Annotated in this window: 41 protein-coding genes, 1 tRNA gene and 1 pseudogene (2 of these 43 cut by a window edge); 12 read left to right on the forward strand and 31 right to left on the reverse strand. The window is 71.2% G+C overall.

All coding sequences use genetic code 11. From position 1 onward, the window contains the following. The 3 genes in view from ABNF97_RS23890 to ABNF97_RS23900 are tightly spaced (at most 33 nt apart) and all read right to left on the reverse strand, a layout consistent with a single transcriptional unit that may run on beyond the window. Positions 1-201: the 5' end (the start) of a DegT/DnrJ/EryC1/StrS family aminotransferase gene (locus tag ABNF97_RS23890; RefSeq protein WP_349339862.1), read on the reverse strand. The gene continues 1,122 nt to the left of window position 1, outside the view; only the first 201 of its 1,323 coding nucleotides appear in the window; its start codon is at positions 199-201; its stop codon lies beyond the left edge, outside the window. Positions 202-234: 33 nt separating this feature from the next. Beyond that, positions 235-1,101, reverse strand: a complete 867-nt coding sequence (gene lysX / locus ABNF97_RS23895; RefSeq protein WP_349339863.1) for a lysine biosynthesis protein LysX — start codon at positions 1,099-1,101, stop codon at positions 235-237. After that, entirely contained in the window at positions 1,095-2,162 is a 1,068-nt protein-coding gene (locus ABNF97_RS23900; RefSeq protein WP_349339864.1) for a M20/M25/M40 family metallo-hydrolase, read from the reverse strand. The genes lysX and ABNF97_RS23900 overlap by 7 nt, the downstream gene beginning before the upstream one ends. Before the next feature lie 132 nt (positions 2,163-2,294). Here ABNF97_RS23900 and ABNF97_RS23905 point away from each other — a divergent pair, with 132 nt between their 5' ends. Continuing rightward, positions 2,295-4,202: a B12-binding domain-containing radical SAM protein gene (locus tag ABNF97_RS23905; protein ID WP_349339865.1), complete on the forward strand. Its 1,908-nt coding sequence runs from the start codon at positions 2,295-2,297 to the stop codon at positions 4,200-4,202. Here the strand turns inward: ABNF97_RS23905 and fabG (ABNF97_RS23910) are convergent. Genes fabG (ABNF97_RS23910) through ABNF97_RS23930 form a run of 5 tightly spaced genes read right to left on the reverse strand, consistent with a single transcriptional unit; the run spans position 4,180 to position 8,494 of the window. Continuing rightward, a complete protein-coding gene (fabG, locus tag ABNF97_RS23910; protein ID WP_349339866.1) occupies positions 4,180-4,953 on the reverse strand; it encodes a 3-oxoacyl-ACP reductase FabG in 774 nt (257 codons plus the stop codon). The two genes, ABNF97_RS23905 and fabG (ABNF97_RS23910), sit on opposite strands and share 23 nt — an antisense overlap. After that, positions 4,940-5,683 carry a glucose 1-dehydrogenase gene (locus ABNF97_RS23915; RefSeq protein ID WP_349339867.1) on the reverse strand — a complete coding sequence of 248 codons (744 nt, stop codon included), beginning with the start codon at positions 5,681-5,683 and terminating at the stop codon, positions 4,940-4,942. Before ABNF97_RS23915 ends, fabG (ABNF97_RS23910) begins: the two co-directional genes overlap by 14 nt. Positions 5,684-5,710: 27 nt before the next feature. After that, positions 5,711-6,466 carry a 3-oxoacyl-ACP reductase FabG gene (gene fabG, locus ABNF97_RS23920; RefSeq protein ID WP_349339868.1) on the reverse strand — a complete coding sequence of 252 codons (756 nt, stop codon included), beginning with the start codon at positions 6,464-6,466 and terminating at the stop codon, positions 5,711-5,713. After that, positions 6,463-7,392: an acyl-CoA dehydrogenase family protein gene (locus ABNF97_RS23925; protein ID WP_349339869.1), complete on the reverse strand. Its 930-nt coding sequence runs from the start codon at positions 7,390-7,392 to the stop codon at positions 6,463-6,465. Before ABNF97_RS23925 ends, fabG (ABNF97_RS23920) begins: the two co-directional genes overlap by 4 nt. Next, positions 7,370-8,494, reverse strand: coding sequence for an acyl-CoA dehydrogenase family protein (locus ABNF97_RS23930; RefSeq protein WP_349339870.1), 1,125 nt, complete (start codon positions 8,492-8,494; stop codon positions 7,370-7,372). The genes ABNF97_RS23925 and ABNF97_RS23930 overlap by 23 nt, the downstream gene beginning before the upstream one ends. A gap of 135 nt (positions 8,495-8,629) precedes the next feature. On the opposite strand from ABNF97_RS23930, the gene ABNF97_RS23935 reads away from it, so the two are divergent. The 4 genes from ABNF97_RS23935 to ABNF97_RS23945 all read left to right on the forward strand — a co-directional run bounded on the left by ABNF97_RS23935 (position 8,630) and on the right by ABNF97_RS23945 (position 16,603). After that, positions 8,630-15,478 carry a non-ribosomal peptide synthetase gene (locus ABNF97_RS23935; protein WP_349339871.1) on the forward strand — a complete coding sequence of 2,283 codons (6,849 nt, stop codon included), beginning with the start codon at positions 8,630-8,632 and terminating at the stop codon, positions 15,476-15,478. Continuing rightward, positions 15,475-15,738 (forward strand): phosphopantetheine-binding protein, encoded by a 264-nt coding sequence (locus ABNF97_RS23940; RefSeq protein WP_349339872.1) that lies wholly within the window; start codon positions 15,475-15,477, stop codon positions 15,736-15,738. The genes ABNF97_RS23935 and ABNF97_RS23940 overlap by 4 nt, the downstream gene beginning before the upstream one ends. 81 nt (positions 15,739-15,819) lie before the next feature. Next, entirely contained in the window at positions 15,820-16,293 is a 474-nt protein-coding gene (locus ABNF97_RS34285; RefSeq protein WP_502930543.1) for an aminotransferase class III-fold pyridoxal phosphate-dependent enzyme, read from the forward strand. Next, positions 16,256-16,603, forward strand: coding sequence for a hypothetical protein (locus ABNF97_RS23945; protein WP_349339873.1), 348 nt, complete (start codon positions 16,256-16,258; stop codon positions 16,601-16,603). The genes ABNF97_RS34285 and ABNF97_RS23945 overlap by 38 nt, the downstream gene beginning before the upstream one ends. Here ABNF97_RS23945 and ABNF97_RS23950 read toward each other — a convergent pair. The 7 genes from ABNF97_RS23950 to ABNF97_RS23980 form a co-directional block, all read right to left on the reverse strand. Then, complete coding sequence (locus ABNF97_RS23950; RefSeq protein WP_349339874.1) at positions 16,578-18,530, reverse strand: RiPP maturation radical SAM C-methyltransferase; 1,953 nt, start codon at positions 18,528-18,530, stop codon at positions 16,578-16,580. The genes ABNF97_RS23945 and ABNF97_RS23950 overlap by 26 nt on opposite strands. Before the next feature lie 695 nt (positions 18,531-19,225). Next, positions 19,226-20,911, reverse strand: a complete 1,686-nt coding sequence (locus ABNF97_RS23955) for a GH39 family glycosyl hydrolase (protein WP_349339875.1) — start codon at positions 20,909-20,911, stop codon at positions 19,226-19,228. Then, a complete protein-coding gene (locus ABNF97_RS23960) occupies positions 20,904-22,592 on the reverse strand; it encodes a glycoside hydrolase family 43 protein (RefSeq protein WP_349339876.1) in 1,689 nt (562 codons plus the stop codon). Before ABNF97_RS23960 ends, ABNF97_RS23955 begins: the two co-directional genes overlap by 8 nt. Further along, the gene (locus ABNF97_RS23965) at positions 22,592-24,118 is read right to left on the reverse strand and encodes an alpha-N-arabinofuranosidase (protein WP_349339877.1); all 1,527 of its coding nucleotides are present in this window, start codon (positions 24,116-24,118) and stop codon (positions 22,592-22,594) included. Before ABNF97_RS23965 ends, ABNF97_RS23960 begins: the two co-directional genes overlap by 1 nt. Before the next feature lie 38 nt (positions 24,119-24,156). After that, complete coding sequence (locus ABNF97_RS23970; RefSeq protein ID WP_349339878.1) at positions 24,157-25,452, reverse strand: glycoside hydrolase family 127 protein; 1,296 nt, start codon at positions 25,450-25,452, stop codon at positions 24,157-24,159. 156 nt (positions 25,453-25,608) lie between these two features. After that, positions 25,609-26,604, reverse strand: coding sequence for a LacI family DNA-binding transcriptional regulator (locus ABNF97_RS23975; protein ID WP_349339879.1), 996 nt, complete (start codon positions 26,602-26,604; stop codon positions 25,609-25,611). 188 nt (positions 26,605-26,792) lie between these two features. Continuing rightward, a complete protein-coding gene (locus ABNF97_RS23980; RefSeq protein ID WP_349339880.1) occupies positions 26,793-29,075 on the reverse strand; it encodes a glycosyl hydrolase family 95 catalytic domain-containing protein in 2,283 nt (760 codons plus the stop codon). Between the two features lie 202 nt (positions 29,076-29,277). On the opposite strand from ABNF97_RS23980, the gene ABNF97_RS23985 reads away from it, so the two are divergent. The 6 genes from ABNF97_RS23985 to ABNF97_RS24010 all read left to right on the forward strand — a co-directional run bounded on the left by ABNF97_RS23985 (position 29,278) and on the right by ABNF97_RS24010 (position 38,401). After that, the gene (locus ABNF97_RS23985; protein WP_349339881.1) at positions 29,278-30,969 is read left to right on the forward strand and encodes an extracellular solute-binding protein; all 1,692 of its coding nucleotides are present in this window, start codon (positions 29,278-29,280) and stop codon (positions 30,967-30,969) included. Between the two features lie 93 nt (positions 30,970-31,062). After that, positions 31,063-32,133 carry an ABC transporter permease gene (locus ABNF97_RS23990; RefSeq protein ID WP_349339882.1) on the forward strand — a complete coding sequence of 357 codons (1,071 nt, stop codon included), beginning with the start codon at positions 31,063-31,065 and terminating at the stop codon, positions 32,131-32,133. Between the two features lie 9 nt (positions 32,134-32,142). Beyond that, positions 32,143-33,102, forward strand: coding sequence for a carbohydrate ABC transporter permease (locus tag ABNF97_RS23995; RefSeq protein ID WP_349339883.1), 960 nt, complete (start codon positions 32,143-32,145; stop codon positions 33,100-33,102). Positions 33,103-33,242: 140 nt separating this feature from the next. After that, a complete protein-coding gene (locus tag ABNF97_RS24000; RefSeq protein WP_349339884.1) occupies positions 33,243-33,797 on the forward strand; it encodes a DUF624 domain-containing protein in 555 nt (184 codons plus the stop codon). 235 nt (positions 33,798-34,032) lie between these two features. Then, entirely contained in the window at positions 34,033-36,123 is a 2,091-nt protein-coding gene (locus tag ABNF97_RS24005; protein ID WP_349339885.1) for a glycoside hydrolase family 36 protein, read from the forward strand. A 307-nt stretch (positions 36,124-36,430) separates the two neighbouring features. Further along, positions 36,431-38,401, forward strand: coding sequence for a right-handed parallel beta-helix repeat-containing protein (locus tag ABNF97_RS24010; protein ID WP_349339886.1), 1,971 nt, complete (start codon positions 36,431-36,433; stop codon positions 38,399-38,401). 18 nt (positions 38,402-38,419) lie between these two features. Here the strand turns inward: ABNF97_RS24010 and ABNF97_RS24015 are convergent, their stop codons facing one another. Next, positions 38,420-38,587 carry a hypothetical protein gene (locus ABNF97_RS24015; protein WP_349339887.1) on the reverse strand — a complete coding sequence of 56 codons (168 nt, stop codon included), beginning with the start codon at positions 38,585-38,587 and terminating at the stop codon, positions 38,420-38,422. A 302-nt stretch (positions 38,588-38,889) separates the two neighbouring features. On the opposite strand from ABNF97_RS24015, the gene ABNF97_RS24020 reads away from it, so the two are divergent. Next, complete coding sequence (locus ABNF97_RS24020) at positions 38,890-39,234, forward strand: tyrosine-type recombinase/integrase (protein ID WP_502930544.1); 345 nt, start codon at positions 38,890-38,892, stop codon at positions 39,232-39,234. 155 nt (positions 39,235-39,389) lie between these two features. Here ABNF97_RS24020 and ABNF97_RS24025 read toward each other — a convergent pair. The 15 genes and pseudogenes from ABNF97_RS24025 to ABNF97_RS24095 form a co-directional block, all read right to left on the reverse strand. Further along, positions 39,390-39,463: transfer RNA gene (locus ABNF97_RS24025), tRNA-Pro, on the reverse strand. Between the two features lie 227 nt (positions 39,464-39,690). Further along, positions 39,691-41,097 carry a ribosome biogenesis GTPase Der gene (der, locus tag ABNF97_RS24030; RefSeq protein ID WP_502930545.1) on the reverse strand — a complete coding sequence of 469 codons (1,407 nt, stop codon included), beginning with the start codon at positions 41,095-41,097 and terminating at the stop codon, positions 39,691-39,693. Positions 41,098-41,200: 103 nt separating this feature from the next. Beyond that, positions 41,201-41,884 carry a (d)CMP kinase gene (cmk, locus tag ABNF97_RS24035; protein WP_130462468.1) on the reverse strand — a complete coding sequence of 228 codons (684 nt, stop codon included), beginning with the start codon at positions 41,882-41,884 and terminating at the stop codon, positions 41,201-41,203. Between the two features lie 269 nt (positions 41,885-42,153). Further along, positions 42,154-42,903 (reverse strand): pseudouridine synthase, encoded by a 750-nt coding sequence (locus ABNF97_RS24040; RefSeq protein WP_349339888.1) that lies wholly within the window; start codon positions 42,901-42,903, stop codon positions 42,154-42,156. After that, complete coding sequence (gene scpB, locus ABNF97_RS24045) at positions 42,890-43,912, reverse strand: SMC-Scp complex subunit ScpB (protein ID WP_349339889.1); 1,023 nt, start codon at positions 43,910-43,912, stop codon at positions 42,890-42,892. The genes ABNF97_RS24040 and scpB overlap by 14 nt, the downstream gene beginning before the upstream one ends. Further along, the gene (locus tag ABNF97_RS24050) at positions 43,909-45,060 is read right to left on the reverse strand and encodes a segregation and condensation protein A (protein ID WP_502930546.1); all 1,152 of its coding nucleotides are present in this window, start codon (positions 45,058-45,060) and stop codon (positions 43,909-43,911) included. The genes scpB and ABNF97_RS24050 overlap by 4 nt, the downstream gene beginning before the upstream one ends. Before the next feature lie 119 nt (positions 45,061-45,179). Further along, on the reverse strand, positions 45,180-46,109 hold the full coding sequence (locus ABNF97_RS24055) for an AAA family ATPase (protein ID WP_130462466.1): 930 nt from the start codon (positions 46,107-46,109) through the stop codon (positions 45,180-45,182). Positions 46,110-46,355: 246 nt separating this feature from the next. Next, a complete protein-coding gene (locus ABNF97_RS24060) occupies positions 46,356-47,342 on the reverse strand; it encodes a site-specific tyrosine recombinase XerD (RefSeq protein WP_349339899.1) in 987 nt (328 codons plus the stop codon). A gap of 139 nt (positions 47,343-47,481) precedes the next feature. After that, complete coding sequence (gene ald / locus ABNF97_RS24065) at positions 47,482-48,597, reverse strand: alanine dehydrogenase (protein WP_130462465.1); 1,116 nt, start codon at positions 48,595-48,597, stop codon at positions 47,482-47,484. A 220-nt stretch (positions 48,598-48,817) separates the two neighbouring features. Beyond that, positions 48,818-49,426, reverse strand: coding sequence for an NUDIX domain-containing protein (locus ABNF97_RS24070; protein WP_349339891.1), 609 nt, complete (start codon positions 49,424-49,426; stop codon positions 48,818-48,820). Positions 49,427-49,477: 51 nt separating this feature from the next. Next, entirely contained in the window at positions 49,478-51,280 is a 1,803-nt protein-coding gene (pyrG, locus tag ABNF97_RS24075) for a CTP synthase (protein ID WP_130462464.1), read from the reverse strand. 146 nt (positions 51,281-51,426) lie between these two features. Next, positions 51,427-53,754: a hypothetical protein gene (locus ABNF97_RS24080; RefSeq protein WP_349339892.1), complete on the reverse strand. Its 2,328-nt coding sequence runs from the start codon at positions 53,752-53,754 to the stop codon at positions 51,427-51,429. A gap of 137 nt (positions 53,755-53,891) precedes the next feature. Further along, a pseudogene (locus ABNF97_RS24085) lies at positions 53,892-55,037 on the reverse strand (glycosyltransferase family 4 protein); the annotation flags it as partial. 131 nt (positions 55,038-55,168) lie between these two features. Further along, complete coding sequence (murJ, locus tag ABNF97_RS24090) at positions 55,169-56,908, reverse strand: murein biosynthesis integral membrane protein MurJ (RefSeq protein ID WP_349339893.1); 1,740 nt, start codon at positions 56,906-56,908, stop codon at positions 55,169-55,171. A gap of 1 nt (position 56,909) precedes the next feature. Beyond that, positions 56,910-57,671 carry the 3' portion of a hypothetical protein gene (locus ABNF97_RS24095; protein ID WP_349339894.1) on the reverse strand. It continues 114 nt past the right edge of the window, so 762 of the gene's 876 nt are visible here — the last part of the coding sequence; its start codon lies off the right edge, out of view — the gene reads right to left on this strand; its stop codon occupies positions 56,910-56,912.

The raw sequence follows: 57,671 nt of genomic DNA on the forward strand, positions 1-57,671 counted from the left end.
CCCGGTGAACTCCGCCCACTCCCGTTCCAGGCTCTCCACCTCGGCCGCGCCACGGCCGACGCTCGTGAAGCCACCGCTGTCCAGCACGCGGCCGACCGCATCGCGCTCGGCGTCAGTCACGATCGGCCAGGCGAGCCGGTCCCGATCGGCGTCGTCCAGCACGACCGTCCGGGTCCCACCGAACATCGCCAGCTGGTCCATCACACACCCCCCGTCGCGTTTGCCGGATCGGACTCAGTCCGGTGGCAGCAGGCTCGTCACGTAGTCGACGTAGCGGGCGGCCACGTTGGTGCCCAGGACCTCGGCCGCGCCGCGGAACTCAGGCGTGTGGTTGATCTCGTTGACGTAGCGGCGGCCGTCCCGGTCCTCCATCACGTCGATGCCGTAGAACCCCGGCCCGATCGCCGCGGCCGCGGCCCGCAGCAGGCGGTCGAGATCGCCGTCGACCGGGCACGGACGGGTCCTGGCCGAGCCGGCGGTGTTGGTACGCCAGTCGGCGGCCACCCGGTACACCGCGCCGATCACCTCGTCGCCGGCGACCAGGCCCCGGATGTCGCGGCCCGGCTTGTCCACGTACTCCTGAACGTAGGTGATGGCGTGCTGGGGGTTTGGCAGTGCGGCGCGGTGCTCCAGCACGCCTCGGGCCGCCTCCGGGCCGTCCAGCCGGGCGACCAGCCGCCCCCAGGAGCCGATCAGCGGCTTCACCACGCACGGGTAGCCGAATTCGTCGAGCGCGGCCAGCGCCGCCTCGGTGGTGAGCGCAACCATGCCGCGCGGCGTCGGTACGCCGGCGGCGCGCAGGGCGAGCGTCGTCTGCACCTTGTCGCCGCAGACCGCCACCGCCTGGGCCGGGTTGACCACCGGCACACCGGCGTGCTCGAGCAGACGGGCGGCGTAGAGCGCGCGGTGGTGGGAGATCTCTCGAAGGAACGCGATCCGGTAGGGCGGACGGTCGGCCGGCCCAGTGGTCTCGTGACGGAACGTCAGCCGCCGGGGATCGAGCGAATCGAACGCGACCCCACGCTGGTCGAGCGCGGCCATGAGCCACTTCTCCTCGGCCCGGATCCGCGACGCCAGCAGGGCCAGCGCCGGCGTCACCACGGCCCGTCCGCCCGGTCGCGGGCCACCGCGCGGGCGATTCGGCCCGCCGCGTCTGCCAGCACCCCGATCGACGCGGTGAACTCGGCCAGGTCGATGCGCTCCTCCTCGGTGTGGTCAAGTCTCGCGTCACCCGGGCCGTACGCCGCGATCGGCACCGACCAGGCCGGGGCGACCACATTCATGTCGCAGGTGCCGAGCTTCAGCTTGGTCGCCGGTGGACGGACCCGGTCCCGGATCGCGCCGGCCAGCGCCGACGCCACCGGGTCGGCCCGGGAGGACCGGACCGCCGGCATCCGCTCGACCACGGTGAGCCGGTCGCCGCCGGCCCGCTCATGCAGCCAACCGAGGGCCGCCTCGACGTCGAAGCCGGGCGGCGTGCGGCAGGACAGGCGCAGGGTCGCGCGCCTCGCGTCGCCGTGCAGCGCGACCAGGGTCGGGATGGCCCGGTGGAACGCACTGCCGGTCGGATGCCGGGCGACCAGCCAGGCCCGCGCGTCCTGCCAGAAGTCGGCCGCGACCTCGACCGCCTTGGCGTCCGGGCGGCTGCTGTGCACGGGGGGACGCGTCACGTCCAGCCGCAGCCGCAGGATTCCCTTGTAGCCAACCACGACCGTGTCGTATCCGCTCGGTTCGCCCACGATCACCGCGTCCGGGCGCGGACCGGTCAGCAGGTGCCGGGCACCAGGTGAGTCGCCCTCCTCGCCTACCGCGCCGACCACGGCGACCCGGTGGGTGCCGGCGCGTGCCGACCCGGCCGCCGCCCAGAGCATGGCGGCCAGCGCGCCCTTCGCGTCGACCGCGCCCCGGCCGTACAGCACGCCGTCGCGCTCGCACACGGGCAGCCGGCCGGGCACGGTGTCCAGGTGGCCGAGCATCATCACGGTCGGTCCGGCGTCGCCCGCGACCGCCACCGCGTTGCCCGCGTCGTCGCGGTGCGCCGCCAGGCCCAGGTGTCGGGCCACCCGCACGACGTAGTCGGCCAACTCGTCCTCGGCACCGGTCGGAGAGTAGATCTCCACCATGCGGCGAAGCACCGTCGCCGGTGTGATCTGTACTGTCACGACCTCCCCCATCGCCTGCACGAGTCGCGGTGATCTCCGATCGTACAGCGGCGTTCGCCAATGGACTCTCTCATCGACGCCCGCTAACGTAAGGGCTTCGGAGACCGGCCGACGGGGGCGGGAGAACAGGCGATGAAGACGGTCACGCTGGTCGAGCTGACGGCGTTCGAGAAGATCGTTCCCTTGGCCTCTGGCTACCTGTGCGGCTACGCCCGGCTCGATGCCCAGGTCGACGCGGGCTACGAGTTCCGGATCTACGACGGTCCGGTGACCCTCGACAGGGACGCGGTGCTCGCCGATCTCGTCGCCCAGGACAGCGACGTCTACGGCTTCAGCTGCTACGTATGGAACATGGGCCTGGTCCGCTGGCTGCTCGCCGAGTTGCTCGCGCGCCGGCCGGACGCCCGGTGCATCCTGGGCGGCCCACAGGTGATGAGCCACGCCCACGAGTACGCGCCCGATCGGCTGCCCAACGTGGTCGTCTGCAACGGCGAGGGCGAGAAGACGTTCCAGCGTTACCTGCGGGAGCTGCTGAACGACGAGCCGGACCTGTCCGCGGTACCGGGAATCAGCTTCTGGCGTGACGACGAGCTGGTCACCACCGAACGGCCCGAGCGCATCAAGGACCTCACCGAGATCCCGTCGCCGTACACCAGCGGGATCTACGAGCCGGGAAAGTACACGTTCGCGATCCTGGAGACCAACCGCGGCTGCCCGTACAACTGCGGGTTCTGTTTCTGGGGCGCGGCCACCAACGCGAAGGTCAATCGGTTCGAGACCGAGCGGGTGCTGGACGACATCACGTGGATGAGCGAGACCGGCTGCGTGACGATCTTCCTCGCCGACGCCAACTGGGGCATGGCCCCGCGCGACGTCGAGTTCACCCGGCACATGCTCGCGTGCCGCGAGCGCACCGGGTTCCCGATGGTGATCTCGATGAACGCGGCCAAGAACAAGCCCGACCGGGTTGCCGAGATCACCAAGCTGCTGGTCCAGGGCGGCATGCTGACCAGCCAGCCGATCTCGCTGCAGACGATGGACTCCGGCGTGCTGAAGCTCATCGACCGCAGCAACATCCGCGCCGAGACCTACACCGCCCTGCAACGCACGCTGCGCGAGCAGAACATCAGCTCGTACATCGAGATGATCTGGCCGCTGCCCGGCGAGACCGTTGCGTCGTTCCGCGAGGGCATCACCGCGCTCGCCCGTGCCCGGGCCGACACCATTCTGGTGTATCCGCAGATGCTGCTGCACAACACCCCGATATACGAGAACCGGGAGCGCTACGGGATCAGGCTGCGCCGGGTGGACGACGTCGTGGCCGAGGCGGACATCGTGGTCGGGACCAGGTGGGTCACCGAGGACGACTACCACGAGGGATCCGCCCTCTACTATGCGGTCCACGCGCTGTACAGCCTCCGCGGCCTCTACTACTTGGCCAATCACCTGGACCGCAGCGGCCGGATCAGCTTTGGAGACCTCTACGCCGAGGCTGCCCGGTACTTCGCCGGGCGGGTGGCGGACTCGCCGATCTGCCGCTTCATCGACGAGTCGGTGCACGGGCTGGGCAACTACTACCTGCTCAACGGCGGTCGGCTGGCGCACATGACGCTGCACGCGGAACGCGACCACTTCACCCGGCTGCTGACCGACTTCGTACGCACGCAGCCGTTCTGGGCCGACCCCGACGCTCGCGCCATGTTCGAGCTGGACCTCCTGGCCCGCCCGTACATCTACCGGGAAACGCCGGCCATGCCCGACTACCCGTTCACCGAGCTGGACGTGCGTCCCCGCGACGACGGGTTCGAGGTCAGCGCGCCGGAGCTGGTCGGCAGCCTGCTCAGCGAGCTCGACATGGGCGGCCGGACCGTCGACGGGCCGCTGCTGCTGCGCCACCCTGTCCGCCACAAGCTGCCCTACCTGCGGCACCGCACGCTCGACGACAACATCTCCTACTGCCAGGGCATGACGCTGCACCTGCGGGAAATGCTGCCGGAGTGGACGCTGGCCGCGACGCTCAGCGAAACACTCCGCCGTTGACGTGCAGCACCTCGCCGGTGATGTAGCCGGCGTCCGGGCTCACCAGGAACGCGACGGCGTGCGCAACGTCCTCCGGCCGGCCCACGCGGCGGACGGGCGTCTGCGCCGCGACCATCCGTTGCAGCTCCGCGAAGTCGACGCCGAGCCGGCCGGCGGTCGCCCGCGTCATCTCGGTCGCGATGTAGCCCGGACCGACCGCGTTCACGGTCACCCCGAACGGCCCGAGCTCCTGGGCGAGCCCGCGCACCAGCCCCAGCACGCCGGCCTTCGCTGCCGCGTAGTTCGCCTGGTCGCGGTTGCCCAGGACGGCGGCCACGCTGGACAGGGCGACGATCCGGCCGCCCGTACCGGCCACCAGGTAGGGACGGACCTCCCGACACATCAGGTACGCCGCGCGCAGGTTGACCGCGTGGACGACGTCCCAGTCGCCGTCGGTCATCTCGGCCAGCGGGCCGTCCCGGATCACTCCGGCGTTGTTGACCACGACGGTGGGTGGCCCGAGCCGCTCGGCGACGGCAGCGACGACGGCGCGCACCTGGACCGGGTCCGTCACGTCGGCCGGCGCCGGCAGCGCCCGGCCACCGCGCGCCGTGATGTCGGCGACGACGTGGGCGCATCCGGCCGCGTCGAGGTCGAGGACCGCCACCGCGAGGCCGTCGGCCGCCAGCCGCGCGGCGGTCGCGGCGCCGATTCCCCGGGCCGCGCCGGTGACGATCGCGACCCGCTGCGGGCCGGCGTCAGGCCAGGCCACCGGCGGCTCGCAGGTTCTGCCCGGTCAGCCAGCGGGCGTCCGGCCCGACCAGGAACGCGACCACATCGGCCACGTCGGCCGGTTGACCCAGCCGGCGTAGCGGCGTCATCGCGGCGGCCATGTCCAGCGCCTCCACCGGCTGCGAGGCGCGCAGCATGTCGGTGTCCACCGGGCCCGGCGAGACCGTGTTGACGGTAATCCTCCGCAACGACAGCTCCCGCGCGGCGACCAGGGTGAACTGCTCGAGGGCCGCCTTGCTCGCCGCGTAGAGGGCGATGCCGGGCGCGTGGAGCACGGTGTTGGTCGAGGAAATGTTCACGATGCGGCCGCCCCGGCGCATCCGACGGGCCGCCTCCTGGATCAGAAAGAACGCCGCCTTGACGTTCACCGCCATCAGACGGTCGAAATCCTCCTCGGTGCTGTCGGTGATGCTCGCGACCAGCGTTTCCCCCGCGTTGTTGACCAGCACGTCCAGGCCGCCCAGGCGCTCCTCTGCCGCGGCGAACAGGCCACGGACAGCGGCCGGGTCGGCCAGATCGACGCGGATCGCGCAGGCCCAGGCGCCCGCCTCGGTGAGTTCGGCGACGAGCTGGTCGGCCAGATGCTCACGGGTGCGGTAGCTGAAGGCAACCGCGGCGCCGTCCCGGGCCAGCCGTCGCACGACGGCTCGCCCGATGCCCCGTGAGCCGCCCGTGATCAGCGCCGTCTGTCCGCTGAGGACCCCATTCATCCGCTCCACCACTCCCGCTTCGGCTGCTCAGCCCGGCATCAGGCCGCCGGAGACCGCGATCACCTGCCCGGTGATGAAGCCCGCCCCCTCACTGACCAGGAACGCGACGGTGCAGGCGATGTCCTCGGGCTGGCCGACCCGGCGCAGCGGCGTCTGCGCGGCCACCACGCGTTGCAGTTTGTCGATGCTGACCCCGAGGTTGGCCGCGTTCGTCGCGGTCAGCTCCGTCGCGATGTACCCGGGAGCCACCGCGTTGACCGTGATGCCCTCGGGGCCGAGTTCCAGGGCCAGCGCCTTGGTCAGGCCCTGGATGCCGGCCTTGGCCGCGCAGTAGTTCGCCTGGTTGCGGGTGCCAAGCGCGGCCATGCTGGAGATGTTGACGATCCGGCCCCACCGGTCGAGGTGCGGGCGGACCTCGCGGGTGACGAGAAAGGCGCTGCGCAGGTTGGTCGCCATCACCTGGTCCCAGTCGTCCTCGGTCAACTCTTCGATCGGCGCGTCCCGGGTCAGGCCCGCGTTGTTGACCAGGATGACCGGCGGGCCGAGTTCGTCCGCTATCCGGGCGACCGCGGCCGTGACGTCCCCGTGATCGCTGACGTCGGCGGCGATCCCGAGTGCCCGCCCACCGGCTGCGGCGATCCGCGCCGCGACATCCGCGCACGCCTCGGCGTCGCGGTCCACGACGGCCACCGTGTGTCCGTCCTCGGCCAGCCGGACCGCGGTCGCGGCACCGATGCCGCGCCCACCACCGGTCACCACCGCGATCCTCGCTGCTGTGCTCATGCCGTCTCCTCTGCCGACCGCTCCCACCGGCCGGCGGCACGCCACAGCTCGGCCGGCCGACCGAACCGCAGCGCTTCCACGGCCGCCGCCCGGTAGTACCGGTGGACCGGCGCCGATCCGGTCAGGCCGAACGCGCCGTGCACGTGCACCGCTGCGGCCGTGATCTCGAGGGCCAGCTCACTCGCGTAGGCCAGCGCGCGGGTGGTGGCCAGCGCGGCCGGTGCCCCGGTGTCGGCTCGCCAGGCCGCCTCGTGCACCAGCAACCGCGCGGCTCTCAGGTGCGCGAGCTGCCGGGCCAGCGGGAAGGCGATCGCCTGGTGGCTCAGCAGGGCCTGCCCGAACTGGTGGCGCTCGGCCGCCCGCTCGACCGCCAGCCGATGCGCCCGGGCCGCCAACCCGCACAGGTAGGCGGCCTGTCGCACCCGGGCCCGGTGCAGCGGGCGGGTCGGCGGGCCGGCCGGGCCGGTGCCGGCGACCTCGGCCCAGAGGGAGCCCGATCGCCGGTGCACCGCCCGCAACCTGCCCGCGCCGTCCACCGCCACCATCACGTCGGCGTCGTCGGCGCCGCCCGACAGCGTCACCCGCACCGTGCCGGCGGCGACCTCCGCGCACCGGTCCCCGGTGGGCGCCGCGTCGTCGGCGCCGAGTAGGTCGACGAGGAGCGCGGCGGCGCGGTACCCGTCCGGCGCGGCCCGGCGGCCCAGCTCGTCGCAGACCACGACGGCGTACCCCAGCCCCAGCTCCAGGCCGCCGGCTGCGGCCGGGGCCTCCAGCGCGTACACCTGGAGGCCGGTCAGGCAATTGTGGACCGGGCCCGGGTGCGCGGCATCGCCGCACCGATCCAGTTCCCCGCCCACCGCCCGGCCGAGGGCCAGCTGATCCGCGTCGAGTTCGAGGTCCATGTCAGCCTTCCGCTGCCACGGCATCGGTCAACTGCTCGGCCAACGTGCGCAGCATCATCTCGGAGGTGCCGCCGGCCAGCGTCAGGCCCGGCGCCTCCCGGTAGGCCCGGTCGACGTCGGCCGGAAGCCGTCCGTCGTCGTCGAGGCCGTGCCGCGACAGCGCCCACCTCGCCACCGTGGCGGCGAGTTCGCTGCCGTACCACTTGGCGACCGGAGCCCGCGTCGGGTCGGCGTCGCCGCCCGCTGCGGCCAGCGAGGCCTGCCAGGCCAGTAGCCGGGCGGCGGCCACCCTGGCGCCGTAGCGTCCGGTCCGCTCCAGTTCGTCGGGATCGTCGGGGGTGGCCCTACCGGCCAGGTCGAACCAGCGGGCGGCGCGCAGCGCGAAGTCGAAGCCGGTGCGCTCGAAGGCGAGCGCGCGGGTCAGCAGGGCGAACCCGTCGTCGAGTTCGCCGATCAGGGCAGCCCGGCCGACCGCGACACCGTCGAGGTGGACGAGGGTGAACTGCTCGTCGGGCAGGCTCGGCATCCGTTCGATCCGGACGCCCGGCGCGCGGAGGTCGACCAGGAAGAGGCTGAGACCGCCGTACCGCGTCGAGGCGGGCGAGGTGCGGACCGCGCACAGCCCGACGTCGCAGCGTTCACTCAGGTTGAACGCCTTGCTGCCGGTGATGCGGAATCCGTCGGACACTGGCTCGGCGGCCGTGGTCAGGGCGCCGAGGTCGGAGCCGGCCCCGGGCTCGGTGTAGAGGACGCTGGCGAAGATCTCACCGCGCGCGAGCCGCGGCAGCAGGTCGTCGCGCTGGTCGTCGCGGCCGCATGACAGGATCAACTGCCCCACCGTCAAGATGCTGTTGACCAGCAGGGTGTCCGGGACGCCGGCCCGCACCAGCTCCTCGACGGCGATGGCGCCGCACCGCGCGTCGCCACCACCGCCGCCGTAGCGTCGGGGCCAGTGCGGGGCTAGCAGGCCCGCCGCGCCAAGGAACCGATAGAGCGGCCGCTCGTCGCGCTCACCGGGCTCGGCATGGGCGAAACCGGCGAGAAGCTCGATCGCCTCCGGCGCTGCGAGGACGGCGCGGACTCGGTCGCGGAACTCCACGTCCGAGGCCGTGGGGCCGAAATCCATTGCGCCACCGCCTGTTCCCCGTCGACGTCGCCTGCGGAGTATAGCAATAATGCAAATATTTGCGGGGGTAGATGGTGGCCGGAGCGGCGGGCTAGACTCCACGCGTTGTCTTCCGCGGGGAGGAGACCGGGCGGGATGTCTCGCGTCATCGAGCGGGCGGCGTCACCTGCGCGCGACTCGCTGGCGACCAGGCGCGATGCGTTCCTCCGCCGGATCCACGCCATCGCCGCGCCGTCGGCGCCCGGCCACACCGGCGCGGCCACGACGGCAGAGCAACCCACCCGCTTTCCCGAGGCGACCGCGACCGGCCCCGCGCCGCCACCGCGCCGGGTGCGCTGCGTGACGGTGGTTCCCGCCGACACCGATCCCGGTCCGCTGCTGGCGGCGGTGGTCTCCACGCTGGGCCGGTACACCGGGTGGCCGCGAGTCGCGATCGGGCTGATCCGCCGCACCGGCGGCCGCGCCCTGCGCGGCGCGCTGGACGTGACGATCGAGCGGGGCGACACACTGGCCACGATCGCCGCCCGGCTGACCCACGTGCCCCCGGCACTCGATGCGGCCCCCCGGCCGGTGACCGTGCGGCTGCGGACGCCCGGCGACCTGCTCGACGACGGGATCGTCGACGGCCTGGTCATCGAGGCGCTCCCGGCCGCCGGCCGGCTGACCGCCGAGTTCGAATCTGACCGGCACGACCACGACACCGTCGCCCGGTTTTTACGCCACTGCGCCCGCACCCTCGATCAACCGCCCGACACCCCGGTTTTCGAGGTGCCACTGCCCGGGCCGAGCGAGGTGCCGCCGTGGACCGGTGCCACGCAGCCGCCCGACGGGGTCACGCTGGTGGACCTGTTCGAGGCGACCGCCGCCCGCCACCCCGACCGCCCGGCCGTCGGCCCGCTCAGCTACGCCCGGCTGGCCACCGAGGCCCGCCGGCTGGGTCAGCACCTGCGCGCCACGGTCGCGGCCGGCCCCGAGGACCGGATCGGCGTACTGATCAGCCGTGGCGACCCCCGCTGGGTGATCGCCTGCCTCGGCGTGCTCTACGCCGGCGCGGCCTGGGTCCCACTCGACCCGGACACTCCGCCCGCCCGGGTCTCGGCGCTGCTCGACCGGGCCACTGTGAAGACCACCATCACCGACGGCCGGCTGGCCGCGCACCTGGCCGGCCGGCCGGTGGTCGACCTCGACACCGAGGCGGGGCCGATCGCCGCCGCCGCCGACGCCCGACCGGCCGGGCCGGTCTACGCGGGCAACGCGGCCTACGTCATCCACACCTCCGGCAGCACCGGTACGCCCAAGGGCGTGATTGTGCCCCACGCCCCAGTCGTCAACTTCGTGCGGGCGATGGCCCGGCTCTTCGCCCTGACGCCGGCGGACCGCATCCTGCAGTACGCCTCCCCCGGCTTCGACGTGTGGGTGCAGGAGGTGTTCACCGCGCTGCTCACCGGCGCCTCGGTCTGGCCGGTCGGCGATGCGCAGCGGCTCTCCCTCGAGGAGTTGTCGCGTGCGCTCGAACGCGACCGGATCACCGTGGCCGAGTTGCCACCGGCCCTGATGGAGTCGATGGATGCCGACCGCTTCCCGGATCTGCGCATCGCCTCGGTGGGCGGTGAGGCGTTCCCGGCGTCGCTGGTAGCCCGCTGGCGGACCCCGCGGCGGCGGGTCGTCAACGGGTACGGACCGACCGAGGCGACCATCGGCGTCATCTACCACGACTGTCCCGCCGAGCTGCGGTCCGCGCCGCCGATCGGCCGGCCCGTCGACCAGCACCGGGCCCACGTACTCGACAGCCGGTTACGGCCGGTGCCGCTAGGCGCGATCGGCGAACTCTATCTGGGCGGTGCCGGACTGGCCCGCGGATACCTGGGCGATCCGGCCGCGACCGCGGCGGCGTTCGTCGCCGACCCGTTCGGGCCGCCCGGCGTCCGGCTCTACCGCACCGGCGACCTGGTCCGCCAGGACGGGGCCGGCGAGTTGATCTTCGTGGGCCGCCGCGACCGCCAGGCCAAGGTGCACGGCCAGCGGGTCGAGCTGGGCGAGATCGAGGCCGCGCTGGCTGCGCACCCGGGCGTCCGCCGGGCCGTGGCCGACCTCGCCGACGAACGGCTCTCCGCCTACCTGGTGGCCGACCGACCGCTGGACCCGGCCGCGCTGCGCCGCCACCTCGGCGAGCGCCTGCCCGGCTACATGGTGCCGGGCCGGCTCGTCCAGGTCGCCGCGATCCCGGTCAACGCCAACGGGAAGATCGACCGGACTGCGCTGGCGTCGGCCTTCCCCGCGCCGGCCGCCGCGCCGTCGACGGCCGAGCCGGCCCACGGCATCGCCGCCATCGTCCTACGGTTGTTCGAGGAGTGCCTGCGACAGCCGCTGCCGGAGCCGGCCGAAACCGCCAACTTCTTCGCCGCCGGCGGTACAAGCCTGCAGGTCATCCGCCTGCTGAATCGCGTACGCCAGGAGCTCGGGGTCGATGTGCCTGTCCTACGGTTCCTGCGCGATCCGACACCGGCGACGTTGTCCACGCTGGTCGGCGCGGGTGCGGACACCAGCCGTCTGGTCCGGGCCCCGGACGGGGCCGAGGTGCCGCTGTCGGCCGGGCAGCGCGGCCTCTGGTTCCTCGACCGGCTCGGCGCCGACCCGGCGGCCTTCCACGTGCTGGAGGCCCACCTCCTGCTCGGGCCACTCGACCCGCGGGCGCTGCGGCGGGCGGGCGAGTCGCTGGTCCGCCGGCACGAGATGCTGCGCACGCGGATCACCGTCCAGGACGGGATCCCCTCGCTGCGGTTGGATCCCGCCGGCTCGTTGGACTGGGAGCAGGTCGAGCTGGCCGACGTCGACCGGCTGCCGGAGGTGCTGCGCGAGCTGTGGTCCCGGCCGTTCGACCTGGGCGCCGGGCGGCTGATGCGGGTCACCCTGATCCGGCTCGGCGCCCACGAGCACGTGCTCTGCCTGGTGGCCCACCACCTGGCCTCGGACGCCCGGTCGACCGAGGTGCTCTTCGAGGAGCTCAGCCACGAATACCCGGCGGCCGACGCGGCCCTCCCGGCGCCGGACGCGCGGTACGCCGACTTCGCCTGGTGGGAACGGGAACGGCTGGCCAGCGGCGCGCTGGACGACCAGCTGGCCTACTGGCGCGAACGACTCGCCGGCCTCCCGCCCACCATCGAGCTGCCGCTGGACCGTCCCCGGCCGACGGTTCCATGCCACGGCGGCGACACCGTGCGCTTCGAGGTGGCGGCGGAGGTGACCGAGCGGGCCCGGGCGATCAGCCGCGAGGCGGGCACCACGCTGTTCGTCACGCTGCTCACCGGATTCGTGGCGTTGCTCGCCCGATACTCGCGTACCGGCGACGTGGTCATCGGCACGCCGGTCGCCAACCGCACCCGTCCGGAACTCGACCGGACCGTCGGGTTCGTCGCGAACATGGTGGTGCTGCGCCAGGACTGCACGGCCGACCCCACATTCCGCAACCTGCTCGACGCGGTCAAGGACACCACGCTGTCGGCGTTCGCGCACCAGGAGCTTCCGTTCGAGCGGCTGGTGGAGCACCTCGAACCGGCGCGCGACCTGGGCCGCAACCCGCTCTTCCAGGTCACCTTCCAGAGCTATGAGGAGCCGGGCGCCCGCCTGCGGCTGACCGGCCTGCGCACCCGAGGGGTACCGGTCGCCGCCCCGGCCAGCCAGTTCGACCTGTCCCTGGTGGTCCAGGAGGGCGTCGACGGCCGACTCACCGGCAGCCTCGTCTACCGGACCGCCCTGTTCGACCGGTCGACCGCAGCCCGGGTGGCCGGGCACTACCGCACGCTGCTGGCCGACGGGCTGGCCCGGCCGGACCAGCGGATCTCCCGGCTCGATCTGCTCTCCGCCGCCGAGCGCGACGAGCTGCTCGTCGCCGGTAGCGGTCCCGGAGATGTCGCCGCGCCGACGGTGGACGTGCTGGTCGCGGCGCACGCCGCGGCCCGACCGGACGCCGTCGCCGTGGTGGACGCAGGGTGCACGCTGACCTACGGCGAACTCGACGCCGCGGCGAACCGGCTGGCCCACCGGCTGCACCGGGACGGGGCCGGCCCGGGCTGCCGGGTCGGTGTCTTCCTGGACCGGGGCGCGGACCTGGTCGTCACGCTGCTGGCCGTCCTGAAGTCGGGCGCCGCCTACGTGCCGATCGAGCCGACCTACCCGCCGGCCCGGGTCGGATTCATGCTGACCGACAGCGGCGCGGCGGTGGTGGTCACGGAGCGGTCACTGGCCGGCACGCTGCCCGACGGGACGCCCCAGATCCTGCTCGACGAGCCGCCCCCGGAGGAGCCAGGCCTCCTCCCGGACGCTCCACCGGTCCGGCCCGACCCGGATGACCTCGCCTACCTGATGTACACCTCCGGCTCCACCGGCCGGCCCAAGGGCGTGGCGGTGCCGCACCGCGCGGTGACCCGGCTGGTGCGCGGTCTGGACCGGCTACGGGTCGGCGCCGAGGACACGTTCCTGATGCTCGCGCCGGTGGCGTTCGACGCGTCCACACTGGAGGTTTGGGCGCCGCTCAGCCTTGGCGGCCGACTGGTGGTCCACCCGCCCGGCGCGGTCGACCCGAAAGGGCTGGGCGAGCTGCTGCGCCGCGAGGCGGTGAGCGTGCTGTGGCTCACCGCGGCGCTCACCAACCTCGTCGTCGACACCGTCCCGGCCGCTCTGGCTCCACTGCGGCTGCTGATCACCGGCGGTGAGGCGTTGTCCGCCCCACACATCCGACGGCTCGCGGCCGCGCATCCGCACATGCTCATCGTCAACGGGTACGGCCCGACCGAGACCACGACGTTCGCCACCATCCACCCGGTGGCCGCCACCACCGACGCGACCTCGATACCGATCGGACGGCCGATCGGTGGCACCCGCGTCCACGTGTTGGACGGGCGGCTGCGGCACGTGCCGGCCGGCATCGCCGGTGAGCTGTACATCGGAGGCGCCGGCCTGGCGCGCGGCTACCATGGGCAGCCGGGCCGGACGGCCGAACGTTTCGTCGCGGATCCGTTCGGTGCGCCCGGCACGCGGCTCTACCGGACCGGCGACCTCGTCCGGTGGACCACGGATGGCGTGCTGGAGTTCCTCGGCCGGGTCGACGACCAGCTCAAGATGCGCGGATTCCGGATCGAGCCGGGCGAGATCGTGGCCGAGCTGAACCGGCATCCGGCCGTGCACGACTCCTTCGTCCTTCCCCGTGGCGGCGGGATCACGACCGAGCTTGTCGCGCACGTGGTGACGACCGAGGAGCCGGCGGTGCTGGCTGCCCACCTGCGGGAACGGCTGCCGTCCTTCATGGTGCCGACCGCCTGGGTCCGCACCGACGCGCTGCCGCTGACGGCCAGCGGCAAGGTGGACCGCGAGGCGCTGCGCCGCCGCGGGCAGGACGTCGACCGGGCGGCAGAACACCTGCCGCCGCGCACCGGGGCCGAGATCCGCGTGGCCGAGGTGTGGTCGCGGGTCCTCGGCTGCGGGCGGGTGGGTGCCCTCGACGACTTCTTCGCCCTCGGCGGCAACTCGCTGCTGGCGACACGGATGGCCGCCCTGGTCGGCAAGTTGTTCGGAGTGGAGCTGCCGCTGATCACGGTGTTCCGGCATCCGACCGTGGCCGAACTCGCGGCCGAACTCGACCGGCGGCACACCGACTCGGCCCCGGCCGGGCCCGCGGTGGCACGTGCCCCCGACGGCCGCCCGGCGCCGCTGACGCCCGGCCAGCGCGCGCTGTGGTTCCTAGACCAGTTACGGCCCGGTGTGCCCGCCTACAACGTGCCACTGGTCGTCCGTCTGACCGGCGAACTCGATGTCGAGGCACTCCGCGCCGCGGTGACCCGGACGGTCACGCGGCACGAGGTGCTGCGCTCGGCCTTCGTCCTGGACGACGAGCACGGGCCGGTCCAGCGGGTCCGCGAGCCGGAGTGCGTCGCGCCGGTCCTCGACGACGCGTCGGACCGGCCGCTCGCCGAGGCCCGCCGGGTCGCCGAGAAGGCGGCCGCCTCGGACGCGGCCGAGCCGATCCCGCTCGCGACCGGGCCGCTGATCCGGGTGCGTCTGGTCCGCGTCGCGCCCCGTGAGCATCTGCTGGCGCTGACCGTGCACCACGCGGCGTTCGACGGCTGGTCGGTCGGCGTGCTGTGGGACGAGTTGCGCGCCGGTTACCTCGGCCGGCCGCTGCCGCCGCTGCCGGCCCAGGCCCGTGACATCGTCCCCGCCACCCGCCCATCCGACCTGGCCTACTGGCGCCGGCAGTTGGCCGGGGTCCCGCTGGTGACACTGCCGCCCGACCGGTCACGGCCCCGTCGCCTGTCCGGCCATGGTGACCGGCTGTGTTTCCCGGTGCTGCCCGCGGCCGGGGCGACCCGGCTCGCCGAGTTCGCCCGGCAGCAGCGGGTCACCGAGTTCATGGTGCTGGCCACCGTGCTGTTCACCGTGCTCGCTGCGGCAAGCGGGGCGAGCGACCTGGCGATCGGGACGCCGGTGTCCGGGCGTCGGCGCCCGGAGGCCGACCCGCTCATCGGATTCTTCGCCAACACCGTGGTGCTGCGGGTCGACCTGAGCGGTGACCCGGCGTTCGCCGCCGTGCTGCGCCGGGTTCGGGAGGTCACGCTCGCCGCCTTCGCCCATCAGGACGTGCCCTTCGAGGCCGTGGTGGAGGACCTCAACCCGACTCGCGGGCCGGGTCATTCCCCGCTGTTTCAGGTAATTTTCTCGGTGCGTGACGACCGCGGGCGCGGGCTCGACCTGCCGGGCATCGAGGCCGAGACCGTTGAGGTCCAGAACGGAACAGCCAAGTTCGATATCGATGTCACGATCGTGCGCGGCGACGACCGGGTCGACGGCACCGTCGAGTTCAGCACCGACCTGTACGACGCGACCACGGTCGCGGCGTTCGCCGAGAACTACCGGGCGCTCCTGGACACCGTCCTGGCGAGCCCGGAGACACCAACCCATGTCAACAATGCCGCAGGAGGACAATCATGACCGCCGAACCGACCGCCGGCCCCGGTGCCGGTACGGAGCAGATCGTGCTGCGTATCTGGTCCGGCGTCCTCAAGAGGGACAGCACCGACGGCGACGAAGACTTCTTCGCCATCGGCGGCAACTCGATGACGGCCACGCTGGCCATCTACAAGCTGCGCGAGGAGTTCGGGGTCGAACTGCCGCTCATGCTGATCTTCGAGAACCCGACCGCGGTCGAACTGGCCAAGGCGATTGACGAACTGGTCGCGCAGAAGGGCTGAGTCGGCGATCGATGCGGGGGACTATCCGTTGTGGAACAGTCCGGCGATGAACGGTACCGGAAGACCCTGTCCCCGTCGGTCATGCTGGCCGATGGCTGCGACGTTCGGATACGCGACAGTGGCGGGCGGTGGTTCCTGGACGCCCGGTCCGGGCTGTGGAACGTCACCCTCGGTTACGACCACCCAGCCGTCCCCGAAGCGATCAAGCGCCAGGTCGACGCGCTCCCGTACGCCACTCTGATCGGCTACGGGCGGCCGGCAGCGATCGCGGTGACGGCCGCCAACGCCCTTCTCCCGCACCTTCCGCGGCACCTGAACAAGGTTCGATACTGCAGCAACGGCTCCCAGGCGAATGAGACGCGGTGTTGCTGTCCCGGCTCCTGCACCGGGCGGCCGGCCAGCCGGACCGGACGGCGGTGCTCGGCATGTGGCGCGGCTTCCTCGGACTCGGCGCCGCCGGCGGCGCGCTCACCGGCCTGCCCTACGTCCACCGGCAGGCCGGCCACTGCTGCCGGACGTGCGCCACGCGCCCGGCCCGTTCGAGCCGATGGGTGACGGATCGCGCAGCGACCTGGAGCGCACCATCGAAGACTACGGGCCCGAGCGGGTCGCCGCGGTGGTGGTGGAGCCGATCGTCGGCGAGGGCGGCCACGTCCTCGGCGCAGACTATCCTCCTGCTCGGCAAGGGCCTGACCTCCGGGTACGCGCCGCTCGCCGCGGTGGTGCTGTCCGACGAGAAATTCGCGTATACGGCGGCCTGACCATCGCCCTGCTGCACGCGAACCGCCCCGGTCTGCGTGGGATGGCCGAGCAGCTCGCGGTGGCCGCCAGGAGTACGGTCAGGTCCGCGCTACCGGCGGACTGACCAGCAGCGGCAACGAACGGATTCGGCTCGCCTGGGCCGTCGTCTCCTCGTCCTCGACGCCCGGCTGGTCGCCGCCGCCGTCGTGCGCTCCGAGTACGAGGCTGAGCATCCGATCGTTCTCGACGAAGATCATCCCGTGGTCGCGAAGCCAGGCCAGCCGTACGTCGAGGTCAGCAGGGTCGTCCGGCCACTGCGCGGCGAGTTGGTCCGGCCGGGTCGGCGACGACAGCCGGCGCAGGAGCCACACGGTGGCGTCGTCGACCCGGTGGGTGTGCGTGGTACCCGACCGGGAGTCGTGGATCAGCCAGCCGTCCGAGCCGACGAGCCGCAGATCGCGCGGCGCCGGGCCCGCCGTCGACCCGGACCAGGCACCGCGCCACCGCGCAACGAGATCCCGTAGCACACCGTGGTGTTTCGCCGACTCGACCTGGTACGGCGCGATGCTGTGATCGGCGAAGAAGTAGGCGAGACTGGCGAGATCATCGACGTCGAAGGGGTAGGTGAGTCCGTAGTAGTCCATCGGATGCAGGTCGAGTCCGTATTCGTGCCGGCGGTTGAAGTACGGACTGAAGCGGTCGAAGCGCACCAAATAGACGCCGTGCGGCGGCGAGAGATGCGTGAGGAGCGGCAGGTCGACGCGGTATTTCTCGTACACCGACTCCGGCTCGCCGGGGAACCCGATGAGCAGGTTCCAGTCCGGCTCGATGCCGAACTCGCGGCAGTTCTTGAGGAACTGCAGGTTCTGGAAGACGGTGGTGCCCTTGCCCATCAGCCTCAGCGTGGAGGTCGCCAGCGCCTCGATGCCCGGCTGGACGGTGGTGACACCGGCCTTGGCCATCGTCGCCATGTCCTGGCGGCTGAGCGGCAGCTTCACCTCGTAGTAGATGTACGCACCCGGCGGCGGGGTCAGGTGCGGGAACACATCGCGGGTGTAGTTCCGGGGCATGACGTTGTCGGTGCAGTGGAAGGCCGCGCAGGTGGGGGCGAAGGTGAAGAGCCAGTTGAACTGTTCCAGGGCGGTCGGGGCCGCCATCGAGCGGTAGTTCATGCTCTGGCCGTTGAGGCCGCAGAACGTACAGTGCGAACGCTGCCCCCACCAACAGCCCCGGGAGGTCTCGAAGAACAGCGTCGGTTCGGCCGCGCTGGTGGCCTCCAGGGTGGGGTGGTCGGCCAGCGCCGTCAGGAACGCGCTGTAGTCGGGTGGGAAGAAGTCGTCGATATCGTGGCCGGTGCCGATCGCGTCCCGGTATCTGGGGTCCGTGCAGTTCCGCCGGGACAGGATGCCCCTTACGGAGTCGACCTCGGACAGGCTGGAATCGATCCGGTACCTCAGGAACGTCGCGAACGTGTCGAGCGCTGGACCGGAGAAGACGTAGTCGAGCGACGGCACTCGGGCGGCGAGAACGCCGCCCATCGGTGCCTCGCAGTTCGCGCCTCCCATGATGGTGACGACGCCCGGATTCCGCTGCTTGATCATCGTCGCCAGCGCGATGCTCGGCCCGTTCTGAGCGAACATCGAGGTGAATCCCACGATGTCGGCCTCGTCGAGGCGGTGCTTGGTGATGAGGTCGGCGCAGACGTCGGGAAGGCTGGTGCGACACTCCAGGATGAGGTTGCGGAACTCCGCCCACCGATCCCCCCGATAGAAACGGCGGAAGTACTCCTCCGTGTTGTCCGGGGCGTCCGGAAAAGCGAGATCGCGGAAGAGCCAGTCCCCCACCCCGGTGTGCAGATGATCGAGAAGCTCCGAGATGGACTCGTAGGTCGCAGCGCCGAGGTATTCGGCGAAGTCGACGTTCAGGTAGTGGACGTCGACCGAGACCTCGTCCCGGAAGTCGCGTTGAATGAGAGCCGAGAGTTGACTGAGCGCGAATGATGGTCGGTTCCATGCGGCGAACGGCATGTTCACCAGGGCTACCCGCAACACACGAACTCCTTGTCTGACCGAGTCCTCGTCGGTCGGATCTGCTGGGGTTCTGGTCGGGGCGGGCACGCCGCATCTTCGCCACGATGTCGCCAAGCTCCCCGTAGGTGGAGTTGCCGAACACAGCGCGAAACGGCAGCGCCACGCCGCTGAGGTCGCGGATGGACGCGACCAGTCGTACCGCCGTGAGGGAGGTCACCACCGGCGAAAAAGGAGTCCTCCTCCGGCTCGTTGGGTGCGGCCCCGAGCAACTCGGCCCACGCCCGTCCCACCACGTCTATCGCTGTCCCGATCTCCTCTGTCGCGACGGATCCGGACCCACCACTGTCCGACGCGGAGTCAGCGGGGATATCGGCCGACGACATCGTCATACTTCCGGATCTTACTCACGGCGAGCGGGATCAGAAGCCTGTGCCGGTGCGGCCGCCGTTGGCAACCGGCCGTTTCGCTGGGCCGCGTACGCGAGCACCTGGCGCCGAACCTGGAAATCTCCGATCAGGTCCTCGCCCCTGCGGACTTCGGTGGTCATGGTGTTCCGATTGACCTATCCGGTCACGATCCGCATGTTCGACGCCCTGCTACGCGCGGCCCGAACGGCGCCTTCCAAAGGTTCGTGACGTCCTCCGGGACGTCCGGGAACTGCGCGTACCCCTCGATGAGGTGCCGGCGCGCTTCGAGCTCGGGCACGAGCAGTCTGATCATGGCCTCATCCTGCCTGGCTCGTCGACCCCCCGATCCGGGCGCTGGCCGCCGGGGAGCGTCGGCGCGACCGAGGCGACCGCCCAGGCGGGCAGCGTGAGGTCGATGTCGAGGACGCCGTCGTCGCCGACGGTCAGCGTGCTGCGGTGGAGGCCGTCGGCGACGTGGCGCAGCTCGGCGGTCTGTTCCCGCGTGATGTTGAGCGGGGCGCCCATCTGGTACCAGGCCTCGGCGACGTTCCCGTGCTCCCAGTCGAGGATCTCCACGGTGAGCTCGGTGCCCGGGCGCAGCCCTTCGACCCGGTGCCGGACGCGGCGCTCGGGGCCCATCTCGGCGAGGGCTCGCGTCTCGGCGTAGCCGTTGCGGGACGCGAGCCCCGTCGTGCCCATCTCGGCGGGGTAGTTGTAGAAGATGGCCGACACGTCACCTGTCGCGGACGAGCGGGTGATGGCGCCGTCGGGCAGCTCGGCCAGGAGGCGGTCACCGAGGCGGTGGAGCATGACCATCGCGTGGAACGTCGGCTTGTGCAGGCCGTTCTCGTTGACGAACCCGAAGCCTCCGTGGAAGGGGCCGATGCCGCCGCCGCCCTCCTCGAACACGTCGGTGAAGGTCCAGTAGGAGATCGAGTCGGCCAGCGGCGCGCCCTTGAGGAACGCCCGGACGATGTACGCGGCGGCGAAGAGCGTGTCGTGGATCGCGTCGCGACTCGACGGCGAGGTCGACCACTCGGTGATGTGCAACTCGGCGTCCGGGTACGGGCTGTTCTCGATGATATTGCGCAGGACCTGCAGGTCGACGTACGTGGCGTCCTTCTGGCGCGTGATCGCGCTGACGTTGCCCAGGGAGTCCGCCGCGTAGTCGGTCGGGTACAGGTGGGTGGAGAGGAAGTCGATCGGCAGCCCGCGCTGCGCGCAGTACTCGATCAGCTCGTGGATCCACACCGGCTGCCAGTCGAGCGCGTCGGGGTCGGTGGCCACCGCGGTCTCGACCTCGAGCGACGGGTCGTGGGTCTCTCCGGAGTAGCGGGCGTCGGGGACGAACACGCTCGTCGACGGGCCGCCGACCCGCAGCCGGGGGTCGATGGCTTTGATCGCGCGCGCCGTGGCCTCGTACAGCTCGAAGTACTCGGTGCGCGTCCCGGTCCAGAAGTTCGGCACGAGGTTCGGCTCGTTCCACACCTCGAACGGCCACTGCCGCACCTCGTCGATGCCGTACCGCTCGATCCAGTGCCGCACAGTGGCGTCGACCAGCGCGACCCAGCGGCCCATCTCCTTCGGCGGGCTGCAGTGTGCCTTCCACCAGAACAGCGTCTCGGTCTGGGTGGCGAGCTGGCGCGGCATGAACCCGAGCTCCACGAACGGGCGGGCGCCCGCGTCGAGGATCGCGTCGAACACCTTGTCGACATACGCGAACGTGTAGACCGGCTCGGGCAGCGGCTGGTTCGGGCCGAAGCCGCCGCCGTTGTCCGTCCGGTAGACGAACATGTCGTCGTGGAACAGGCCGTGGAAGCGCACGTGCCGGGCGCCCAGCACCTGGACGGCTTCGCGGAAGTGCGCCTGCCAGTCCGCCCGCAACGCCTCGTTCGCGCGGCCAGCACCGACGCACTCGTTCCACACGTGATGCAGCGGCACCTCGGCGGGTGCCTGTCCGTCGATCAGCAGGGCTGACGTCGCCTGCTCAGTCATGGAGAGTTCCTTCGCTCCGTCGGTGAGTAGGGTTTGCGAGCCCGGTGGTGTCGCTGACACGGAACCAGTCCACGTCGACGTATCCCCCGGGCTCGGCAGTGGCGTAGTTGAAGAGGGCGAACCGGTACCCGGTGAAGTGCGTGAGGTCGTACTGCATCTGCACGGTGTCGCCCAGCCACGTCCAGTTGCTGCCGTCGTACGAGTACGCGAACGACGCCGTATCGACGGCGTCCCGGAAGTCGACGTCCGCGCGCAGGTAGACGACGTCCGCCCGCAGCGGCACCGGTGCGCTGGTGAAGGCGATGACGCCGTCGCCGCCTGCCCGGCGCATCACCAGGCTCTTGGTCCCGCTCTCCATCGTCACGGCGATGTATCCGTACTTGCGCTGGTAGGCGGAGATGCCTGCGACGTCCCCGTCCTTCATGTGCGAGACGTCCAGCGAGATGGCGCCGGAGCTCGTGGGTCCGAGCGTGCGTTGGGTGAGCGTGTTGCGCGCATCGAGGATGCTCGACGCGACGCTGCCCGTGGTCAACCGAAGGTGTCCGGGCCGCTCGGTGAGCGACCAGAACCGGTTGTCCGGGTTGTGGTTCCACTGCCACTGAAGCCCCAGGTTCGACCCGTTCCATGCGTTCTCGGCGGACTCTGCCAGGAGGTCCGCGTTGGCCATGTTCCAGTGGCCCGCACGCTCAAGGAGGTTGTCGAAGTCGTCCGAGGCGACGACGGCGGCCCCGGCACCGGCCGTCCGTGCGGCCGCCGCGGGCGCTTGCGGATCGAGAGCGAACACCGGCCACCCGTCGTCGTCCCAGGTCACGCCAACGAGCTGAGGCGAACGACCCAGCGGGCCCTCGTCCTGGAACAGCATGGCGTACCACTGCCCATCGGACGTCTGGACGACTCCGCCCTGGGCCACGCCGGTTCCGGGTCGGCCCCCGACCGTCACGCCCTGGCTGAGCACGACTCGGCCCTCCCACACGCCGCCCGCCGACTGCGGCGTTAGTGACGTCGACCGCCACAGCACCTCCTGGCGGATGCCACCCGACGGCCACTCGATCATGAAGACGTAGTAGTAGCCCCCGATTTTGTACGCGTGAGCGCCCTCGGCGTTCAGACCGCTGGTCTGGTCGACGTTGGCGTCCTCGACGAGCCGCGTCGCCGGGCCGTCCCACGCAAGGGTCCCGTCGTCGTGCCGCCGCAGCCTGCGCAGGTCGATCGACCCGCCACCGTAGACAAGCCAGACGTCGTCGCCGTCGAACAGCAGCGACTGATCGTGGGCGTACCCGTCGAGCACCGACCTGCTCCACGGCCCGCGTTCGATGTTGGGAGTCGAGTAGACGTACGTCTGCTGCGTGGTGAGGCTGCCGACCGACACGTAGTAGGTCCCGTCATGGAACCTGATGCTCGCTGCCCAGCTGCCCTGGCCGTACGCGTCCTGGCCGTTGCGCAGCGCCAGCGCGTCCGCGTCGTCGAGGATCGCCGCAGTATACCCGACGATGGACCAGTGCACCAGGTCGCTCGAGCGCATGATCGGCACGCTCGGTGCGAAGTACATCGTCGTGCTGACCATGTAGAAGTACCGGCCGTCGAAGACGACGTCCGGGTCGGGCACGTCCGCGAAGATGACAGGGTTGGTGAAGTTTGCCCCCGCCCCGCCGTCGCGGATGTTCAGGTTCGGTCGGTCCATCAGCGCAGCTCGAGCGCCACGGTGACGTAGGAGTGGGCGGGCAGGTCGACCTCGAGCCCTCGGGGGTGGGGGCGCACGCCCGCATGGTCGCTGGGGGCGACGGCGTCGAGCTGCTCGGGGGTGTTGTGCGCGTCGAGCGCGGTGGCGGTCAGCACCCGCGCGGTGTGCCCGACGACATCGCGGCCGCGCAGGTCCAGGACGAGGGTGCGGTCCGTCTCGGCGTCGAGGTTGGACAGCGAGACCAGGGCGGTGTCGCCCTTGACCGACGCGGACGCCGAGACCAGCGGCAGCTCGGTCGCGTCAACGGCACGAGTCTCGACGTTGCGCAGGTGCACCGCGAGGGCGGCGGCGTCGTGGTGGCCGGTGTTCATGGCGAAGACGTGGTACGTCGGGGTGAGCACGAGCGCCCCGGTGTCGGGGTCGGTGAGGATCATGGCCTGCAGCACGTTGACGGTCTGGGCGATGTTCGCCATGACCACGCGCTCGGCGTGACGGTGGAACGCGTCGAGGTGCACGGAGGCGACCAGGGCGTCGCGCAGCGTGTTCTGCTGGTACAGGAACCCGGGGTTGGTGCCCTTCTCCACGTTCCACCACGTGCCCCACTCGTCCACGACCAGGCCGACCTTGCGGTGCGGGTCGTAGCGGTCCATGACCGTGGAGTGCCGGGTGAGCAGCTCCTCCATGCGCCGGGCGCGGGCCATGGTCACGTACCACTGGTCGGTGCTGAACCCGGTGGCGTCGCCCTTGTCCGACCACGACCCGGCCATCGTGTAGTAGTGCAGCGACACAGCCTGGAACGGGCCTGCCGACCCGGCCGGGTCCGCCGCCAGGTCGTCGAACGAGCGCAGGAGCGTCTCGGTCCAGTGCAGGTCGGCCTCGTTCGCGCCCGCCGCGATCCGGTACAGCAGGTTGCCGCCGTGGTTGCGGGTGTAGGTCGCGTACTGCCGGGCCAGCGAGGCGAACTGCTCGGCGCGCAGGTTGCCGCCGCAGCCCCACGCCTCGTTGCCCAGGCCCCAGAACGGCACCCGCCACGGCTGCTCGCGCCCGTTCGCCCGCCGCAGCGCCGCCATCGGTGAGTCGTCCGCCCGGGTCAGGTACTCCACCCAGTCCGACATCTCCGCCACCGACCCGGACCCCACGTTCCCCGACACGTACGGGTCCGCACCGAGCAGCTCGCACAGGTCCATGAACTCGTGCGTGCCGAACGCGTTGTTTTCCACCACGTCGCCCCAGTGCGAGTTGACCATTCGCGGGCGGCTCTCGCGCGGGCCGATGCCGTCACGCCAGTGGTAGTCGTCGGCGAAGCAGCCGCCCGGCCAGCGCAGGTTCGGGATCGAGATCGCCCGCAACGCCTCGACCACGTCCGAGCGGATACCCCGCACGTTCGCGACCGGCGAGTCCTCACCCACCCAGAACCCGCCGTAGATGCAGCGCCCCAGGTGCTCGGCGAAGTGTCCGTACACGTGCCGGCTAATCGTGGCGCCGGGCAGGTCGAGGTCGATCACTGCGGTCGTGGTCGTCGTCATTGTCTTCCCATCAGTTGCGTGTTCCGTCATTGCAGGCCTCAGCGAGGAGCTCGCGGAAGCCAGACCCGCATCGGGCCGGGGGCGCGGTTGCCCCAGGTCGAGAACGGGATCGCTGTCACCGTGTGCTCGTCGCCGAGCTCGGTGGCGGCGTCGGGGCCGTAGAGGCCGTCCGCGGCGTTGATCACGCGGCACCTCAGGACGAGCGTGTCGCGCTCGCCGACGGTGATCGGCACGGGCAGGACCGCGAGGTCGTCGACGTCGAACGGTGCATCCAGGTCCGCCTGCTCGACGCAGTAGACAACTGGTCCCCGTTCGACGGCCACCGCTCCGCGCAGCGCGTCGACGCGGTGATGGGCGGTGGTCAGCCGCGGCGTCAGGTTGAGGTCGAGCACGTAGCGGGCGCCCGGCTCCAGCAGCACCCGGGCGTACCCGTCGCCGTCGCGCTCGCGAGCGCCGTCGGGGCCCACCACGGTGGAGCGCGGCGACCATCCGGGGATGCGCACGGACAGCTCGGCGCCGGGGACGACGTCGCCCTCGACGCGGATCTCGACCCGCCCGTCGGCGGGGTAGCCCGTGACCATCCGGACCGTGCCCGTCCCGAGCTCGGCGGGCAGGTCGATCTCCGCATCCGCGAGCTGGTGGAGCCAGAGCGCGCCATCGGTGACGGTGGCGACGTAGGCGCTCAGCTGAGCGACGGTGCGGGCGATGTTCGGTGGGCAGCAGGCGCACACGTACCAGGGCGCCCGCTCGCGGGGCGCGTTCTCCTCCGAGTGGTGGTCGCGCCGCTGCTGCAGCGGGGTGGCGTAGAAGAACCGGGTGCCGGTCGCGTCCACGGCGGCCGCGAGCGCGTTGTGAACTTCTCGCTCGATGGTCTCCGCGTACCGGGCGGTGCCGGCGCCGCCGTCGGCCAGGAGCATCCGCCAGGTCCACAGCAGGTCGGCGACGGTGGCGCACGTCTCGGCGTAGGCGCGCTCGGACGGCAGCTCGTAGTCGTCGCCGAACGCCTCGTCGCGATGGCGGGACCCGAACGCGTTCCACGTGTCCACGTACCCGGAGGGCTCTTGCACGCGCGCCACCAGGGCGATGACGTCGTCGAGCCATGAGTCGAACGCGCGCGTGCGGGTGCGGGCGATCTCCCACGCGACGGCCTCGATCACCTTGTAGAGGTCGGAGTCGGCGAACACGAGGCCGCGGAACTCCGCGTCCGACTCCCCGAGGAGCCGGCGGAAGTTGTCGAGGACACCGGAGACCTCCAGCTGCTCGATGCAGCGCGGGATGGTGGCCTCGCCGTTGCGCTGCTGCCAGGCTGCCAGCGGACCACCGACAAGACGCACGGACGGGATCGGCAGCGGCCGGTGCCGCGTCCCGGCGATCGGGGATGCGGGGACGGCGCGCAAGGCGGAAGTGCGCGCAGGGGTGCTCACAGCATGGTCTCCTTCGACCGATTCGGGCTAGAGCGGCGCGCGGCGTTCCGCGCGCGAGCGCAGGCCCTACGCGCCACTGCGGGTGGAGCCACGCACCACGAGACGGACGGGCGCGACGACGTGCTCGGCCGGGCCGGTCCAGCCCGCCATCTGCCGGAGCAGCAGACCCACCGCCGTCTCGGCGACACCTTCATGGTTCGCGTCGACGGAGGTGAGGCCGGGCGGGACGAAGCTCGCCATGTCGAGGTTGTCGAACCCGGCGAGCTGGACATCGACGGGCACACGAAGCCCGCTCTCTGCCAGGGCCGCGACGGCGCCGAGCGCGATGACGTCGGTGACGGCGAAGACGCCGTCGAAGGGCAGACCGGACGCGATGACGTCGAGCACGGCATCGCGTGCGGCCGCCGGCGTGTAGGCGGAGATGGGCACCACATAGCGTGCGTCGACGTCGAGGCCGGCATCGCGAAGTGCGCGCTCCCAGCCAATGCGGCGGTCCGACGTCATCATGTGCGCGGTGTCGAACGTGCAGCCCAGCGCAAGGATGCGCCGCGAGCCGTGCTCGATCATGTGCGCCGTCGCGAGGCGGGCGCCCTCTTCGTTCGCCAGCCGCACGTGGTTGAAGCGGTCGGGCACGTCACGCTCGCCGAGCAGCACGATGGGCTTGGACGTGCGCACGCGGTCCAGCTGGTCGCGGTCGAGGCCGGCGACGGACAGCAGGACGCCGTCGTAGAGCTGGAGTCGCGCGACGCTCAGCGCCGCCATCTCATGCTCCGGGCTGCCACTCGTCCGCTCAAGGACGAGGTGCCGCCCCTCGGCCTCGATCAGCGGCGCGATCTTGTCGGCGACCTCGCCGAAGTAGTCGTGGAAGCTGGGTACGATGAAGGCGACGGTGTCGGTCCGTCCCGCGCGCAGGTGTCGCGCGGTCAGGTTGACCTCGTACCCCAGAGCCTCGACGGCGGCCATGACACGGGCACGCGTCGGCTCGCCGACCGGGAGGCGCTCGTTGAGGACGTTCGACACGGTCATGACCGACACGCCCGCCTCACGGGCGACGTCCGCCATCCTCACCATGCATCCTCCTTTTCACGACGTTCTGCCAGCTCAGCAACCCCTGACGAGACGCTCGCCGCCTGGCCACACTGCGGGAGCGCCGTCATATTATCGATAAAACGTTTCATGGCAAGTACGTCCACCGAGCTGATGGGGCAAACTTCTGGTGACCCAGTGACGGGTCCGGCACCATCGAACGCCTACGGCGCCACCACGGTCACCGTCTCGCCGGCCCGCAGCGACATTCTGCGTCTGATGCGCACCTGTCCGTCTCCGGGCACGTCGATGGTCACCTCACGCGTCGCCGAGGCGTGGAGCACAACGCTCGACAGCACCCCGTCCCGCCACTCGAGATCGACGACGTCACCGCCCCGGACGCGCAGTCCGCGTGCGTGCCCCGATGGCCATCCGGCGGGCAATGCCGGCAGGATCGTGACGACCTCGTGGTGCGACTGCACCAGGAGCTCGGCGATGCCGGCGACCGCACCGAGGTTCCCGTCGATCTGGAAGACCGCTCCGCCGGGCCATCCCTCGAGCGGGTGCAGGTCGAGCAGCGAGCGGGACGACAGCGGGCCGAGGAGCGTCTCGATCGCGCGCTCGGCGAGCACCCCGTCACGCAGCCGCGCGGCGAGACACAACACCCACGCCTGGCTCCACCCGGTGTAGCCTGAGCCTTCGGCAAGGCGAAGCGAGAGCGCGGCGCGTGACGCCTCGATGTCCTCGTCTGGCTCGCCGGCGGCCCACCGACTGCCAGGAAAGACTCCGTAGAGGTGAGACAGGTGCCGGTGCCCGGGCTCCTGCGGCTCGAGGTCGTCCGCCCACTCTCCCCGGACGCCGCCGAACGTCGCGGGCGCACGCAGCCTTCCCAGCGCGGCGCGCGCCTCGCACACGAGGTCGGCGTCTTCAGCATCCCGGCCGTGGCCTCCGACAAGCTCCACGGTGCGGGTCAGGACGTCATGGACGAGCTCCTGGTCGATCGCGCTGCCCCAGGTCACGGCGTAGGGCTCGCCCTCGGCGAGGAACGCATGCTCCGGGGAGGACGACGGGCTGACCACGAGCGCGCGGTCGGCGTGCGGGACGAGCATGTCGAGCGCGAACGCGGCGCACGCCCGCAGGGCGGGAAGCACACGGTCTTCCAGGACCGACTCGGCCTCGGGCCCGGGCGGGAGGTAGGCGTGGTGCTGGACCGCGTGGTCCGTCAGCCACCACAGGGCCGACGCCCAGTTCACCCACTGCGGCAAACCCGGCACAGGATCGGTGAACCGCCACAGGTCGGTGTTGTGGTGCACGCACGCCCCGCGGGCGCCGTACGTCTCGTGCGCCGTTCGCCGTCCCGCATCGAGCAGGTCCGCGACGAGGTCAAGCAGCGGCTCGTGCAGCTCACCCAGCCCTGTCGCCTCCGCGCCCCAGTAGTTCATCGGGGTGTTGATGTTGGTGGTGAGGTTGCTGCTCCAGGCCGGGCGGACGTCGGCGTTCCAGATGCCCTGGAGCGTGAGCGGCTGGGTCCCGCGGCGCGAACCGGCCACGAGCAGGTAGCGGCCGAGGTCAAAGTAGAGCTCCGCCTTCTTCGCGTGCGGGTTGCTCGCAGCAGAGGCTGACAGGTCGAGCTCGCAGCGCTCCCACAGGGCCCGGTGGGCACGCACGTGGCGCGCTCGCAGCTCGTGGACGCCGAGGCCGAGGGCCGCCTCGACGCGCGCACGGGCTACCTGCGCGAGCGCGACGACATCGGCGCTTGGCCTGGCCCGCCACCCGCGAAACCCGCTCTCGGCGGCGGCGACGAGGCGCCCGCCCCGCTCGTCCGGAACCCACGCTACGACGAGGGCGAACCCCATGCCGGCGTCGACGAGTCCGTCCTCGTCGGAAGCGTCGTCGGCGTAGACGACTGGCAGGTCGTCCGGCACGTAGTGCGGCAGGACGTTCGCGGGCGCCCGTCCCGACATGGTCACCCACGTGACCCCGGACCGTGTGGACGACGTCGTGCGCACGGGGTGCGGGCTGCACAGAAGCGGCGCGGCGGTCGGCGCGCCGTCGGCGCGGGCGACGAGCACGTCGTCGAAAGCGGACACGAAGGTCTCGAGCCGGACACCGGTGCCGGCGTCGGTGACCGCGACCGCGGCGGACAGGTCGAGGCTGCGCCGGTACGCCGCCGAGGTCTTGCCGCTCTGGGCCCGATCATGCTCCCACTCGATCCATCCGAGGGGCTGGAACGCCTGCACCCAGCGGTCCGACTGCAGCGCCCGGGCGAGTTCGTCGGCTAGCCGATGATCGCCCGCGGCCACGGCCGCACGCAACGGCGCCACGTCTCCCGGGTCGCCCCAAACCGCGGGGGCGGCGGGCCCCCCGGACCAGAGCGTGTCGAGGTTGAGGTCGAGACGCTCGGTGCCCGGGCGGCCGTGAACGGCGGCGCCCAGGGCACCGTTACCGAGCAGGTAGCAGTCGGCGAACCCGTCGGCGGGGGCGTCGTTCTGGAGGGTGTGGCGCATGCGGCTCCTTGCGGGTGGACCGAGACGTCACGGTGTCGTCTCGGTGCGTGCGCGAGGGCTTGACGGCACGCGATCCCATCTCTACTTTATCGCTAAAATCGCGACGGAATCGCGACGGGATGAGGACGCGAGGCCCCCTCTCACGTCCGCAGCGCACAGCTTCCGGCCAGCATCGCCCGGACAGTTTCCTCAAAGGAGAGACATGAAGCATCATTTCAAACTCGGCGTCCCGCGCCGGGCCGGGCGGCGGCTCACCGTGGCCGCCGCGGCCACAGCACTCATCGCCCTGGCTGCCTGCACGCCGGACAGCGCGGACAAGGACGATTCGGGAGTGCTGACCCCCAGCGACCCGACGACGCTCTCGGTCTGGATCACGTCGGCCGAGCAGGCCCCGGCACCCGACAACAAGATCACCAAGCTGCTCAAGGAGAAGCTCGGTGTCACCCTGAAGTACGAGATCGTCACGCCGGACAACGTGGACCAGAAGATCGGTGTCATGCTCGCGGGCGGTGAGTACCCCGACCTCGTCGGCACCACCGACCTGAAGCTGCGCCTCCTGGAGGGCGGGGCTCTCCTGCGCCTGGACGACATGCTGGCCACCGGGGACTACCCCAACCTCGCCGAGCACGTCAAGGGCTACAAGAAGATGAGCTACTCGGGCGACGAGGTGGACAAGGGCCTGTACATCTTCCCGAACTACAACCGCTTCTACGGCGGCGTCACGGGCGGCACCTACTACGGTCCCGCGTTCTGGATCCAGAAGCGTGTGCTCGCGGACGCCGGCTACCCGGACCTCAACAACATGACGCTCGACCGCTACTTCCAGCTCATCTCGGACTACAAGGCGAAGCACCCCCAGACCGACGGCGCCCCGACCGTCGGCTTCGAGGTTCTGGCGTCCACGGGCCGTGAGTGGGGCATGACCAACCCGCCGGCGCAGCTGGCAGGCCACCCGAACAACGGTGGCGTCATCGTCGACAGCGAGAACCACGCGTCGATCTACGCCGACAAGGACATCGCGAAGAAGTTCTACAAGGTCCTCAACGAGAAGTACAACTCGGGTCTCGTCGACCCCGAGTCCTTCACCCTGACGTTCGACCAGTACACCGCGAAGCTGGCCACCGGCGCCGTCCTCGGCATGCACGACCAGGGCTGGAACTTCGGGACCGCCACCCAGTCGCTGCAGAGCGCCGGCAAGGACGAGTACACCTACGTGCCCCTCATGCCCGTCTACGACGGGGCGAAGCCCTACTACGCCGACCGTCCCGTCATGAACACCAACCAGGGGTTCGGCGTCTCGGTCTCCAGCAAGCAGCCGAAGAAGGCACTGAAGTTCCTCGACACCATGCTCAGCGAGGAATGGCAGAAGATTCTCTCCTGGGGCATCGCGGGCGAGGACTACCAGGTCGGCGCCGACGGCGTCTTCTCCCGCACGGACGAGCAGCGGAAGAACTACAAGGACATCACCTGGCGTGCCTCCAACCGTCTCGTCGCGCTGCTCGACGTGCTGCCCAAGCGCAACGGCAAGTTCTCCGACGGCAACGCCTACAGCCCCGACGACCAGCCCGCCGAGTTCTTCGCGACGCTGAGCGACTACGACAAGAAGTTCATGGAGAAGTACGGCAAGAAGACCTGGGTTGAGTTCATGAACCCGCAGGTGGAGAACCCCAAGTACTACCCGGCGTGGAACATCACGCTCTCCGACGAAGCCAACCAGGTCAACCAGCAGCTGACCGACGCCAGCGTGCAGCACCTGCCGAAGATCATCGCCGGCAAGCCCGCCGACTTCGAGGCGAAATGGGCGGCCTACGTCGACGCCATCCACAAGATCAACGTCAAGGCGTACGAGGACGCCATCAACGCTGGCATCAAGCAGCGTCTGGCCGACTGGTAACAGTCTGCGAGCAGTCGTGGTGGGGGGCGTGCGCCCCTCACCACGACGCGTTCTCGATTACCACCCACTGCTCCTGACGACAAGGTTTGACAGATGACGGACGCCACGGTCAGCACCCTTGTGACCGCCACCGGGCTCGAACCGGAGCCCGCGAGCAGTTCGCGTGCCCAGAACCGCAAGGCCCGAAGAAATGCAGCGAAGGATCCCAAGCGCAAGATCACCTGGGACCTGGTCTGGGCGCAGCGAGCCCTGCTCGCGATGGCCGTCCCGCTGCTGCTGTACCAGATCCTGTTCAAGTACGTCCCGGTCTACGGCTGGGCGATCGCCTTCCAGAACTTCAAGCCGGCTCGCGGCAGCAGCCCCTGGCCGGGTGACCGCAGCCTATGGAACCAGCAGTGGGTGGGCCTCGAGAACTTCTACAACCTGTTCACCGGTGTCATGGGTGAGCGGTTCTTCCGGGTCGTGATCAACACGATTGGACAGTCGGTCCTGACCCTGACCGTCGGTACCCTCGGGGCCATCGTCCTGGCGCTGCTGCTGAACGAGGTCAAGAACGCTCCGTTCAAGCGGATCATGCAGAACATCACGTACATGCCCCACTTCCTCAGTTGGGTGATCGTGGCGAGCCTGGCGTCGGTGGCGCTGTCGCTGCCGTCGTCCGGCGGGTTCATCAACCAGGCACTCATGAGCCTGCACCTCGTCGACCAGCCGGTCCTGTTCCTGACCGAGCCGAACTACTTCTGGCAGATCGTCGCCGGGACGAGCCTGTGGAAGGAGCTGGGCTGGAACACGATCCTCTACCTGGCCGCGATTACCGCGATCGACCCGGGCCTGTACGAGGCCGCCGAGGTCGACGGAGCAGGCCGCTATCGCAAGATGTTCCACATCACGCTGCCGGGCATCAGGCCCACGATCGTCGTGCTGCTCATCATCAACGCCGGCTGGATCCTGTCCACGAACTTCGAGCTGCCGTACTTCCTCGGCAACGGCCTGATCTCCGAAAGGGCCGAGACCATCGACGTCTTCGTGCTGCGCTACGGCTACCAGTTGGGCAACTACGACCTCGCCGTCGTCGCGGGCATCTTCAAGACCGTCGTCGCCATCATCCTGGTGGGCTCGGCGAACCTGGCGGCCAAGCGCCTCAACCAAGAGACGCTGGTCTAGGAGGACTTCATGTCGAGCACCCTTGTCACGAAGCCTCTGGCTCGGCGCGCATCACGAAACAGTTCACCGCTTCACAAATGGACGATCGAGCGGATCATCTTCACGACGCTCAACACGACCTTCCTGCTGGCCCTCGCGGCGATCATGCTCTACCCGCTGCTGAACACGCTCGCCATCTCCCTGAACGACGGCTCGGACGCCGTCCGTGGCGGGATCGGCATCTGGCCTCGGGACTTCTCGCTGCAGAACTACAAGGTCGTGTTCAATATGCACACGATCTACCAGGCGTTCTTCATCAGCGTCCTGAAGACGGTCGTGGTGGTGGCGACAAACCTGTTCTTCACCTCGATGCTCGCCTACGCGCTCAGCCGCAAGGAGTTCATCTTCCGCCGCCCGATCACGCTGATCTTCGTGCTGACGATGTACTTCGACGCCGGGCTGATCCCCAACTACCTGCTCATCAAGGACCTGGGCATGCTGAACAGCTTCCAGGCCTACTGGGTGCCGACGATCATCAGCGCGTTCAACCTGATCATCCTGCGCACGTACATGAAGTCGATCCCCGACGAGATCTTCGAGTCGGCACGGATGGACGGCGCGGGCGAGTTCCGCACGTGGTGGCAGATCGTGATGCCGCTGTGCAAACCCGCGCTGGCCGTGGTGGGTCTGTTCGTGGCCGTCGGCAGCTGGAACTCCTGGCTGGACACCCTGCTCTACAACTCGGGCGATCCGGCGTTGACCACCCTGCAGTACGAGCTGCAGAAGCTGCTGGCGAGCTCGATGAACGCCGGCGTGAACGTCGCGAACGCCGGGGGCGACGCGGCCGCGGCACACGGCGGGCAGATCACCACACCGATCGCGCTGCGGTCGGCGATCGCCATGGTGGCGGCCGTCCCCATCCTGTTCGTCTACCCGTTCCTGCAGAAGCACTTCGTGTCCGGTCTCATGATCGGCTCCGTGAAGGGCTGATGGCGTCGGCCTTCCGCACACGCGGGAGGCCGACCCCGTCCTCAGGACCCGCAACTCCGCACCGAAAGGCCCCGATCATCTTCCGCTTCAACCCCGCATCGCGACTGTGGCGCATCCTGGACGCGCTCGGCTCCGTCATCGTGATCAGCCTGTTGTGGCTCGTGAGCCTCGGCCTTGTCGTGACGGCGGGAGCGGGAACGGTTGTCGCCTACGAGCTTTGCCGCCGGTACGTCCTGGGCAAGGACGCAGGCCTCTGGGCCATCGCCACGAAGGCGTTGCGGCAGAGCTGGAGGCAGGCGACCGTCATCGGCCTGCTGGCCGTCCTGGTCGCGGCCGTCGGCATCCTCACGCTCTCCTACCTGCCCACTCTCGGGCTGGCCGAGATCTGGGTGCCGCTCATGGTCGTCGGACTTTTCCTCCTGCTCCTGATCTTCTGGTGCCTCCCCCTCGAAGCCCGCTTCACCAACCCCACCTGGCGCCAGGTGCGCAACGGGCTCACCTTGGGGCTGACGACGCCCAGCCTGACGTTCCTGCTCGGGATCGCCGTGGTCCTCGGGGGCGTCGCCATCTGGAACTTCATGCCCGCGGTGTTCGTGGCGCCCGGCCTGATCCTCCTGTGGTGGTGCTACCTGCTCGAGCGGTTCTTCGTCGCCCGGGGGTACGTGCAACTGGAGCCGAAGGAGGCGGAGGTCTGACGCTCTCCAGCCGTGGACCTGAGTTGGGTCGGGGTGAGGCTCCGTCATGCATTCCTCTACCTCGACGACACCAACAACCTCTTCCCGCTGTCGCTCTTCCTGCGCAACCTCATCGCGGGCGCGTCGACCACCACCGCCGAGAGCGCCGCTGCCGTCGGCACGACCTCTGCCATCATCTCCCCCAATCGCGGCCACCGCTGGGTGCTACGTCGACACGGTCTTGAAAGGAGTAGTTGTGGAGGTCCTGAAGGACTACGTCCTCGGGGACACGATCGCCCGCTACATGCAGCCTGGTCCGGGCGGGCCGGTGGGACTGATGCTCTTCCCGGCCGCAATGGCAGGCCAGATCGCCGAGACGTCGTCTGCCATCGACTCGCTCGTGCAGATCAAGACCCTCGGTGACACATACCCGGGCGGTTCGGCCGGTCGTTCGTTGCGGAACGGAGGCACTGTCGCCACGCTCACCGTCGAGTCGCAGCGCGAGGACACGACCGATGCCGGTGTCACGGTCGTGACCCTCCTGCGCACGCACCAAGGGTGCCTCGTCGAACACCATCTGCGGTGGCAATCGGGCGAGGCCGCGCTGGACTCATTTGCTGTCCTTCGCAACGAGGGACCGGACACGGCGACGCTAGAGCTGCTCTCGTCGTTCTCGCTCACTGGCCTGACACCCTTCGCCGGGGGCGACGCCCCCGGCGATCTGATCCTGCACAGGCTGCGCAGCGCCTGGTCGGGCGAGGGGCGTCTGGTGTCTGACCACATCGAGGACCTGAGCCTGGAGCCGGCCTGGGCCAGCTGGGATCGGTGTCTGCGCTTCGGTCAGGTCGGATCTTGGCCGGTGCACGGGTTCTTCCCGACGGCGTTCGTCGAGGACAGCCGCGCTGGCGTCTGCTGGGGCGTGCAGATTGCCCACCCGGCCTCGTGGCAGATCGAGCTGGGCCGGACGGACGCCGCCCTCAACCTGTCGGGCGGGCTAGCGGACCGTGAGCTGGGCCACTGGACGAAGAGCGTGGCTCCCGGGGAGGAGTTCCGTACCCCCGTCGCGTACCTGACGGTCACGCAGGGTGGAGTGGACGACGCCGCCCACCGGTTGACGGCTCGCCACCAGCTCTTCCTGGATGTGCCGGCGGTCGAAGAGGCTCTGCCCGTCATCTTCAACGAATACTGCACCACCTGGGGTTCGCCGTCGCCGCAGAACCTTGGGGCGATCGTCGACCGGATTTCGGGCAAAGGGATCCGATATCTCGTCATCGACAGCGGCTGGTACAAGGCCGAGGGCAGTGAATGGTTCAACGGTCACGGCGACTGGGAACTGGACCGCCGAACGTTCCCCGACGGGCTGACCGAGGCGCTTGATCACATGCGGTCCGCCGGGATGATCCCCGGCATCTGGTTCGAGTTCGAGACGGTCGGCTCCCGGGCCACGTCATTCACGCTGACCGACCACCTGCTCAAGCGCGACGGCGTCCCCGTCACCGTAGGCGACCGGCGCTTCTGGGACTTCCGCGACCCGTTCGTGATCGGGTACCTCAAAGAGCGGATGATCGACTTCCTCAAGGCCAACGGCTTCGGCTATCTCAAAGTCGACTACAACAACAGCATCGGAATCGGGTGCGACGGAGCAGAGTCCCTCGGCGAGGGGTTGCGACAGCAGATGGCCGCAGTCCAGGACTTCTTCCGGATGATCCGCGAGGAGATGCCGGAGCTCGTGATTGAGAACTGCGCGTCTGGCGGCCACCGGCTGGAGCCCTCGATGCTGGCCCTCACAAGCATGTCGTCCTTCTCGGACGCCCACGAGTGCGCGGAGATCCCCATCATCGCCGCCAACGTGCAACGCGCACTGCTCCCGCGGCAGAGCCAGATCTGGGCAGTGCTGCGCACGCAGGACTCCCCACAGCGGCTTGCGTACTCGCTCACCGCGACCATGCTCGGCCGGATGTGCCTATCGGGCGAGATCCACGAACTGAGTGACGAGCAGTGGGCTGTGGTCTCCCGGGCAATCTCCTTCTACAGGTCGGCGGTCCCGGTGATCAAGAACGGTGTCAGTCACCGGTTCGGACCAAAGGTGAGGAGCTATCGGCACCCCGAAGGGTGGCAGGCAGTCCGGCGATTGTCCAACGACGGCGCCCAGATCCTGGTCGTCGCCCACCGGTTCGGAGCCGCTGAGCGAACTCCGATCGAGGTTCCTTTGCCACCGGGGAGGTACGAGGTCAGCGACCTCTACTCCCACCGCGAGATCGTGGTCAAGCTGACCGAGGAACTAGTAGCCGTGGAGCTGGATGAGCCGTTCTCTGCCGCGGCATTGGTGCTCACGCAGATCGAGTGAGATATGCCGGGAATCCCGGTCCGCGCCGGCTGCCGTACGGTTGGCCGCGCAACTTCGGAGTCGGGTGCCGCAGCCCTCAGGTGGACTCCAAATGCAGAACGAGTGGTGCACTGGGTGGGTGGCGACGGCAGTTTCTGATCGTACGGCGCTCTGCGAGTCTAGGTATCGATAGAAACTCTAGAAATGGAAATCATCAATGGTCAGCAGCGCTCTTACTTTCCCCGTCCCTGAGGCTGAGGTTCCCGGCGTGGAGCTGCACGTCGCGAAGTCTGGTTCCGACACCGCCGCCGGAACCGCGGAGGCCCCCTTGCTCACGATCGGTGCTGCCGCGGCGCTGGCTCAGCCGGGGGACACCGTCGTCGTGCACGAAGGCGTGTACCGCGAGTGGGTGAACCCGCCGCGCGGCGGTACGGCTGCTGCGCCGATCACCTACCAGGCTGCGCTGGGCGCGGACGGCCTGTTCGAAACGGTGACGATCTCGGGTGCTGAGGTGATCGCCGACTGGCATCCGCGCGCGGGCTCGGCGGGCCGGGTCTGGGTGGCGACCGTGCCGAACTCCCTGTTCGGGTCGCGCAACCCGTACCTCGAGCGCATCGGTGGGGACTGGTTCTTCGACCAGGTCAACACCTGGCACACGGGCGAGGTGTATCTCGACGGCAAGTCGTTGTACGAGTCGCTGACCATGGCCGGCGTCGAGCGCCCCGAGGTCACCGTGGACTCGTTCGACCACGCGGGCTCGCTGCTGACCTGGTACTCCGAGGTGGGCGACGACGTCACCACGATCTGGGCGAACTTCGGGGGCGCCGACCCGGCGGAGCACCAGATCGAGATCAACGCGCGCACGTTCGTCTTCTGGCCCGCCGCCACGGGCATCGACCACATTACGGTGCGCGGCTTCACCCTGACGAAGGCCGCCACGCAGTGGGCCCCGCCCACGGCGCTGCAGGAGGGCCTGATCGGCCCGCACTGGTCGAAGGGCTGGGTGATCGAGGACAACACGATCACCGACTCGAAGAACGTCGGCGTCTCGCTGGGCAAAGAGGCCAGCACCGGGCAGAACGAGGCGGCCGCAGGGCCGAAGGGCGCCAAGGGCGGCACACAGCGCGAGCGCGAGGTGATCCAGCGGGCGCTCGCCCTGCGCGGGCCCGCCGCAGGCGAGCCGCACCCGTGGGACCGGGACCACGTCGGCTCCCACACGGTGCGCCGCAACACAATCCGGGACTGCGAGCAGGCCGGCATCGTCGGGCACCTGGGGGCGGCGTTCTCGACCATCAGCGACAACCACATCTCCCGCATCCACGTGAAGCGACAGTGGCACGGCGCCGAGGTAGCCGGCATCAAGCTGCATGCCGCGATCGACACCGTGATCAGCGGAAACACCATCCATCACACGCACCGAGCCCTGTGGCTCGACTGGCAGGCCCAGGGCACCTTGGTGCGGCGCAACGTCTTCTACGCCTCCACCGCCGAAGACTTCATGGTCGAGGTCTGCCACGGCCCGTACCTCGTGGACTCGAACCTCTTCCTGTCCCCGTGGGCGGTCAAGGACATGTCCACCGGCGGCGCCTACGTGCACAACTACATCGCCGGTCGCATCGCGAACTGCACTGAGCACCAGCGGTACACCCCGTACCACCTGCCGCACTCCACGGCCGTCTACGGAGTATCGAACATCCTCGGTGGAGACAACCGGTTCTACAACAACGTCTTCGTCGGCGACCGCGCGCGCGCCGAGCACACCGAACCGCAGTCGGAGCCGACGCTCGCGAGCTTCTGGTCCGGCGCGATCGACATGGACGGCGTGCCCGGGCAGGCCACCTTCGTGCCCACCCCGGTGGGCACCTCGCAGTACGACGCCTACCCCACGGCGAAGGAGTACCCGAACGAGGACGGCAGCGCGCTGGCCGGGCCGCGCCTCTCGGTCTGGGTCGAGGGCAACCTCTACGCGGAGGGCGCCGAGCCGTTCCGCGCGGAACCCACGGCCATCATCACAAGCGCATCACCCGTGCGCGTCGAGGTGCTCGACACCGCAGCCGGCACCCTTCGCGTCGAGGTGACCCACCCGGGCGGCACACACGTGGTCGCCCCGGTGACCACCGAGCGCCTCGGGACCAGCTACCAAGCCGAGATGGGCTACACCAACCCCGACGGGTCTGATCTGGACCTGAGCGCCGACCTCTGTGGGATCCTCCGAGGTGAGGTTGTGCCCGGGCCGTTCGCCGCATCGGCGCCCGTCATCCGGATACTCGCCGCGCCAGAACCGGCGGGCCGGCGCTAGGTCCGGCCCCGGAGTGCCTCAGCGCGCCACCAGGTCATGATCCTCCAACGGCAACTGCACGGCGAACGGGTACGGTTCACCCCAGCTGACCGGGCGTGGCTGGCCGCCCTGCTGCACCGACTGCCGCGCGACATGCTGCACGGCCTGCGGCTGCTGGTCCGCCCGGAAACCGTGATGCGCTGGCATCGTGACCTGATCGCCCGCCGGCATGCCGGAATCTCCCGACCCCGGCGGGGCGGACGGCCACGAACCGTGCGGTCAATCCGCCAGCTGGTGCTACGCCTGGCCCCGCGAAAACACCACATGGGGCTACCGCCGCATCCACGGCGAACTGCTCATCCTGGGTGTGCAGGTCGCGGCTTCCACCGTCTGGGAATTCCTGCAGCAGGCCGGTATCGACCCGGCGCCCCAGCGCACCGCCACCACCTGGACGACGTTCCTTCTTCCGGCAACCCTGGACCAAGAGCGACGCCGGCTATCGGATGGTCGTGTTGCCTCGGTTCGCGGTCGGCATGCTGCTGGCCCGCAAAGTCGTCGCCGCCGACAACCTCCACGATGCGATCTTCGCCTCCCGACGCGGCACATGGCTTTCCCCCAACAACGTCCGTCGTCAGTGGCGCCAAGCCCGTGCCGACACCGACCTCGCCTGGGTCACCCCACACACCTTCCGCAAGACCGTCGCCACCCTTATCAAGCACAAGGCGGACACCAGGAGCGCGTCGGCGCAGCTTGGACACTCCAGCGAGGAGGTCACCGACGCCTACTACATCGCCAAGCCCGTCCAAGCCCCGGACGTCTCCGAGATCCTTGAACGCCTCGGCACCGCCCCCTGATGGCCCCCGAAGCTGCAGGACGCAACGATGCACACGGATGACAAACCTGGTTGCCGACACCCGTAAAAGGGGGGTATTCGGGGGGAGGTTCAAAACTCCATAGACACATGTTAAAGCCCTGACCAGCGTTTCTGCTGGTCAGGGCTTTCTGTCTGTCGGGACGGCCGGATTCGAACCGACGACCCCTTGACCCCCAGTCAAGTGCGCTACCAAACTGCGCCACGTCCCGCTCCCGCCCGGCGCTCCGTGCGACAGCCGGTACAGCGTAGCGCAGGACCCGTTCGGACGCGCAACGGCCCACCGTCCCCCTCGTCCGAACCGGCCCGGCGGCACCGGGGCGCACACCCGATCACCACCCCTACATCATCCTAGGAAGATAGGTCATTGTCCCGGGGTCCGCTTGTCGTGGGGCAGCGGCGCTGAACGAGGTGTGCTGACCGTGGGCTGGCGGCGGACTCAGCCGTGCGGCCTGCCCCGCCCGCCGGCACCGACCTTCTTGCGGGGGCGTACCGACACCTCCACCGGACTGCCCGCGAAGCCGAACTCCTCGCGGAGCTTGCGTTCGACGAAGCGCTGGTAGCCGGCGTCCAACGGGCCGGTGGTGAAGAGCACGAACCGGGGAGGACAGGTGCCGGCCTGGGTGGCGAAGAGCACCCGAGGTGCCCGGCCTCCCCGCACAGGGTGTGGGGTCGCCTGCACCAGCGCGGTGAGCCACTGGTTCAGCTGCCCGGTCGGAACCCGGGTCTCCCAGCTGGCCAGCGCGGTACGCAGCGCCGGCGCGAGCTTGTCCACCGCCCGCCCGGTCTTGGCCGAGACGTTGATCCGGATCGCCCAGGGAATCCGACGCAGCTCCCGCTCGATCTCCTTGTCCAGGTAGTAGCGGCGGTCCGCGTCGACCAGGTCCCACTTGTTGAACGCGATCACCAGGGCTCGGCCGGTCTCGGTGACCGTGCTGAGGATCCGCTGGTCCTGCTCGCTGATCGGCTTACTGGCGTCGAGCAGCACCACCGCCACCTCGGCCGCCTCGATCGCGGCGGCGGTACGCAGGCTCGCGTAGTACTCCGTGCCGCTGGCCTTGCCGACCCGCTTGCGCAGCCCGGCGGTGTCCACCAGTTGCCACACCTCGCCGCCGATCTCCACCAGGCTGTCGACCGGGTCGACCGTGGTGCCGGCGACCGCGTCGACCACCGCCCGCTCCTCCTTGGCGAGCCGGTTGAGCAGGCTGGACTTTCCGACGTTGGGGCGGCCGACCAGGGCCACCCGGCGTGGCCCGCGCGGGCCCGCCTCGGTGACCGGCGGCGCGTCCGGCAATGCCTCAAGGATCGCGTCGAGCAGGTCACCGGAGCCCCGGCCGTGCAGCGCGGAGACCGGCCGCGGCTCGCCCAGACCGAGCGACCACAACGAGGTCGCCTCGATCTCCACGGCCGTGTTGTCGGCCTTGTTCGCGACCAGCAGCACCGGCTTGGCGCTGCGCCGGAGCATGCGTACGGCGGCCTCGTCGACGTCGGTCGCCCCGACCGTGGCATCGACCACGAACAGCACCACGTCGGCCGTGGCGACGGCATTCTCGGCCTGCGCGGCGATGGCGGCGGCCCGATCCCTCGCGTCCGGCTCCCAGCCGCCGGTGTCGACCACGGTGAACTGTCGTCCCGACCACTGCGCGTCGTACGGCACCCGGTCCCGGGTCACCCCGGGAGTGTCCTCCACCACCGCCTGCCGGCGACCGATGATCCGGTTGACCAGCGTCGACTTACCGACGTTGGGTCGCCCGACCACGGCCACCACCGGCACCGGGCCGGTCGGCTCGGCCTCGTCGACGATATCCGGCTCCCGCAGCTCGACCCAGCCGTCCCCCGCGTTCACGCCGCCTCCTCGATTGCACCACCACGGAAGATCCCGGTGGCATCGTTCCGCCGGGTGTCAGCCCGGTTGTCCACTACCGCACCGGCTCCGCCGATCGACCGGGTCACCGGCCCGGCCGCCGCTCGATGAGCAGGGCTCGCAGCCGCGTGACCACCTCGTCGATACCCAGCGCGGTGGTGTCCAGCACCACCGCGTCCGGAGCCTGCCGCAGCGGGTCCGCGGTCCGGGTGGAGTCGAGCCGGTCCCGCCGGGCCAGGTCGGCGGCGGTGGCGGCCAGGTCGGCGGCGTTCTCCGCGCTGCGCCGTCGCGCCCGCGCGTCGGCCGAGGCGGTCAGGTACACCTTGAGGTCGGCGTCGGGTGCCACCACCGAGCCGATGTCCCGGCCCTCCACCACGATCCGGCCGGCGGCGTCGATCATCTCCCGCTGTTGCGCGACGAGCAGTTCCCGTACCGCCGGCACGGCCGACACCGCCGAGACCGCAGCCGTCACCTCCGGGCTCCGGATCTCGCGGTCGACTGCGATGCCGTCGGCGGTCACGCTCGGCGCCTGCGGGTCCACCCCGATCTTCAGGTCGGTCTCCCCCGCCACCTTGGCCACCGCCTCGGCGTCCTGCGGGTCGACCCCGGAGCGCAGCACCGCCCAGGTGACGGCCCGGTACATCGCCCCGGTGTCGAGGTAGCGGGCGTCGAGTGCGCCCGCCAGCCGGCGGGAGACGGTCGACTTCCCCGAACCGGAGGGGCCATCCACGGCAACCACACATCGCCCGGTCCGTACCTTCTCCGCCACCGTCTCCTCCTCCACCGATCACTGGGCGATATGCCCGGTACTGCCGAGTTCACCCGGGCAGCCGGCCGGGGCGGCGCCGCCACCTGTCGCCGTCCATCATGCCCCGTCCCCCGGACCGGCCCGCGCCCGACACCTGAGGCCGGCGGCCAGCCACACACCCAGCACCGCCGCTCGCCGCCGCCACCGCCGACGGGTGGACCGGCCCCCGGCAACCACCAGCGCAGCAACCGCGCGAGAACGGCCAACCACGGAAACCCAGGAGGCCCGGGTCAGTCACCGACCGCCTTGAAGAGGGCGGCGATCTCGGCATTGGTCAACCGGCGGGTACGCCCGGGCCGCAGGTCGCCGAGCCGGATCGGACCGATGGCGGTACGGATGAGCCGGGACACCGGGTGCCCGACCTCCTCCAACAGCCGCCTGACGATGTGCTTGCGCCCCTCGTGCAGGGTCAACTCCACCTGGGCCGTACGTCCCAGCGTGTCCACCAAGCGGAATTCGTCGACCCGGACCATGCCGTCGGACAGCTCCACACCGGCCTTCAGCCGACGGCCGGCGGTGCGGGACAGCGGCCCCGCCACCTCGCACAGATAGGTCTTCGGCACCCCGTACGACGGGTGCATCAGCCGGTGCGCCAGCGTGCCGTCGTTGGTCAGCAGCAACAGTCCCTCGCTGTCGGCGTCGAGCCGCCCGACGTGGTAGACACGCTGCTCCACCCGGCCGAGGAAGTCGGCCAGCGCGGTGCGACCCTTCTCGTCCGCCATCGTCGAGACCACGCCACGTGGCTTGTTCATCGCCAGGTAGGCCAGCCGGGTGTCGGTGACCAGCCGCTCACCGTCGACGTGGATGACGGCGGTGGCCGGGTCGACCTTGTCGCCGAGTTGCGCGACCCGTCCGTCGACGGTGACCCGGCGCCGGAAGATCAGGTCCTCGCAGGCACGCCGGGAGCCGACGCCGGCCGCGGCGAGCACCTTCTGCAGGCGCTCCGCGGCGGGGGCATCGGAACTGTCATCGCGGGGCATCGGCTATCTCTTCCACGTCGTCGGGCAGGAACGGGGCCAGCGGCGGCAGCTGGGCGACGGAGTCCAGCCCGAGTTTCTCCAGGAACAGCGTTGTCGTCCGGTACAGGAACGCTCCGCTCTCCGGTTCGGTGCCGCACTCCTCCACCAGGCCGCGAGTGACCAGGGTACGGATCACCCCGTCACAGTTGACACCCCGGATGGCCGAAATCCGGGACCGGGTCACCGGTTGCTTGTAGGCGACCACGGCGAGCGTCTCCAACGCCGCCTGGGTCAGCCGGACGGACTGCCCGTCCAGCACGAACCGCTCGACATAGGCGGCGTACTCCGGTCGGGTGTAGAGCCGCCAGCCACCCGCCGCCCGCCGTAACTCGAAGCCGTGCCCGGCCGAGGTGTAACCGGCGGACAGTCGCTCCAGCATCGCCGAGACCCGCTCGGTCGGCTGCTCCAGCACCTGCGCCAGCAGGATCTCGGTGACCGGCTCGTCCACCACGAGCAGGATGGCCTCCAGGGCACCGCGCAGCTCGTCGTCGTCGATCAGCGCCAGCGCCCCGGCGGACCGGCCGACGCCGTCGGGCACCCGCGCCGCCGCCGGCCCACCCGCCGCGTCCGGACCGGCATCCTCGGGTACGCCCACCACCTCGGTTGGCTCCGCACCGCGTTCCTCAGCGTCCGCCGTCGCGCCCGGCTGCTCGGCGACCGCCATGTCCTCGGCCGAGACCGCCCCGGCACCCGACTCGGCCGACTCGGCCGACTCGGCGATTTCAGCCCTCTCGGCGGACTCGGCCGGCCCGGCAAATTCAGCGAGCTCGGCCGGCCCCACAAACTCAGCGGACTCGGCCGGCCCCACAAACTCAGCGGACTCGGCCGGCCCCGCAACCTCAGCGGACTCCGCGGACTCGGCGGACTCGGCGGAGCGCTGCGGCGAACGGCCTCCTGCTGACCGTTCCCACGGTGGCACCCAGGCCGCCGCCTGCTCGGCCAGCGAGTCGGGTCGTTTTTCGCTGGTCACCGCGCTTCCTCCTGCGTCTCGTCCCCGGTCGCCATTCCGGCCGGCTCCGTCGGCATCCCGGCCGGCTCCGTCGGCGCCCCGGCCGGGTCGATCGGGTCCGGTCCGGTGTCGCCACTCTCCACCGGTACCGCCGCCGGTCCGTCGTCGCCAGCGGGCCGCTCCGGTGGTGCCGGCGCGCCCGCGTACTCGTCGATGTCGAGTTCGGCGCCGCCGTCCTCGGGACCGGTCCACCGTACGGTCAGCTCGCCGAGCGCCTCCACCTGGGCGAAGCCGACCAGCCCCTCCCGATACAGCTCCAGCAGGGCCAGGAACCGGGCGACCACCTCAAGAGTGGACTCGCAGTCGGCGCAGAGTACTCGGAAGGTGGCGATCCCGGCCCGGCGGAGCCGGTCGCGCAGTAGCGCCGCGTGTTCCCGGACACTCACCCGGACCATGTGCACGTGGTCGATGGAGACCACGGGCGCCTTCTTCGGAGTCATCGCCCGGACCGCCAACGCGGCGAGCCGGTCCGGGCCGATCCCGAGTACCAGGTCCGGCAGCGCCTCGGCGTACCGCGGTTCCAGTGCGACGGCCCGGGGGTAGCGACGGGAGCCGATGGTCTCCAGCTCGGAGATGTGCCCGGCGGCCTCCTTGTACGCCTTGTACTGCAACAGCCGGGCGAAGAGCAGGTCCCGGGCCTCCAGCAGGGCCAGGTCCTCCTCGTCCTCGACCTGGGCGGCCGGCAGCAGCCGGGCGGCCTTGAGATCGAGCAGGGTGGCCGCGACGACGAGGAACTCGCTCGCCTCGTCCAGGTCCCAGTCGTCCCCCATCGCCCGGATGTACGCGATGAACTCGTCGGTGACCCGGTGCAGGGCGACCTCGGTCACATCGAGCTTGTGCTTGCCGATGAGCTGTAGCAGCAGATCGAACGGGCCGGTGAAGTTCGCCAGCCGTACGGTGAAGCCACCCGCCGCCTCGGCCACGACCTCGGGACCGGCCTGAGCGCCGAGCTGAGCGTCAGCCTGGGTGTCGCCGGGTGCCGACTGCAGCGGATCCGGTACGGACCGCGATGGATCCGACAGGGCCGGCCGCGGGTCCGACGCGGCCGGGGAGGTGGGCGGGGAACTCACCCGACGACCGTAGTCCACCGGTTCCGGACCGTCAGCCATCAGCGCCGCTCCGGTGCCGTCTCGCACGAGATGATCCTGGACAAGGCGGGCGCCGACCCGGGCCGGGACAACCGGAACGCACCACCGCCGGCCGCCGCCGGTCGGAACCGTCCACCTGGTTACCGCTCGGCCTGCGCGGCGATCACCTCTCGGGCGAGCTGGCGGTAGTTCCGGGCGCCGGAGGAGGCCGGATCCAGCGTGGTGATCGGCGCACCGGCGACCGTGGACTCGGGGAACTTGACCGTCTTGGTGATCACGGTCTGGTACACCTTGTCGCCGAACGCCTCCACCACCCGCTGGAGCACCTGACGGCAGTGTGTGGTGCGGCTGTCGTACATGGTGGCGAGGATGCCTTCCAGCTCCAGGTCGAAGTTGAGCCGTTCGCGGACCTTGTCGATGGTGTCCAGCAACAGCGCGACACCACGCAGGCTGAAGAACTCGCACTCCAGCGGGATCAGTACGCCGTCGGCCACGGTCAGGGCGTTGATGGCGAGCAGGCCCAGCGACGGCTGGCAGTCGATCAGGACGTAGTCGTATTCCTTGCGGATCGACCTCAGCACCCGGGCCAGGGCCATCTCCCGGGCGACCTCGTTGACGAGCTGGATCTCGGCGGCCGAGAGATCGATGTTGGCCGGCAGAAGGTGCAGCCCGGCGACATCCGTCTTGATCAGCACGTCCTCGGCGGTGACGTCGTCCTGCATCAGCAGGTTGTAGACCGACAGGTCGAGGTTGTGCGGGTTGACGCCCAGACCGACCGAGAGCGCACCCTGCGGGTCGAAGTCGACCAGGAGCACGCGGCGACCGTACTCGGCCAGTGCGGCGCCCAGGTTGATCGTCGTGGTGGTCTTGCCCACCCCGCCCTTCTGGTTGGCCATCGCGATGATCCGGGCCGGTCCGTGCCGGTCGGTGGGCATCGGTTCCGGGATCGGCTTGCGCATCGTGTACGCGGCCGGGTCGGCTGGACCCAACTCGGCACCGAGGTCCAGGGCGGACTGCTGCTCGCGCAAGGTCGAGGTCCACGCCTCGGCACGGTCGCCGTTTCCAGCCATGTCCTCGTACGCCCCCTCCCGACGACTGCCCGGCGTCGGAGCCGAACGGTGTCCTGTGCGGCGCCGCCGCGAACCTCGATTGCCGCCTCACGAGGCCTCGCCAGATCCCGACTCTACGCCACGTCGCAGCACCGTAGTGGGCACCGTCTCGGCGTGTCGAGCCGGCCGCCGACCGCCACCACCCGGCCGGAATCGCACCCGCCGCCCGACAGTACCCCGTCGGTGGTGCGACCGGGATCGCCCGGGTCAGCCCCGCGCCCGGGGGTGCGCGGTGGCGTACACCTCACGGAGCCGGTCCACGGTGACCAAGGTGTACACCTGGGTGGTGGTGACCGAGGCGTGCCCGAGCAGTTCCTGCACCACCCGTACGTCGGCACCGCCGTCGAGCAGGTGGGTGGCGTACGAGTGCCGCAGCGTGTGCGGGGAGACCGCGCGCGGACCGTCCACCGGCAACCCGGCCCGGGCGGCGGCGCGGCGCAGGATGGTCCAGGCACTCTGCCGGGACAGCGGCCCACCGCGGGCGTTGAGGAAGACCGCCGGCCCGCCCCTACCGGCGGCGGCCAGCGTCGGCCGGCCCCGCACCAGGTAGGCCCGCACCGCCTCGGCGGCGTATCCGCCGACCGGCACCAGTCGGGTCCGACCCCCCTTGCCGTGCAGCAGCACCGACCCGTCGGTCAGGTCGAGGTCGTCGACCGCCGCGCCGACCGCCTCGGAGATCCGCGCGCCGGTGCCGTAGAGGAACTCCAGCAGGGCCCGGTCCCGCAGCGACAGCGCGACCCGGGGCCCGGTGGCGTCGACCGCCCCGGCGCTCTCCAGCAGCCGGACCACCTCGCTGACCTCCAGCGCCCGGGGCAGCCGACGGGGCGGGACCGGCGGGCGTACGTCCCGGCTCGGGTCCTGGCCGACCAGTCCCTCCCGGACCGCGAACCGGTGCAGGCCGCGGACCGCGCTGGCGGCCCGGGCCGCCGACGCCGCCGCCAGCGGCGGGTGCCCGTCCGCCCCGGCCCGCAGCCGGGCCACGTGCGCGGCGACCTCGGCCGGCCCGACCGCCGCCAGGTCCTCGACGCCGCCGGCGGCGAGCGACGCCAGATACCGGTCCAGGTCCCGGCGGTACGAGCTGAGCGTGTTCCGGGACAGCCCGCGCTCGACGGTGAGGTGGTCGAGGTAGGTGCGCACGGCGCGGCGCAGTGCCGGTGACGGTTCGGGTCCGTCACCGGCCGGCTGCGGCGGCACGGTCGGGCCGGCGCCCGGACGGCCCGGGTCACCGGCGACCTTCGGCGCGGTTGCCGGGCGACTCGTCCCGGGGCCTCCCCTCACTGGTACACCTCTGTTCGCGCCTGCGGGGCTCGCAAACCCGGCTCACTCCGCACGCTCACCCGAGGACGTCCGCCAGCGGTAGCACGCCCATCCCGTGCGCCTCGGCGACCGGGCCGTAGGTGACCTGGCCGGCGTGGGTGTTCAGCCCGAGCGCGAGCGCCGGGTCGCGACGCAGCGCCTCCTGCCAGCCGTGGTTGGCCAGTTCGAGGGCGTACGGCAGGGTGACGTTGGTCAGCGCGTACGTGCTGGTGTGCGGCACCGCGCCGGGCATGTTCGCCACGCAGTAGAACAGCGATTCGTGCACCGGGTAGACCGGGTCGTCGTGGGTGGTCGGCCGGGAGTCCTCGAAGCAGCCGCCCTGGTCGATCGAGATGTCCACCAGCACGCTGCCCGGCTTCATCCGGGAGACCAGCTCGTTGCTGATCAACGTCGGTGCCTTGGCACCGGGCACCAGTACCGCGCCGATCACCAGGTCGGCGTCGAGGACCGCCCGCTCGATCTCGTAGGTGTTCGACGCCACCGTCTGCAGGTGACCCCGGTAGATGGCGTCGGCCTGGCGGAGTTGGCCGACCGCGCGGTCCAGCAGCAGCACCTCGGCCTGCAGGCCGAGCGCGATCGCGGCGGCGTTCCGGCCGGAGACACCGGCTCCGATCACCACGGTCTTGGCGGCGTACACCCCGGAGACGCCGCCCATCAGCACGCCGCGCCCGCCGCCGGAGCGCATCAGGTGGTACGCCCCCACCTGCGGGGCGAGCCGCCCGGCGACCTCGGACATCGGGGCGAGCAGCGGCAGCGACCGGTCGGGCAGCTCGACGGTCTCGTACGCGATCCCGGTCACCGACCGGTCGAGCAGCGCGTCGGTGCACTCCTTGGAGGCGGCCAGGTGCAGGTAGGTGAAGAGCACCTGTCCCTCGCGCATCCGGTGGTACTCCTCGGCGACCGGCTCCTTGACCTTCAGGACCAGTTCGGCGACTCCCCACACCTCGTCGGCGGCACCGAGGATGGTGGCCCCGGCGGCGGCGAACTCGGCGTCGGTGATGGACGAGCCGGTTCCGGCGCCGCTTTCCACATACACCTCGTGGCCGGCTCGGACGAACTCGTGCACCCCGGCTGGGGTGATTGCCACCCGGTACTCGCGGTTCTTGACCTCGCGCGGAATTCCGACCTTCACGATTCCGACACCTCCCTCCGGGGTAACCGGCCCCGGCCGCGCGACGCGCGGTGGCTCCGTTGCCACCGCGGTCCACCGTCCCGCCCGCGGAAGTCTAGGACCGGAGTGGCGCTGCGGCAGCCAGCATTGTGACAGGCGGTAACCGCGAACTTTGACGATATGTCAGCCACGGGGATCCCGCGAATCGGTCGAAGCCGCGGATCGTCGGCGGTGCGCGTGGTCAGGGCAGGGGTGAATCGGCGGGGCGGAGCCCTGCCCAGCCCCGATCCCGGGAGCGGGCCGCCGCGAGCACCCCGGCGACACAGGCGACGTTGGTGATCTCACCGGCCAGGACCATCGAGACCGCCTCGTCCAGGTCGACCCGGGTCACCTCCAGGCCGGCCTCCTCGTCGTGCCGCTCGTGCCGTTGCTCCGGCGGCACCTCGGAGAGGTCCCGGGCCAGGAAGACCCGGATCAGCTCGTCCGAGTACCCCGGTGACGTGTGCACGTCCACCAGCAGGTCGAGCCGGCCGGCGACCAGATCGACCTCCTCGGCCAGCTCCCGCAGCGCACCCGCCGGCAGCGCCTCACCCGCGACGTCGGTCAACCCGGCGGGCAGTTCCCAGATCACCCGGCGCAGCGGGTGGCGGTACTGCCGGATCAGTACCGCTCTCCCCCGCTCGTCGAGGGCGAGCACTCCGACCGCCCCGACGTGCCGGACGTAGTCCCGGGGCACCACCCGGCCGCCCGGCATCGCGACCTGGTCGGTGACCACCGAGAAGACCTTGCCCCGGAACCGTTCCCGCCGCTCGCGTACCTCGTAGCCGTGCCCGTCGGCCCGACCGTTCACGCCCGCACCGCCGCCTCTCCACCCCTCACGCGCCACCGTGCCGACCCGGGGTCACGACGACGAGCGGGCCCTCGCGGCCCGGCTCTGCCCGTTGCGTCCGGCGCCCTTCTCCGGCTCGGCGAGGTCCGTCAGCTCGGACCGCTCCGCGACCAGCGTGGCGGCGGCGCCGTCGGCCGGCGCCAGATCCACCGGAAGCTGGTCCGCCGACGAGTAGGCGACGACCGCACCGACGAACGCGGCGAACAACGGGTGCGGCCGGGTCGGCCGGCTCTTCAGCTCCGGATGTGCCTGGGTCGCCACGAAGAACGGGTGCAGCGACCGCTCCAGTTCGACGAACTCGACCAACCGGCCGTCCGGGGAGGTACCGGAGATGTGCAGACCCGCCTTGGTCAGCGCGTCCCGGTAGGCGTTGTTCACCTCGTACCGGTGCCGGTGCCGCTCGCTGACCTCGGTTTCGCCGTACGCCTGCGCGACCAGCGAGCCCTCGGCGAGCCGCGCCGGGTACGCGCCAAGCCGCATGGTGCCGCCCAGGTCGCCCCGGCCGGCGACGATGTCCTCCTGGTCGGCCATGGTGGCGATCACCGGATGCCGGGCCTTGGAGTCGAACTCCAGCGAGTTCGCGCCGTCCAGCCCGGCCAGGTTCCGGGCCACCTCGATGGTCATGCACTGGAGGCCGAGGCAGAGACCGAGGATCGGGATGCCGTTCTCCCGGGCGTACCGGGCGGCGCCGATCTTTCCCTCGATGCCGCGTACCCCGAACCCGCCGGGAATGACGATGCCGTCGACACCGGCCAGCGCGGCCGCCGCGCCGGAGGCGGTGACGCACTCGTCGCTCGGCACCCAGTGCAGCTCCACCCGGGCCCGGTGACCGAAGCCGGCGGCCCGGATCGCCTCGCTCACCGACAGGTACGCGTCGGGCAGGTCGACGTACTTGCCGACCAGCGCGACCCGGACGATGTGCCGCGGGTGGTGTACCCGCTCCAGCAGGTCGTCCCAGCTCTGCCAGGCGACGTCCCGGAACGACAGCCCGAGCCGGCGCACCACGTACGCGTCCAGGCCCTCCTGGTGGAGCACCTTCGGGATGTCGTAGATGCTCGGCGCGTCCGGTGCGGCGATCACCGCCTCCCGGTCGACGTCGCAGTAGAGCGACAGCTTGTGCTTGAGCTTGTCCGGGATCTCCCGGTCCGAGCGGCAGACGATGGCGTCCGGCTGGATACCGATGCTGCGCAGCGCGGCGACCGAGTGCTGGGTGGGCTTGGTCTTCAGCTCCCCCGACGGCGCCAGGTACGGCACCAGCGAGACATGCAGGTAGAAGCAGTTGTCCCGGCCCAGGTCGTGCCGGACCTGACGGATCGCCTCCAGGAACGGCAGCGACTCGATGTCACCGACCGTGCCGCCGACCTCGGTGATCGCCACGTCCGGGGTGCGGCCGTCGTCGTCCGGGTCGGCCATGGCCAGGATCCGGGCCTTTATCTCGTTGGTGATGTGCGGGATCACCTGCACGGTGTCCCCGAGGTACTCGCCGCGGCGCTCCTTGGCGATCACGTCCGAGTAGATCTGCCCGGTGGTGACGTTCGCCTTTCCGGATAGCGCGCGGTCGAGGAACCGCTCGTAGTGCCCGACGTCGAGGTCGGTCTCGGCGCCGTCGTCGGTGACGAAGACCTCACCGTGCTGGAACGGGTTCATGGTGCCGGGGTCGACGTTCAGGTAGGGGTCGAGCTTCTGCATCACGACCCGAAGGCCTCGCGCCGTGAGGAGGTTTCCGAGGCTGGAGGCGGTCAGGCCCTTACCGAGTGAGGAGGCAACCCCCCCGGTGACGAAAATATGCCTGGTCGTCCGTACTGAAGGGGCCAAGGCCTGCTCCCGTGGTCGTCTGTCGCGGTCGTGCGAACCGGTGTCGGACCACCGAGGTGATCCACGTGATCCACGGGATTCCACGGTAACACCAGGCCGGCCGGGGCTGCCGGGGGCACCCGTCCGCACCGCAGGTCCGGTGCCGGTCAGCCGGCCGGTACCTCGGCCGACGCCTGCGCCGGCCCGGGTTTCGCGCGGCCCGGGGCAGAGCCGGTCGCCGGGGCCGAGTCGGACGGGGCATCCGAGTCGGACGGGGCATCCGAGTCGGACGGGGCATCCGGGCCTGCCGGGTCCGCCGGGCTAGCCGGGTCGGCCGGGTCGGCCGGGCCGGACGGGTCGGCCGGGCCGGACGGGTCGGCCGGGCCGGGTCCGGTCGGCGGCATGGTCCGATCGGTGGCGTGGTCGAGGACCCGGAGCGCGGCCAGGGCGGCCATCGGCACGGCCAGTGCCGCCGCCGCACCCGCCACGTTGAGGGCGGACCCGCCGAGCAGGCCGGCGATCAGCGCGGCGACGGTAATACCGGCCATTCCGCCGCGCATGGCGGGATAGATCCCGAACAGCCGCTTGAGCCCACCCCAGGGACGGAGCAGGGCGAACCACACCAGAACCGCACCGACCAGCGCGAGGACGGTGAGCGGGCTGCCGGCCAGGGCGGCCAGGTTCGCCGCACCGGAACGGTGCACGGTCAGCCCGCTGGTACCGTCGCCGACCGCGGTGAGGAACCGGCCGAGGCTGCCCCGCTGGTCGAGCGGCTGCCGCAGGTCCATCACGGCGAACCCGACGGTCACCGCCAGGCCTGCGATGGTGGCCCAGGCGAGCCGGCCCAGGCTGAGCCAGCCGCCGGTACTGATCGCGGCGGCAATGCTCACCCCGGCGGTCAGCGCGACCGCGCCCACCGCGTCGTCGCCCAGGTACGGGCTGCCGACCACGATCACCCCGAGCACGCCGACCAGTACCACCACGGCCGGCCGCCAACTGCGGCGTACCCGCTGGGCCAGCCATGCCGCCGAGAGCAGGCTGCCGGCGATGAAGACCCCGAGCCCGACGACGCCGAGGCCGGCGTACCGGCCGCCCTCCAGGGCCGAGTACCCGGTCACGCCGTTGAGTTGCAGGCGTGCCCCGGTGATCACGTCCGCACCGACGACCAGCGCGGCCAGCGCCGCCACGCTGCCCAGCGGCCAGAGGGTGCGCTGATAGGCCCGGGCGAGCCGCACCGCGGCGGTGGCCAGGCCGAGCACCACCGCCGTGACCAGGCCGAAATAGACGCCGGCGTGCTCGCCCCGCCACCACGGGACCGCATCCGCGACCAGCGCCGCCGGAATCGCCAGGGCGGCAGCGATGAGCAGCACCTCGACCGTCGCGACCACCCGCCGGGGCACCGGGGCCGGGCCGGACGGGCGGGGGTCGCGCCGTGCCCGGCGCAGCAGCGGCAGTACGGCCACCGCCAGCAGGCACTGCAGCCCGGCCAACAGCAGGAAGAACCACTTGGCGACCCGTTGCTGGGCCCGGGCCTCCCGGTCGGCGTCGGCGGGGGCGGCGATCGCCGTGGGCAGGTCCGCCGGACGGCCGTCGACCACCGCCGCCGGCTGGCCGATGAAGAGCCGCTTCGGCGCCGGCCGGCCCAGCGCGGCCAGCGCCGTGGGCGCCAGGTCGACGAGCTGCAGGTAGCCGTCCCGGCCGGTGCTGCGGGAGGTCAGCCAGCCACGTCCCCAACCCGGGCCGTCCGCGACCGCGACGTGCAGCCGGGACGACTGGTCGGTGTCGGCGACCCCGGCCACCAGCACCAGGGACCGTTCGGGCCGGGCGGCCAGTACCCGGGCCAGCGTGGCATCGGCGCGACGGGCGGCGGCGGCGCGGACGGCGGGGTCGTCGCCGCTGACGGTGCCGAGGTCGATGATGCTGAGTACGCAGTCGGCGAGCCACTGAGCCGGATCGGGCGGCAGTTCCGCGGCGTACCGGTCGACCCGGCCGAACGGCCGGGCGGCGGCGACCGCGCCCCCCGGGCCGACCGCGTTGGTACAGCGGACCGATTCGGCCAGCGCACCCGGCATGGCGCCCCAGGGGAGCTTGTCCCGGTTGTGAATCACCGTGGTCCGCTGGTCCGGCAGGTTGGCGCTGGCCCCTCCGGGCTGTTCGACGGTGACGCTGACCGGCGGGCACTGCCCGGTGACGATGCTGCCATCCCAGGCCGCGTAGTTGCCCGCGCCGAGGGTCTGCCAGCCGTCGACGGGACAGGTCGGCTGCCGGGCCGACCGGACCGACAGCGAGCCGATGGCACCGTGTTCGGCCATCCGCCACAGCGTCGGGGTGGTCGCCGGATCGACGTCGTCCCAGCGCAGCCCGGGCACCCCGGCCAGCAGCACGTAGTCGACGGTCTGCTCCGGGGTGCGGGTGGCCGGCCGGACGACGAGCGCGGCCACGCCGAGGGCCACCACCGCGGCGGTCAACAGTACGGGCACCAGCCGGCGCAGCATCAGCCGCGCCCCGCCGACGAGCCGGTCCCCCGGCCGGTGGAGGGCGACCGGCCGACGGAGGGTGGCGGACCCCCACCGGGCCGGTCGGACTCCTCCGGCGCCGGGCCGGGTCCGGCCGGCCCTGGGTCGACGGGAACCGCCACCGGGTTCTCCGGGCCGCCGGTGGAGGGCCGGAGCGCCCCGAGCTCGGCGTAGATGGTGGCGACGGCGGCGACGGTCTCCTCCTCGGTCGGCCACTGGGCCGCCCGCAGGGTCGCCAGCCGAGCCAGTTCGGCCCGGCGGGTGGGATCGTCGAACAGGGCCCGCACCGCCTCGTCGACCGCGACCACGTCGTCGGGCGGAACCAGTACCGCCGCCTCGCCCACCAGCTCCGGCACCCCGCCGACAGCGGTCGCCACCAGCGGAACGCCGGCCCGCAACGCCTCCTGGGCGAAGAGCTGCCGCGCCTCCCAGTCGCTGGTCACCACGGCCAGATCAGCCCCGGCCAGCAGGTCGGCCACGTCGGTGCGGTGCCCGAGCAGCGTCACCGGGGCCCGGGCGGCGGAGATCCGAGCGGCCAGCGGCAGGTAGCTCGGACCACTGCCGGCGATCACCACCACCGGCGGCGGATCCAGTTCCCGCCACCGGGCGGCGGCGTCGACCAGTACGTCGTACCGCTTCTGCGGGTGCAGCCGACCGACCGACAGGATCAGCGGCTGGTCCGGGGCGACACCGAACTCGGCCCGTACCGCCGAGCGGCTGCGCCCGGGCGCCGGCAGGGTGGGCGCGGCCACCGGGGCGAGCCGGGCGTCCCGGGCGCCGAGGGCGGCGGCCCGCTCCACGAGGTCGGCGGAGGCGCCGAGACAGACCCGGGCCCGCCTTGCGACGATCCGCTCCACCAGCCGGGAGAGCCGCCCGCGCAGTCCGCCGGCGAGCACCGCGTTGTGCCAGGTCACCACGACCGGGGCGGCGGGGCGGGCGAGCACCGCCACCAGGCCGGCCCGCAGGCCGTGCGCGTGCACCACGTCGACCGGTCCGGCCAGCGCCCGGCGTAGCGCCGAGACCGCCCGCGCGTCGGCCGGGGTCGGGTTGGCCGGGATCTCCACCGGAACGAACCGGGCTCCGGCGGCGGTGAAGTCGAACTGCTCCTGGGTCGCGGCCGGACCGCAGACGGTGACCGCCATTCCGGCGCCGGCCAGCCCTCCGGCGAGCGAGCGGACGTGTTGGCCGACTCCACCGGTGCTGGAGGCGAGCACCAGGACGACCGCACCGGTACGCCCGGCGCTGGCCGTCGGGCCCGACATATCCGGCTCGGTACGCCCGGCGCTGGCCGTCAGGCCCGACACGTCCGGCTCGGTACGCCCGGCGCTGGCCGTCAGGCCCGACACGTCCGGTTCGGCGCGGTCCCCCGGTCGAGCCGGCCCACCCCGCTCGCTCACCGCGACACCCGCTCCTTCCCGTCGTCCTCGCCCGGGTCGGCCGCGTCCGGCCGCTCCGCGCGTTTCGTCTCCGCCCCGCCCCGCCGCTGCCCGGTCGTCGACCTGCCCGGGCGGGCCAGCGCCAGCGCGCCGCGCAGCCGTCCGCGCAGCGTCGCCAGCAGCGGCCGGACGTCGTGCCGGTCCAGCGGATAGGCGACCGCGACGAAAGCCGCGGCCACGGCGACTCCGGACAGCATGCCCTGCACGAGTGCGTCGACTCGCGCCGGGGTGCCAACCCCGAGGCCGGGCAGCCGGTACGCGCACACCACCCCGACCACCGCCCCGGCCGCCGCGGCGAGCAGGCCGACCAGTGCCGACCTGGTAATTCCGGTCAACGCCGCCGGGCCGGCGCTGCGCCGGACCGCGACGACCAGCAGGACGCCCAACGCCAGCATGCCGACCGAGTTCGCCACCGCGACCGCGAACACCCGATAGTCAACCGGGAAGGCGGCGGAGAAGCCCACTGCGGCGAAGGGGACGACGAGCCAGCCGGCCAGGGTGGCGATCGCCGCCGGCCGGGTGGCGCCGCGCGCGTACAGGGCCCGGGTGAGCACGGCGAAGAGACCGTAGCCGAGCAGGCCCGGTGCGAACCCGGCGATGGCGGCCACCTCGGCGGGCCCGCTCTCCGGCCAGAAGAACCGGGCCACCGGTTCGGCGGTACCGATCAGCGCCGCCGCGCCGAGGCAGCTGAACAGCAGCACCCGGCGGGCTGTCGGGGCGAGCGTCCTGCGGTATCCCGACTCGTCGCCGGTGGCGTGCGCGGCGGACAGGTTCGGGTACGCCGCGACCGCGAGCGGCACGGCGAGTACCGCCCAGGGCAGCAGGTACACCGTCTGGGCGAGGTTGAACACGATCTCCGCACCGGTCGGTCCGCCGCTGAGCTGGCGGAGGCTGACCACCAGGGCGACCTGCTGGCCGATCACCGTCACCGCGCCGGCCAGGGCGAGCCCGCCGATCCTGCCCCGGACGTCGGTGGGGAACCGGTACCCGAGCCGGGGCCGCAGCTGGAGCCGGCGCACCGGGAGGAGCAGCGACAGCGAGAGCACCACCACGCCGAGGGTGGTGCCGAGGGAGAGGATGAGCTCGCCGTCCCACCCGACCCGGGCGATGGTGGGGTGCACCCCCTCGACGGCCGCGAACGCCAGGTAGACCCCGATCACCGTCACGCTGGAGAGCAGCGGGGCGAGCACCGGCCAGGCGAACCGCCGGTACGACTGGAGCACCCCGGTCAGCACGATGCCGATGCCGTACAGCGGCAGTTGTGGGGCGAAAACCCGGAGCATCCGGGCGCCGGCTGCGATCTCGGCGGCGCTGCGGTGGTCCGAGATCAGCCCGACGATCGGTTCGGCGAGCAGCGCCACCGCGACCGCGAGCGGCACCAGCAGGCTCACCGTCCAGGTGAGCAGCGCCCCGGTGGTCGCGGCGACCGCCGCCCGGTCACCGGCCACGACCGCGCCGGCCAGCAGCGGGACGACGAGGCTCGCCAGCGCCCCACCGGCGACGATCTCGAAGACGATGTTCGGGACGCTGTTCGCCACCACGTACATGCCGCCGAGGTCGCTGGAGTCGCCCATCACCCAGGTGAAGACTCCGGTACGCCCGAACCCGACCAGTCGACTGACCACGGTGAGTACGGCGATCAGCGTTGCGGCCCCGGCCACCCGCCCGGCGCCGACCAGGGGTGCCGGCCTGTTCACCTCAGGAGTGTCGCCGGCCCAGGGCGTCCAGCTCGCGCAACCCCGGGGTGTTCTGAATCACCCGGGTGAAGCTGACCTTCTCGCTGGCGGCGGTGAGCGCGGTGATCAGGGCGAGTGCCCCGGCCCGCCCCACCGGCCCGGTACGGGCGGCGAGCGCGACCCCGAGCAGCGCGCCGAGGGCGTTCGCCCCGCTGTCGCCGAGCATGACGCGTTCGTCGAGGTCGGCCGGGAGCAGCGCGGCGGCCGCACCGACCGGCCCGGCGGCGAGCCCACCGGTCGGGCCGGGCAGCAGTGGCGCGCCGAGCAGCACGCCGGACTTGAGTGCCCGTCCCGGCCGCAGGTCGAGCAGGTTGACCAGGTTCGCGGTACCGGCGATGACGCCCGCGCCGAGCAGCAGGTCGACGACTCCGCCGGCGGTCCCGGCGCGGCGGCGGCCTGGATGGGACCGGACCGCCGGGTCGGCGGCGAGCAGGGCCGCGGCGGCCAGCCCGGCTGCACCGACCCCGGCGATCTTGACGACGCCGCTGGTCACCCGCCCCTGGCGGAGCGCGGCGAGGTGCCCGGCGAAGCCCTTGGCGGTCTTCTGCTCCGGCCGGGCACCGACCACGTCGTCATAGAGCCCGACGGTCCCGCAGGAGAGGCCGGCGACCAGGGCGGCGGCCCCGGCCGGGCGGCTCGGCGCGCCGGCGGCGGCACCCACGGCCGCTCCCGCGGCGAGCGCCGGGCCGGCGGCGAGGGTGACGGTGCGCCCCCGAAAGTTGGT

Origin of the sequence: Plantactinospora sp. B6F1, from assembly GCF_040120695.1 — a bacterium.
Taxonomy (GTDB): Bacteria; Actinomycetota; Actinomycetes; order Mycobacteriales; family Micromonosporaceae; genus Plantactinospora.

Bases quoted from the DNA above. Each gene is read 5' to 3' on its own strand.
- ABNF97_RS23965 (WP_349339877.1), bottom strand. From the start codon at position 24,118: ATGACGACGACCACGACCGCAGTGATCGACCTCGACCTGCCCGGCGCC.
- ABNF97_RS23960 (WP_349339876.1), bottom strand. From the start codon at position 22,592: ATGGACCGACCGAACCTGAACATCCGCGACGGCGGGGCGGGGGCAAAC.
- ABNF97_RS24040 (WP_349339888.1), bottom strand. From the start codon at position 42,903: ATGCCCCGCGATGACAGTTCCGATGCCCCCGCCGCGGAGCGCCTGCAG.
- ABNF97_RS23990 (WP_349339882.1), top strand. From the start codon at position 31,063: ATGACGGACGCCACGGTCAGCACCCTTGTGACCGCCACCGGGCTCGAA.
- ABNF97_RS34285 (WP_502930543.1), top strand. From the start codon at position 15,820: ATGCTGGCCGATGGCTGCGACGTTCGGATACGCGACAGTGGCGGGCGG.
- ABNF97_RS23955 (WP_349339875.1), bottom strand. From the start codon at position 20,911: ATGACTGAGCAGGCGACGTCAGCCCTGCTGATCGACGGACAGGCACCC.
- ABNF97_RS23940 (WP_349339872.1), top strand. From the start codon at position 15,475: ATGACCGCCGAACCGACCGCCGGCCCCGGTGCCGGTACGGAGCAGATC.
- ABNF97_RS23930 (WP_349339870.1), bottom strand. From the start codon at position 8,494: ATGGATTTCGGCCCCACGGCCTCGGACGTGGAGTTCCGCGACCGAGTC.
- ABNF97_RS23975 (WP_349339879.1), bottom strand. From the start codon at position 26,604: ATGGCGGACGTCGCCCGTGAGGCGGGCGTGTCGGTCATGACCGTGTCG.
- ABNF97_RS23985 (WP_349339881.1), top strand. From the start codon at position 29,278: ATGAAGCATCATTTCAAACTCGGCGTCCCGCGCCGGGCCGGGCGGCGG.
- ABNF97_RS23980 (WP_349339880.1), bottom strand. From the start codon at position 29,075: ATGCGCCACACCCTCCAGAACGACGCCCCCGCCGACGGGTTCGCCGAC.
- fabG (WP_349339868.1), bottom strand. From the start codon at position 6,466: ATGAGCACAGCAGCGAGGATCGCGGTGGTGACCGGTGGTGGGCGCGGC.
- ABNF97_RS24080 (WP_349339892.1), bottom strand. From the start codon at position 53,754: ATGCTGCGCCGGCTGGTGCCCGTACTGTTGACCGCCGCGGTGGTGGCC.
- ABNF97_RS24015 (WP_349339887.1), bottom strand. From the start codon at position 38,587: ATGCCAGCGCATCACGGTTTCCGGGCGGACCAGCAGCCGCAGGCCGTG.
- ABNF97_RS23915 (WP_349339867.1), bottom strand. From the start codon at position 5,683: ATGAATGGGGTCCTCAGCGGACAGACGGCGCTGATCACGGGCGGCTCA.
- ABNF97_RS23995 (WP_349339883.1), top strand. From the start codon at position 32,143: ATGTCGAGCACCCTTGTCACGAAGCCTCTGGCTCGGCGCGCATCACGA.
- ABNF97_RS23905 (WP_349339865.1), top strand. From the start codon at position 2,295: ATGAAGACGGTCACGCTGGTCGAGCTGACGGCGTTCGAGAAGATCGTT.
- ABNF97_RS23935 (WP_349339871.1), top strand. From the start codon at position 8,630: ATGTCTCGCGTCATCGAGCGGGCGGCGTCACCTGCGCGCGACTCGCTG.
- ABNF97_RS23925 (WP_349339869.1), bottom strand. From the start codon at position 7,392: ATGCCGTGGCAGCGGAAGGCTGACATGGACCTCGAACTCGACGCGGAT.
- ABNF97_RS24050 (WP_502930546.1), bottom strand. From the start codon at position 45,060: ATGGCTGACGGTCCGGAACCGGTGGACTACGGTCGTCGGGTGAGTTCC.
- ABNF97_RS24055 (WP_130462466.1), bottom strand. From the start codon at position 46,109: ATGGCTGGAAACGGCGACCGTGCCGAGGCGTGGACCTCGACCTTGCGC.